59 protein-coding genes, 1 tRNA gene and 1 riboswitch (2 of these 61 running past the window's edge) are annotated in these 57,671 nt (G+C 35.9%); of the genes, 49 read left to right on the top strand and 11 right to left on the bottom strand.

Annotated elements, in window-relative coordinates; genetic code table 11:
* From obgE to AC6FXG_RS04140, 18 genes are all read left to right on the top strand, one after another.
* Positions 1–1,009, top strand: the 3' portion of a protein-coding gene (gene obgE / locus AC6FXG_RS04055; protein ID WP_407920186.1) for a GTPase ObgE. 254 nt of this gene lie to the left of the window's left edge; 1,009 of the gene's 1,263 nt are visible here — the last part of the coding sequence; its start codon lies off the left edge, out of view; it ends in the stop codon at positions 1,007–1,009.
* 6 nt (positions 1,010–1,015) lie between these two features.
* Positions 1,016–1,297 (top strand): YhbY family RNA-binding protein, encoded by a 282-nt coding sequence (locus tag AC6FXG_RS04060; RefSeq protein ID WP_500571667.1) that lies wholly within the window; start codon positions 1,016–1,018, stop codon positions 1,295–1,297.
* Entirely contained in the window at positions 1,297–1,899 is a 603-nt protein-coding gene (gene nadD, locus AC6FXG_RS04065) for a nicotinate (nicotinamide) nucleotide adenylyltransferase (RefSeq protein WP_500571668.1), read from the top strand. The genes AC6FXG_RS04060 and nadD overlap by 1 nt, the downstream gene beginning before the upstream one ends.
* On the top strand, positions 1,887–2,471 hold the full coding sequence (gene yqeK, locus AC6FXG_RS04070) for a bis(5'-nucleosyl)-tetraphosphatase (symmetrical) YqeK (RefSeq protein ID WP_500571669.1): 585 nt from the start codon (positions 1,887–1,889) through the stop codon (positions 2,469–2,471). Before nadD ends, yqeK begins: the two co-directional genes overlap by 13 nt.
* Complete coding sequence (rsfS, locus tag AC6FXG_RS04075) at positions 2,468–2,800, top strand: ribosome silencing factor (protein ID WP_245870529.1); 333 nt, start codon at positions 2,468–2,470, stop codon at positions 2,798–2,800. The genes yqeK and rsfS overlap by 4 nt, the downstream gene beginning before the upstream one ends.
* Before the next feature lie 10 nt (positions 2,801–2,810).
* On the top strand, positions 2,811–3,188 hold the full coding sequence (locus AC6FXG_RS04080) for a RidA family protein (RefSeq protein ID WP_075574098.1): 378 nt from the start codon (positions 2,811–2,813) through the stop codon (positions 3,186–3,188).
* Positions 3,189–3,909: 721 nt separating this feature from the next.
* Positions 3,910–3,986: transfer RNA gene (locus tag AC6FXG_RS04085), tRNA-Leu, on the top strand.
* A 486-nt stretch (positions 3,987–4,472) separates the two neighbouring features.
* A complete protein-coding gene (locus AC6FXG_RS04090; protein WP_500571670.1) occupies positions 4,473–4,841 on the top strand; it encodes a NusG domain II-containing protein in 369 nt (122 codons plus the stop codon).
* The gene (locus tag AC6FXG_RS04095) at positions 4,838–5,341 is read left to right on the top strand and encodes a Gx transporter family protein (protein ID WP_500571671.1); all 504 of its coding nucleotides are present in this window, start codon (positions 4,838–4,840) and stop codon (positions 5,339–5,341) included. The genes AC6FXG_RS04090 and AC6FXG_RS04095 overlap by 4 nt, the downstream gene beginning before the upstream one ends.
* A gap of 8 nt (positions 5,342–5,349) precedes the next feature.
* Entirely contained in the window at positions 5,350–6,177 is an 828-nt protein-coding gene (locus AC6FXG_RS04100) for a JAB domain-containing protein (RefSeq protein ID WP_169922805.1), read from the top strand.
* Positions 6,178–7,005, top strand: a complete 828-nt coding sequence (mreC, locus tag AC6FXG_RS04105; RefSeq protein ID WP_075574094.1) for a rod shape-determining protein MreC — start codon at positions 6,178–6,180, stop codon at positions 7,003–7,005.
* Positions 7,005–7,475, top strand: coding sequence for a rod shape-determining protein MreD (gene mreD, locus AC6FXG_RS04110; RefSeq protein ID WP_500571672.1), 471 nt, complete (start codon positions 7,005–7,007; stop codon positions 7,473–7,475). Before mreC ends, mreD begins: the two co-directional genes overlap by 1 nt.
* 5 nt (positions 7,476–7,480) lie before the next feature.
* On the top strand, positions 7,481–10,792 hold the full coding sequence (locus tag AC6FXG_RS04115; RefSeq protein ID WP_500571673.1) for a penicillin-binding transpeptidase domain-containing protein: 3,312 nt from the start codon (positions 7,481–7,483) through the stop codon (positions 10,790–10,792).
* Positions 10,792–11,739, top strand: coding sequence for a ribonuclease E/G (locus tag AC6FXG_RS04120; protein ID WP_500571674.1), 948 nt, complete (start codon positions 10,792–10,794; stop codon positions 11,737–11,739). The genes AC6FXG_RS04115 and AC6FXG_RS04120 overlap by 1 nt, the downstream gene beginning before the upstream one ends.
* A gap of 89 nt (positions 11,740–11,828) precedes the next feature.
* Positions 11,829–13,838: a DHH family phosphoesterase gene (locus AC6FXG_RS04125; RefSeq protein ID WP_500571675.1), complete on the top strand. Its 2,010-nt coding sequence runs from the start codon at positions 11,829–11,831 to the stop codon at positions 13,836–13,838.
* Complete coding sequence (rplI, locus tag AC6FXG_RS04130) at positions 13,819–14,262, top strand: 50S ribosomal protein L9 (protein WP_075574090.1); 444 nt, start codon at positions 13,819–13,821, stop codon at positions 14,260–14,262. The genes AC6FXG_RS04125 and rplI overlap by 20 nt, the downstream gene beginning before the upstream one ends.
* Positions 14,262–15,605 (top strand): replicative DNA helicase, encoded by a 1,344-nt coding sequence (gene dnaB / locus AC6FXG_RS04135; protein WP_500571676.1) that lies wholly within the window; start codon positions 14,262–14,264, stop codon positions 15,603–15,605. The genes rplI and dnaB overlap by 1 nt, the downstream gene beginning before the upstream one ends.
* A 13-nt stretch (positions 15,606–15,618) precedes the next feature.
* A complete protein-coding gene (locus AC6FXG_RS04140) occupies positions 15,619–16,278 on the top strand; it encodes a DNA alkylation repair protein (protein WP_500571677.1) in 660 nt (219 codons plus the stop codon).
* Between the two features lie 247 nt (positions 16,279–16,525).
* On the opposite strand, the gene AC6FXG_RS04145 is transcribed toward AC6FXG_RS04140, so the two are convergent.
* The 3 genes from AC6FXG_RS04145 to AC6FXG_RS04155 form a co-directional block, all read right to left on the bottom strand.
* Complete coding sequence (locus AC6FXG_RS04145) at positions 16,526–18,187, bottom strand: B12-binding domain-containing radical SAM protein (protein ID WP_500571678.1); 1,662 nt, start codon at positions 18,185–18,187, stop codon at positions 16,526–16,528.
* A gap of 303 nt (positions 18,188–18,490) precedes the next feature.
* A complete protein-coding gene (locus AC6FXG_RS04150) occupies positions 18,491–19,018 on the bottom strand; it encodes a GNAT family N-acetyltransferase (RefSeq protein WP_500571679.1) in 528 nt (175 codons plus the stop codon).
* A complete protein-coding gene (locus AC6FXG_RS04155; RefSeq protein ID WP_500571680.1) occupies positions 19,015–19,854 on the bottom strand; it encodes a DNA-3-methyladenine glycosylase family protein in 840 nt (279 codons plus the stop codon). The genes AC6FXG_RS04150 and AC6FXG_RS04155 overlap by 4 nt, the downstream gene beginning before the upstream one ends.
* Before the next feature lie 192 nt (positions 19,855–20,046).
* Between AC6FXG_RS04155 and AC6FXG_RS04160 the strand changes: the two genes are divergently transcribed.
* From AC6FXG_RS04160 to truA, 5 genes are read left to right on the top strand one after another with little or no spacing between them, the layout of a single operon-like run.
* On the top strand, positions 20,047–21,180 hold the full coding sequence (locus tag AC6FXG_RS04160; protein ID WP_500571681.1) for an alginate O-acetyltransferase AlgX-related protein: 1,134 nt from the start codon (positions 20,047–20,049) through the stop codon (positions 21,178–21,180).
* The gene (locus AC6FXG_RS04165) at positions 21,161–21,811 is read left to right on the top strand and encodes a glutamate racemase (protein WP_500571682.1); all 651 of its coding nucleotides are present in this window, start codon (positions 21,161–21,163) and stop codon (positions 21,809–21,811) included. Before AC6FXG_RS04160 ends, AC6FXG_RS04165 begins: the two co-directional genes overlap by 20 nt.
* Entirely contained in the window at positions 21,799–23,547 is a 1,749-nt protein-coding gene (locus AC6FXG_RS04170) for an energy-coupling factor transporter ATPase (protein WP_500571683.1), read from the top strand. The genes AC6FXG_RS04165 and AC6FXG_RS04170 overlap by 13 nt, the downstream gene beginning before the upstream one ends.
* On the top strand, positions 23,547–24,350 hold the full coding sequence (locus AC6FXG_RS04175; protein WP_500571684.1) for an energy-coupling factor transporter transmembrane component T family protein: 804 nt from the start codon (positions 23,547–23,549) through the stop codon (positions 24,348–24,350). Before AC6FXG_RS04170 ends, AC6FXG_RS04175 begins: the two co-directional genes overlap by 1 nt.
* On the top strand, positions 24,350–25,102 hold the full coding sequence (truA, locus tag AC6FXG_RS04180) for a tRNA pseudouridine(38-40) synthase TruA (protein ID WP_500571685.1): 753 nt from the start codon (positions 24,350–24,352) through the stop codon (positions 25,100–25,102). The genes AC6FXG_RS04175 and truA overlap by 1 nt, the downstream gene beginning before the upstream one ends.
* Positions 25,103–25,564: 462 nt before the next feature.
* Here the strand turns inward: truA and AC6FXG_RS04185 are convergent, their stop codons facing one another.
* Entirely contained in the window at positions 25,565–28,462 is a 2,898-nt protein-coding gene (locus AC6FXG_RS04185) for an LTA synthase family protein (RefSeq protein WP_500571686.1), read from the bottom strand.
* A 283-nt stretch (positions 28,463–28,745) separates the two neighbouring features.
* On the opposite strand from AC6FXG_RS04185, the gene AC6FXG_RS04190 reads away from it, so the two are divergent.
* From AC6FXG_RS04190 to AC6FXG_RS04240, 11 genes are all read left to right on the top strand, one after another.
* Complete coding sequence (locus AC6FXG_RS04190; RefSeq protein ID WP_500571687.1) at positions 28,746–30,071, top strand: MATE family efflux transporter; 1,326 nt, start codon at positions 28,746–28,748, stop codon at positions 30,069–30,071.
* Positions 30,072–30,138: 67 nt separating this feature from the next.
* Positions 30,139–30,810: a cytochrome c biogenesis CcdA family protein gene (locus AC6FXG_RS04195; protein WP_075574077.1), complete on the top strand. Its 672-nt coding sequence runs from the start codon at positions 30,139–30,141 to the stop codon at positions 30,808–30,810.
* Between the two features lie 19 nt (positions 30,811–30,829).
* Positions 30,830–31,621 carry a TlpA family protein disulfide reductase gene (locus tag AC6FXG_RS04200; protein ID WP_083427734.1) on the top strand — a complete coding sequence of 264 codons (792 nt, stop codon included), beginning with the start codon at positions 30,830–30,832 and terminating at the stop codon, positions 31,619–31,621.
* Positions 31,622–31,697: 76 nt separating this feature from the next.
* A riboswitch (cobalamin riboswitch) is annotated at positions 31,698–31,850 on the top strand.
* 55 nt (positions 31,851–31,905) lie between these two features.
* Entirely contained in the window at positions 31,906–32,094 is a 189-nt protein-coding gene (locus AC6FXG_RS04205; RefSeq protein WP_075574075.1) for a hypothetical protein, read from the top strand.
* A complete protein-coding gene (gltS, locus tag AC6FXG_RS04210) occupies positions 32,091–33,317 on the top strand; it encodes a sodium/glutamate symporter (RefSeq protein WP_075574074.1) in 1,227 nt (408 codons plus the stop codon). The genes AC6FXG_RS04205 and gltS overlap by 4 nt, the downstream gene beginning before the upstream one ends.
* Positions 33,318–33,537: 220 nt before the next feature.
* Positions 33,538–33,954, top strand: coding sequence for a MarR family winged helix-turn-helix transcriptional regulator (locus AC6FXG_RS04215; RefSeq protein ID WP_500571688.1), 417 nt, complete (start codon positions 33,538–33,540; stop codon positions 33,952–33,954).
* 323 nt (positions 33,955–34,277) lie between these two features.
* Positions 34,278–36,287: a DNA topoisomerase 3 gene (locus AC6FXG_RS04220; RefSeq protein ID WP_500571689.1), complete on the top strand. Its 2,010-nt coding sequence runs from the start codon at positions 34,278–34,280 to the stop codon at positions 36,285–36,287.
* Between the two features lie 12 nt (positions 36,288–36,299).
* Positions 36,300–36,725, top strand: a complete 426-nt coding sequence (locus AC6FXG_RS04225) for a hypothetical protein (RefSeq protein WP_099950133.1) — start codon at positions 36,300–36,302, stop codon at positions 36,723–36,725.
* A gap of 68 nt (positions 36,726–36,793) precedes the next feature.
* A complete protein-coding gene (locus tag AC6FXG_RS04230) occupies positions 36,794–44,359 on the top strand; it encodes a helicase-like domain-containing protein (RefSeq protein ID WP_500571690.1) in 7,566 nt (2,521 codons plus the stop codon).
* A gap of 83 nt (positions 44,360–44,442) precedes the next feature.
* On the top strand, positions 44,443–44,826 hold the full coding sequence (locus AC6FXG_RS04235) for a hypothetical protein (protein ID WP_500571691.1): 384 nt from the start codon (positions 44,443–44,445) through the stop codon (positions 44,824–44,826).
* 76 nt (positions 44,827–44,902) lie between these two features.
* Positions 44,903–45,343 carry a hypothetical protein gene (locus tag AC6FXG_RS04240; RefSeq protein ID WP_500571692.1) on the top strand — a complete coding sequence of 147 codons (441 nt, stop codon included), beginning with the start codon at positions 44,903–44,905 and terminating at the stop codon, positions 45,341–45,343.
* Positions 45,344–45,379: 36 nt separating this feature from the next.
* On the opposite strand, the gene AC6FXG_RS04245 is transcribed toward AC6FXG_RS04240, so the two are convergent.
* Together AC6FXG_RS04245 and AC6FXG_RS04250 are read right to left on the bottom strand one after the other, a co-directional pair.
* Entirely contained in the window at positions 45,380–46,819 is a 1,440-nt protein-coding gene (locus AC6FXG_RS04245; protein WP_500571693.1) for a relaxase/mobilization nuclease domain-containing protein, read from the bottom strand.
* Between the two features lie 38 nt (positions 46,820–46,857).
* Entirely contained in the window at positions 46,858–47,196 is a 339-nt protein-coding gene (locus AC6FXG_RS04250) for a plasmid mobilization protein (RefSeq protein ID WP_500571694.1), read from the bottom strand.
* 769 nt (positions 47,197–47,965) lie between these two features.
* Here AC6FXG_RS04250 and AC6FXG_RS04255 point away from each other — a divergent pair.
* From AC6FXG_RS04255 to AC6FXG_RS04265, 3 genes are read left to right on the top strand one after another with little or no spacing between them, the layout of a single operon-like run.
* Complete coding sequence (locus tag AC6FXG_RS04255) at positions 47,966–48,385, top strand: hypothetical protein (RefSeq protein WP_500571695.1); 420 nt, start codon at positions 47,966–47,968, stop codon at positions 48,383–48,385.
* Positions 48,373–48,900 (top strand): hypothetical protein, encoded by a 528-nt coding sequence (locus AC6FXG_RS04260; protein WP_500571696.1) that lies wholly within the window; start codon positions 48,373–48,375, stop codon positions 48,898–48,900. Before AC6FXG_RS04255 ends, AC6FXG_RS04260 begins: the two co-directional genes overlap by 13 nt.
* Before the next feature lie 8 nt (positions 48,901–48,908).
* Complete coding sequence (locus tag AC6FXG_RS04265) at positions 48,909–49,307, top strand: hypothetical protein (protein ID WP_500571697.1); 399 nt, start codon at positions 48,909–48,911, stop codon at positions 49,305–49,307.
* Between the two features lie 95 nt (positions 49,308–49,402).
* On the opposite strand, the gene AC6FXG_RS04270 is transcribed toward AC6FXG_RS04265, so the two are convergent.
* Positions 49,403–49,963: a J domain-containing protein gene (locus tag AC6FXG_RS04270; protein ID WP_500571698.1), complete on the bottom strand. Its 561-nt coding sequence runs from the start codon at positions 49,961–49,963 to the stop codon at positions 49,403–49,405.
* 133 nt (positions 49,964–50,096) lie between these two features.
* On the opposite strand from AC6FXG_RS04270, the gene AC6FXG_RS04275 reads away from it, so the two are divergent.
* On the top strand, positions 50,097–50,354 hold the full coding sequence (locus AC6FXG_RS04275) for a hypothetical protein (protein ID WP_500571699.1): 258 nt from the start codon (positions 50,097–50,099) through the stop codon (positions 50,352–50,354).
* Here AC6FXG_RS04275 and AC6FXG_RS04280 read toward each other — a convergent pair.
* The 4 genes from AC6FXG_RS04280 to AC6FXG_RS04295 form a co-directional block, all read right to left on the bottom strand.
* Positions 50,334–51,485 carry a tyrosine-type recombinase/integrase gene (locus tag AC6FXG_RS04280; protein WP_500571700.1) on the bottom strand — a complete coding sequence of 384 codons (1,152 nt, stop codon included), beginning with the start codon at positions 51,483–51,485 and terminating at the stop codon, positions 50,334–50,336. The two genes, AC6FXG_RS04275 and AC6FXG_RS04280, sit on opposite strands and share 21 nt — an antisense overlap.
* 52 nt (positions 51,486–51,537) lie before the next feature.
* Positions 51,538–51,960, bottom strand: coding sequence for a hypothetical protein (locus tag AC6FXG_RS04285; protein WP_500571701.1), 423 nt, complete (start codon positions 51,958–51,960; stop codon positions 51,538–51,540).
* A 172-nt stretch (positions 51,961–52,132) separates the two neighbouring features.
* A complete protein-coding gene (locus AC6FXG_RS04290) occupies positions 52,133–52,588 on the bottom strand; it encodes an ImmA/IrrE family metallo-endopeptidase (RefSeq protein WP_500571702.1) in 456 nt (151 codons plus the stop codon).
* Between the two features lie 98 nt (positions 52,589–52,686).
* Positions 52,687–53,082: a helix-turn-helix domain-containing protein gene (locus AC6FXG_RS04295; RefSeq protein WP_500571703.1), complete on the bottom strand. Its 396-nt coding sequence runs from the start codon at positions 53,080–53,082 to the stop codon at positions 52,687–52,689.
* A 143-nt stretch (positions 53,083–53,225) separates the two neighbouring features.
* Between AC6FXG_RS04295 and AC6FXG_RS04300 the strand changes: the two genes are divergently transcribed.
* The 11 genes from AC6FXG_RS04300 to AC6FXG_RS04350 all read left to right on the top strand — a co-directional run.
* On the top strand, positions 53,226–53,423 hold the full coding sequence (locus AC6FXG_RS04300; protein WP_500571704.1) for a helix-turn-helix transcriptional regulator: 198 nt from the start codon (positions 53,226–53,228) through the stop codon (positions 53,421–53,423).
* A 64-nt stretch (positions 53,424–53,487) separates the two neighbouring features.
* Positions 53,488–53,652 carry a hypothetical protein gene (locus tag AC6FXG_RS04305; RefSeq protein ID WP_500571705.1) on the top strand — a complete coding sequence of 55 codons (165 nt, stop codon included), beginning with the start codon at positions 53,488–53,490 and terminating at the stop codon, positions 53,650–53,652.
* A 45-nt stretch (positions 53,653–53,697) separates the two neighbouring features.
* Entirely contained in the window at positions 53,698–54,018 is a 321-nt protein-coding gene (locus AC6FXG_RS04310) for a hypothetical protein (RefSeq protein WP_500571706.1), read from the top strand.
* Positions 54,019–54,023: 5 nt separating this feature from the next.
* Positions 54,024–54,185 carry a hypothetical protein gene (locus AC6FXG_RS04315; RefSeq protein WP_500571707.1) on the top strand — a complete coding sequence of 54 codons (162 nt, stop codon included), beginning with the start codon at positions 54,024–54,026 and terminating at the stop codon, positions 54,183–54,185.
* Between the two features lie 2 nt (positions 54,186–54,187).
* Positions 54,188–54,529 (top strand): hypothetical protein, encoded by a 342-nt coding sequence (locus AC6FXG_RS04320; RefSeq protein WP_500571708.1) that lies wholly within the window; start codon positions 54,188–54,190, stop codon positions 54,527–54,529.
* Positions 54,530–54,602: 73 nt separating this feature from the next.
* On the top strand, positions 54,603–55,073 hold the full coding sequence (locus AC6FXG_RS04325) for a hypothetical protein (protein WP_500571709.1): 471 nt from the start codon (positions 54,603–54,605) through the stop codon (positions 55,071–55,073).
* Positions 55,060–55,317 carry a hypothetical protein gene (locus tag AC6FXG_RS04330; RefSeq protein ID WP_500571710.1) on the top strand — a complete coding sequence of 86 codons (258 nt, stop codon included), beginning with the start codon at positions 55,060–55,062 and terminating at the stop codon, positions 55,315–55,317. Before AC6FXG_RS04325 ends, AC6FXG_RS04330 begins: the two co-directional genes overlap by 14 nt.
* Before the next feature lie 23 nt (positions 55,318–55,340).
* The gene (locus AC6FXG_RS04335) at positions 55,341–56,534 is read left to right on the top strand and encodes a hypothetical protein (protein WP_500571711.1); all 1,194 of its coding nucleotides are present in this window, start codon (positions 55,341–55,343) and stop codon (positions 56,532–56,534) included.
* Between the two features lie 11 nt (positions 56,535–56,545).
* Complete coding sequence (locus AC6FXG_RS04340) at positions 56,546–56,854, top strand: hypothetical protein (RefSeq protein ID WP_500571712.1); 309 nt, start codon at positions 56,546–56,548, stop codon at positions 56,852–56,854.
* A 197-nt stretch (positions 56,855–57,051) separates the two neighbouring features.
* Entirely contained in the window at positions 57,052–57,561 is a 510-nt protein-coding gene (locus AC6FXG_RS04345) for a DUF3801 domain-containing protein (RefSeq protein WP_500571713.1), read from the top strand.
* Between the two features lie 14 nt (positions 57,562–57,575).
* Positions 57,576–57,671, top strand: partial view of a hypothetical protein gene (locus AC6FXG_RS04350; RefSeq protein WP_500571714.1) — the 5' portion only. Its footprint extends 111 nt past the window's final position; the window shows 96 of its 207 coding nt (coding positions 1–96); the start codon lies at positions 57,576–57,578; the stop codon falls past the right edge of the window.

Below are 57,671 nucleotides of genomic sequence, written 5' to 3' on the forward strand. Positions count from 1 at the left end.
TTATCTCAAGGTTCCCGTGGGCACTGTGGTCAAGCAAGTTGGCAAAGACGGCATCCTCTACGACTTCAAGGAAGTTGGTGAGGAGTTTGTAATTGTAAAAGGCGGCAGAGGCGGCAGGGGCAACTGGCATTTTAGAACTGCTACTCGTCAGGCACCGACCTTTATGGAGCCGGGCGCACGCGGTCAAGAGATTGAAATCGACTTGGAATTAAAATTAATTGCAGACGTGGGCTTTGTGGGTTTTCCAAATGTGGGAAAATCCAGTCTCCTCTCAATTATTTCTGCAGCAAAGCCAAAGATTGCCAATTATCATTTCACAACACTTGAGCCAAATCTGGGCGTAGTTTTTGTGGAAGAGGGCAGGTCTTATGTGGCCTGTGATATACCGGGCATCATCGAAGGGGCGTCTGGCGGAGCAGGACTCGGCTTAAAGTTTTTGAGGCACGTTGAAAGAGTCAGACTCCTTTGCCATGTAATTGACGCATCGGGCTCAGAGGGCCGCGATCCAATCGAAGACTATGAGATTTTAAGGCGGGAGATGAAAGACTATTCAGAAAAACTCAGCCAAAAAGTCGAAGTCATTGCCCTAAACAAAACTGATTTGATGACTGAGGAAGAAATCCTTGAAGTTAAGAAAAAATTTGAAGAAAAAACCGGCGAAGAGGTCTTTGTAATTTCTGCTGCAAGCTTGCAGGGGGTAAAGGAATTAAAGTACGCCCTCTACAACAAGCTGCAAGAATTGCCTGCAGAGGCTGAAGTGGAAGAATTTGCTGAGGCCGAATTCGAAGAAAGACCAATCAAGGTCTGGAAGGAAGGCGACATATATTACATTACTGGCGACCATGTCGAATATTATTTCATGGGGACAGATTTTACAGAGCCAGACAGTGTAAGGCGTTTCCAAGATTTTTTAAGCCGGATTGGCATTATGGACCAGCTGCGTGAGCTGGGCATCAAGGACGGGGACATCGTCGACGTCTTTGGATATGAATTTGAACACATGGAGTAGACGAGTATGATTACAGCTAAAGAAAGAGCATTTTTAAAATCAAAGCTAAACACCCAAAAGCCAGCCATCCGCGTTGGCAAGGGTGGGATTAGCGACGAGCTAATCGAGGCTATTGATTTATATTTAAATAAAAATGAAATTATGAAGATACAATTATTGCAAAATACAGATGTCGACGCTTACGAGCTTTTTGACGAGCTAGAAGAAAAATTGGGCGTAGAATTTGTGCAAAAAATGGGAAACGTGCTTTCTATTTATAGGAAGTCCGACAAGAATATTTATTTATAATGAAAAAGTTTGGCACGATTATTTTTGGCGGAGCCTTTAATCCGCCAACAATTGCCCATGTTTTAAATGTAAAATATCTGGTCGACAGCCTGGAATTTGACGATTTTTTAGTTATGCCAACGGGCAATCCTCCCCACAAGGACCTGGAGTGCTTGGATGATGAGACTAGGTTAGAGCTGGCAAAGATCGTCTTTGGTGAAATCGACGGCGTGGAGGTCAGCGATTACGAGTTTAGGCAGGCTGGCGAGTCCTATACCTTTAAAACCCTGGAGCATTTTAAGAAGACTCATGAGGACTTGGCAATAGTTGTGGGTATGGATTCATTTTTGTCTCTGCCCCAGTGGAAAAATGCAGAGGAGATTTTAAAGCTGGCCAAGGTTATAGTTATGAAAAGGGGCGGCTACGAATTTAAGTCCCACGACTTGTACGAAAAATACAAGGACCGCTTTTATTTTGTGGATAATCCCATATTTGAAATGTCCTCGTCCTTTGTTCGAAAGAGATTAAAGGCGGGTGAAGACGTGAGATTTTACGTGACAGATAGGGCCTATGAGTTTTTAAAAGACATTGACTTTAAGGAGCTGTGCGGATGTACGAATTAGATAAGGTTTTAGAATTTTTAAAAGATAACCTGGACGACTTTCGCTACGGCCACTCGATTCGCGTAATGGAAACGGCGGTTGAACTTGCAAAAATTCACGGCGTCGACGAGAAAAAGGCTGAGATGGCAGGCATCCTCCACGACTCTGGCAAGTGGAAGTCTAGAGAAAAAACATTGCAAAAGGTCCAGGACTGGGGTATAATATTAAGTGAGGAGGAAAGGGCAGAGTACAATCTTGTCCACGGAGCCCTGTCCACTTATATAGCCAAAAATATTTTCGGCATAGAGGACGCAGATGTTTTAAATGCAATCAAAAACCACATCACTGGCCGACCAGCCATGTCTGATTTGGAAAAGATTGTCTACATTGCGGACATGATAGAACCTGCCAGAAATTATGAATTCATTGATGACTTTCGGGCCATGGCCAAGGTCGATTTGGACCGGGCCATGTATGAAATCCTAAATGAAAATCTGGCACACCTGATTAGAAACGACCGCTATATTGCTGGTAGCTCGCTTGAGGCAAGGAACTATTACTTAAAAATTACAAAACAAGGGGAGATAAAGTGAAAGATATAGAAAAGAAATTAGAAATTATTGAGAAGGCAATTGAAAACAAACTGGGTTATGATATTGAAATCATCGATATCAAAGAGCGTTCAAGCTTTGCTGACTACTTTGTAATTGCAGGTGCTGCCAACGTAAACCAGCTAAACAGTATTGCCGACAATGTATTATATGAAATGGAAAAGGCTGGTTACAGCTTAGAAAATCCCATGTCCAAAAAATCCAGCGAGTGGCTCTTGCTAGATTTTGGAGATATAATTGTTCACATCTTCGAGGTTACGGCACGCAAGTACTATGATCTTGAACGCTTGTGGAAGGAAACAGAAGAATAAGGAGGACATTATGAAAGTATTGAACACCGATAAGGCACCGGGCGCAGTTGGCCCATATGTACAAGGCATGGCCGCAGAAAAATTTGTATTTACCAGCGGACAACTCCCAATCGATCCAGCAAGTGGAGAACTCGTTTCAGATTGCATTAAAAAAGCAACCCGCACATCTCTAACCAACGTTTTGGAAATCGTTAAAACAGCAGGCGGAGACATAAAAAATATTATGAAAGTCAACATCTTTGTAAAAGATATGAACGACTTCGCAGCAGTTAACGAAGAATACGCAGAATTCTTTGGCGACCACAAACCAGCCAGATCATGCGTAGAAGTTGCTAGACTACCAAAGGATGCCAGAATCGAAATCGAAGCAATCGCATATCTAGGATAAAGATGAGTGCATGGAGAAATCCATGCATTTTTTGTGATTTGAAATGTAAGGGCGTGTTGACAATTTGAGGCGAGTTTTATATAATAAGAATGTTAAATAAAGGATAGTATTCCTTCGAACCCTCAACCGGAGTGAATCCGGTATCGGGCCCGAAATGGTCGGGATTAACCGCGACCGCTACACCGCAGAGCGATGTTCCGAATGAATACATTTATCATACGGGTATTGTTCAGCACATTTGTAGGGGCGACTTGCAGCCCTGCCCAAGAAACGAGCCTCGAAATTTCCTGTAGAGGCGATCCTTTATGGTCGCCAAGAAATTTCGAATAGGCGAAGTTGATTGGTGTGCAGGACTCACGCAACTTGTTGCCCAAGAAAACAAAATTTCTGTAGCGTCCGATTTATTTCGGACAAAAATTTTGTTTGATTGGTTGCAACAATCTGAGGAGAATGTGGCCCGAAAAACATTGATCGCATCTTGAATGCGTGAAATGTTTTTAATTATCAGAAACAATTCAATATTTATTATGCGGGTGTGGCGGAATTGGCATACGCGCACGGTTTGAAGCCCTAGCCCAAGAGGCGAACGCGAAGCGTGAAGACGATTGGCTAGCAGGTCTCATGTCAGAGATTCCCGAGAAACGAACGCGAATGCGTGATGGTGATCGGTGAATCTTACGGCCGAGTATACGACAAATAAGCAAAACAAAATATTTTATAAGCGGGTGTGGCGGAATTGGCATACGCGCACGGTTCAGGTCCGTGTTTTTGGGAGTTCGAGTCTCTTCACCCGTACCACAATTCAATTTGCGGTTAAAATTGCGAATTTTTGCAGTGTTCGACTTTTTGCTCATTCCGACGTACACTTGAGTACGCCTCATTCGTCAAAAAGTCTCAAGCTACAAAAATTCATCAATTTTTCCTCGCAAATTATTTCTAAAAGGGTGTCGGTCGCACTCTTTATTTTTTTATCATGAATTTGCGGTTAATTTCGTGATATTCTTATGAAAAACTAAAAAATAACGCGAAGCGTTGGTAGAGGCCGGTTTATTCCGGCCATATTTTTTAGTTCCTTCAGCCAAACCTACAAAAATTCAGCAATTTTCCGTCGCAAATTATCTCTTAAAGGGCGTAATGCTCTTTATTTTTTAAAAATTTCCTCGCAAATTATTTTTTAAAGGTTTTGATTAATCTTTATTTTTTTGTCCTTATAGATTTTAAGATTTCACCGGCCTTGGTCTATATTTATTTGGCAAAATATGGTAAAATTAAACTAGGTGAATTATGAAGCTTACAAGATTTGATTTATTTATTATTATTGGTTTTTTAATTTTATCTGGCCTTGGGATTTTTTTCATGCCAAAGAAACAGGGTTCCAAGGTTGTGGTAAAGGTGGATGGCCAGGTTTTATATACTAAGTCTTTTTCGAATGAGACAATTGAGAAAAAAATTGAGACGGCTTATGGCTACAATCTTTTGGAGATTGGGCCCGACTATGTCCAAGTCCTCTCCGCTTCTTGCCCAAACAAGCTTGACGTTAAGCAGGGTAAGATAAATAGGGTTGGCGAGAGTATTATTTGCCTACCCAACCACTTGCTGGTGACTATTGAGGGCGAGGTCGATGAAAATTATCCGGATGTGATTGTAAAATGAGGGTTAAAGATATTACTTTGATTGGAACTTTGGCGATTTTAGCTGCCATGGTTTCCTTTGTAGAAATTATTATAACGCCCATCGTGCCCATACCAGGTATGAGATTGGGCCTATCAAACGTGGTCTTGCTGGTCGCACTTATCCACATGCCTGTGTCCAAGGCCATGCTGGTGGCGGCTTTAAAATCGGTTTTAGTCGCAATTTTTTCGGGTTCACCGACTTCATTTATTTATTCTTTCCCATCGGGTCTGGCTGCAATTTTACTTATGAGCCTTGCTATGAAAATGCTTCCAAGGATTTCTTACGTGGGTGTAAGTGTGATTGGGGCTTTTATAAATAATTTAGTCCAGGTCTTTACCAGCTATCTGGTCCTATCTTCATTCGTGTATTTTTATTACCTGCCTTATATAACTTTGGTGGGGACTCTAATGGGGACTTTGATTGGCTTCATTATAAATGAGCTGGAGAGAAAAAATGTTTTGGATAGGTTTTTTGTATGAGGTTTAAAATGAAATTTACTGATTTTTCTGATATATTAAAAGAGGATGCCGAAAATTTAGATATAGAAATTACAAAGGACGATTCCCTCCTGCCCAGGGAGAAACTTTTGGAAAACGGGGTCCAAGACCTGCGTGATGAAGAGCTTCTGGCGATTTTAATTGGTACGGGCTCTCAAAAGCATTCTGTTTTTGACCTGGCAAATATGCTCTATGAGATGAATGGGCGGTCTCTTAGAAAGGTCGTCTCCATGAGTCAAAAGGACCTGGCCAAGATCAGGGGGATTGGCCCTGCAAAATTGGCGACTCTAATGGCTAGCTTTGAATTATCCAAACGCGTCTACCAAGAGGAAATCAAGGTGGACATTGAGCGTTTTGTCACGACCAAAAGAGTCGGCTCATATCTGGTAAGTAAGCTTTCCCACTACAATGAAGAGCACTTTTTTGTCTTGCTTTTAAATAACAAGAACGAAGAGATTGATTCTTTGATTAGGAAGGACCAAGAGCTTTTTAAACTCTCATCCGAGGAGGCATTTGGAGAATTTTTTAAGGAAGAAAAGGTCTACAAATATATTGGCGAAGATGAAATTTCCAAGGGAACTGTAAATCAGACTATAGCTATGCCGCGCGAGGTTTTTAGGAAGGCTATTGACCTGGGGGCTAGCTCGATTATTTTGGCCCACAACCATCCCTCAGGCGATGTCCGCCCGTCCATGGACGACATCAATTTGACTAGGCGGATGGCGGATGCCGGCAAGATCTTAGGCATTAATGTGCTCGACCACTTTGTGGTGGGCCACAATTCTTATTATTCTTTTAAAGAAAATGGTGATATGTAAGTGAATTTTTCAAATAGAAATTATAAAAAATTAATAATTTGGCTGATATTTTTGGCCCTTATTGGGATTACTATTGCTGGTCCCAAGCTGGTTAAGTCCAATTCCAAAGTTTTAAATTTGATGGGTAAGGCCATCAGTCCTGTCAGCAATTTTTTTAGGGACGCTGGCCTAAAGATAAATGGCGGTGCCAAAAAACTTTTTAAGACCCAAGATACCGAAGAAGTTGACAAGCTCCGCATCAAGATTGCCGTTTTGGAAGAGGAAAACCGCAAGCTCTACTCGACTATTGTAAAGAGCGAGGCCATCAAACGTGAATACGAACTCTTGGAGACTACAAATCGCGACCTGGTCCCCGTAAAAATTGTGGCAAGGGCGCCTGGCAATTGGTTTGACCTTTTTAAAATAAACAAGGGGTCTCATCAAGGTTTGAAATTAAACGACACGATTGTAGTTGCCGCTGGTGAAGAGGGCGATGCAATCGAGGGTTTGGTTGGCAAAATTTCTGAAATCGGCTACGACTATGCAAATGTTACGACTATTAATAGCGAAAAAAATAAGGTTGCCATAAAGAATATGCGGTCAGGCGATGGCGGCATTATTACGGGCATGAAAAACGGCCTCCTTGAGGGCTACATGTACGACCGGAATTCAGATATAATTGTGGGAGACACCATACTCACTTCGGGCATGGGCGAGGTTTACAAGGAAGGCGTTATGGTTGGCGTGGTCGACCGGGTCGAAACTGACGAAAGCAATTTAAAGAAAAATATTTACATCAAACCGGCTGTTGACACCCGCAATATTACCAAGGTTTTTGTGGTGAACTAATGTATTTTGTATTAATTTTTGCCCTTACACTTATACTGCAAATTGGATTTTTGCCGGGCCTTTTCCCGACGATTGCAATTCCGGAATTATTTTTGCCCCTCATAATCGCCATAGCCATTATGTGCGAGAGAAAAGAGGCCTGCATATTTGCCCTGGTGGCTGGTCTGGTCTTGGATTTTTATTTTATCAAGGGCTTTGGTGCAAGGACCTTACTTTTCTTTGCCCTAGCGTATTTTTTGTCCGGCTTTGCAGAGACCTTTACAAGCAGGTCGGTCTTTGTAGTTTTAACTCTGACCTTACTTGCAGGGACACTTTACCAATTTTTGTATTTTTTAATTATAAATGCTGTTGGCGAGGGTTTGGAATTTCAAGTCCTCTTAAACTCAATCTTCTCTTTGGAGATTCCAATCATGATGATATATTCTATTTTTGCAAGTAGATTTATCAAGCTATATCTTGTCAGAAGGTGATTTTTTTGAAGTCTAAAAACAAGGCAAACGTAAAAAATAGGTTGGACCTAGTACTTATTGTAGTTCTGGGTTTATTTGCCCTGCTCCTTGCCAGGATGTTTTATCTGACCATAATTAAGGGCGATGAGATGAGGGAAGTCGCCGACCAAAGACGGATTAGGAAGGTCTACACAACTGCTCCCAGAGGGGAGATCAGGGACGTCCACGGCCGACTTTTGGCAGGCAATATCCCGGCCTTTACTGTTCAAATTCAAAAGGACAGACTCTTAAATGAAAGGGACAAGGAAAAGCGCAATGAAAATCTCTTGAAGCTGATCAGGTATTTGGAAGAGGACGGGGCCTTTTACCAAGGCGAATTTCCTATGGATTTAAATGTCTACATCTACAAGAATCCAGACAAGTATCTGACGACTGACATGAGTCCAACTGAATATATGATTTCCCTCTTTGAAAATGAAGATATCTTAAGGGAATTTATAAATGGCAAGATGGACCTGAAAAAATATCCGGGCCACTACAAATTTTCCGTTAAAGACAGGGCCCTAAATGCCGTTAAGGCCAAGTATGTTGACCTGCCTGTTACAATTGAAGACGGAAACTTTGTCGCAAATGAGCTCAGGCTTAAAAACTTTTTGATGGAAAAGGGTTTTGACGAAAATTTAAGCCCTGATGATTTGATGATTAATATTATTAAATCCGATACAAATATTATGAGAAAAATTATGAACCATCCGATTGCTAGGGCTATTTTATTTCAAATAGCAAGTGACCACAAACAGCTGGGCGATATTCGCATGCTGTCAATTGCCATAAAGAGCGAAATTGAAGGCTACGAAAATCGGGTAAAATTTGTGAACGCTTACGATGGTTTGGATATAAATTCCACTGCTGAGGAAGTTTATCTATACTTGGCCAGGAACTTTGCCCTGGAAGGTATACTCAAAAAGACCTACAAGGACGGCGATCTAATTCCAGGTGAAATGCTTTTGAAAAAATCTAGGAGCCAGGGGAAAAATGAAAATATAGATATTTACATTAGCCAGGATAAAAAATCAGTCTTTTATCGCTTTATTAATGATGTCAAGGGCGATCCCCTAAAGACCTTGATCGGGTCTCTAACTCCTGCTGACCTGGACAGCTTTTTATTGGAAGAGGATATTAGAAATGTCGTGCAGGCTGAACTTTTGAGCCAAGGCATAAACCCAAGGATTTCTGTGGCCAATGAAATTAAATTCACATCGGAGATTGACACCGAAAATTTATACGGCAGATTTTTCAAAAAATCTGAAATGAAAGACGGTCTTCCATCAGTTGAAGACTTGTTTGAAAGGGCCAAGGACTCCTACAAGATTCCAGAGGAGATTTCCAATTACGAGGCCAAGGCTATTTTAAATATTTACGAGCTGACTTATCTCCAAGGCGAAAGCGCTTATAAGCCCATCAACTTGTCTTACGGTATAAAAGATCAGACCGTTGCCAAGATTGAAGAAAACATTGACGAAGATGTAGGCGTCCTTATAAGTGTCGAGCCTATTAGATATTATCCGCAGGGGACTACCCTGGCCCATATACTTGGTTACATGGGCAAGATTTCTTCCAAGGCCGAGATTGAAAAGTACGTTAATGAAGGCGGCTACGACAAGAATGAGTTTATAGGAAAAACTGGGGTTGAAGAATATTTTGAAAATTATTTGCACGGGACCAATGGGGAAAAAATGGTCGAGGTCGACTATATTGGAAACACCATTGACGTTTTAAATGTGACTGGGGCCAAGCCGGGCAACACCCTTTACTTGACCATTGATAGCAAGTTGCAAAAAATGGCCGAGGATTATTTGAAGAGGACCTTGGAGCTCACGCGGACCCAAGGCGTCTGGCAGAGCAAGTGGGGTGACTATCAAATGGACGGGACCCTTGATAAGACCAGGCCCTTTATCCACGCCAACGCAGGTGCTGTTGTAGTTATGAATGCAAAGACCGGCGAGGTGGTGGCAAGTGCCTCATATCCTGCTTACGATCCCAATTTGTTTTCAACTGGAATTTCAGAAACGGATTGGAAGGCTCTTCACCCTAAGGATGAAAACGATCCTCTGGCCGCTCGTCCACTTTTAAATATTGCAACGGGGACAGCTGTTCAACCGGGTTCTGTATTTAAAATGATAACTGGTTTTGCAGGCCTGCAAAATGGCCTAGACCCTTTTGAAAGAATTTACGACGGCGGTTATGTAGAAATTGGTGACACCAAGTTTAACTGCTTGGCCTGGACTTTGTCGCACGCTAGCCACGGAGATGTGGACCTGGCTCACGCCATCGAGCACTCCTGCAACTATTATTTTTATTCATTAGCCTTGGGCGTCAACCAAAGGTTAAACAATAAGCCTTTGTCAGCCAGGATTGACATTGACGACATTAGAGAAGCTGGCAAGACTTTCGGTTTAAATGAGCCGACGGGTATTGAAATAAATATTCCCCGCGAGGCTGTGGGTGAGGTTATAGAACCTGAGAAAAAAGTCCGAACAATTAAATTTTATCTGAGGAAGTTTTTGGAAGAAAATATAGAAGACTTCCTTGAAGATGAAAAAACCGCAGACGAAATAGAAGAAGATATTAAAAATATTGCCAACTGGGCCGAAGAGGGCAGGAGCCTAACCAAGGGCGAAATTGTAAATAGGCTTGATCAGATGGGTTATATTTCAGAAAAAACTGTGCCTGGCCAAAAGATTCCTCTGGCTGATAGGATCAAATACGATTACATCAACCAGGCCGAATGGTCACTGGCAGATACCATCAACGTAACCATTGGTCAGGGGGCAAGTTCGCTTACGACCATGCAGATGGCCAAGTATGTTTCGACTTTGGTAAACGGCGGCATCAAAAACAAGGCCACCCTTTTGAATTCGGTCAAGACCGATGACGGTCTCAAAGATGTTTACAGGCCGACCAGGGAAGGCGAAAAAATAGATATTAAAAATCCTGCGGGCTACAAGGAACTCATGCACGGCATGGAACTTGTAAGTAGGTCTGGTACATCGAGAAGGCTCTTCCAAAATTTTCCTGTAAGCACGGGATCAAAAACAGGGACCGCCGAGCGCGAGGGGACAAATCCGACGACAGGACTCGAGTACGATGATTTCGCTTGGTTTGTATCCTATGCACCGGCTGACGACCCTGAAGTCGTAGTCGCATCCATCCTATTCCAAGGGGGCACTGGTTCAAATGCAGGACCTATGGCCAGAGATTTGATGGCAGAATACCTTGGTATGAACAGGGAAGAAGTCAAAGACTCCATGCCATTTGAAAACAGGTTGGTGGAATAATGTATTTTAAAATCGAAGATGACAAAGAAAAAATAATCTACACAATTATATACGACGACAAAGTTCGTCGTATTTTTGTAGAGAATAATAAGGAAATTCAAGTTGGATCCATAGTCCACGCCAGGGTAAAAAGCGTGGATGCCAACCGCAATTTTTCCTTTATACAATTAGACGGCGAGGACGGTTTTTACAATGCGGCCGACCTAAAGGCGGGCGAGGATTATTTTTTCAATGTCCGCAAAAAACCATCGGGCGAAAAGGGCTACAAGCTGGATAGGAACATTAAAATAAAAATAAAAGGTGCAATCGGCTTTCCACTTGGAAAAGAATTTTATAATAATCCCATGGAAAAAATCACAGGCTTCCCTGTAAAATCAAAAGCTGATGACCCAGATTTGGCCAGAGAGCTCAAGTCGACATGGGAGGGAATTTTAAAAGAACAATCACGACTCCCGATACCAAAAATCGTCTACAGGGAAGCGAGCGAAAGCGAAAAATATATTGAAAAGTACCAGGAGGACTTGGGCGATCACGCGGCCATGCTAAGGGCTATGGCTAATACGCCTGAGCTTACGGGAAGAATTATAGAGTGTGAAGAAGGTAGCTTAATCATAGACAGTAAGGACCACTTTACCTTTGTGGACTTTAACACAGACGACTACTCCAAGTCCTACAATCGCGACCTCAACCACTTGGATTTAAATGAAAAACTTTTGATTGAGGCCATTAGGATTTTGACTTTAAGAAATATCGAAGGCATGATTTTGATCGATATCTTGAAGCTCAAGGACTATGGAGACTTTGTAAAAAAAGCAAAAAATATTTTAAAAACTCAGGGCTATTATTTTCACGACATAACCAAGCTTGAACTAATGGAGATTACTCGAAGAAAGACAGGCCGAAAATACATTGACCAGGATATAATAAATAAAATAATGGGAATATAAATTCACAGGGGCCCGCTAATTTATGGCGGGCTTTTTGCTTGAAATAAAAGAGCCTCTATTGTATAATAAAGCTATATATAGGAGGAATTATGAAGAACTTTTGGGAGTTAACGAAATTTGGAGTAAACAAATATTTTCGTTTTTCATATCAATATATTTTACTGGCAATAGTCGTGACTGTAATCTTGGTTTTCTTGGAACCAATACTTGCAGGTCTTTTGATTGTCACGCTTGCATTTTTAATTACTTATGACATCAGAGAACACGATACAAAAATAAAGGCCTTGGAATCTGAAAAGTCCAAGGAGACTGAAGAGTTTGAATCCGTGACTATGCACGCTATATTTCGCATGCCTTACCCACTTGTCATGACCGACAAGTCGGGGGTCATCACCTGGCAAAACTCGCCTTTTAGTGAAATTGTTGGGGAAATTGACAGGAATGCAAAATTAAACGAGCTAATTCCGGCTATCAACCTTAGCGAACTCGAAAAGGAACAAAAATCTTTTAATATATCTTACAAGGACAAGTATTATTTGGTGAGGAGCGACAAGGTTTTGGACCACGGCAAGGTCGACAGGTACATCGTTTACATGTTAGATGTGACCAAGAACCGTGAGCTTGAAAAAGCTTATAACCAAGACGCCCTTGCAGTTATGGTTGTCTTTGTGGACAATCTTGACGAGGCTAAAACTGGTGGAGACGAGGCCCTGAGGACAAAGATTTCTTCAACTGTGGACACGACTATCGTCGACTACTTTACCTCCCACAATGCGATTGTAAGAAAATATGATAACGACAAGTACTTGGTCATTGCAGACAGGGATTCCTTTAACAAGATCAAGGCCAAGAAATTTAATATCTTAGATACCATCCGTGAGTTGGAATTTGAAAACACAATTCCGCTTACGCTTTCAATTGGCGTTTGCGACCTGGGCGAAAATCCTAACGAGAAATTCGTCAAGGCCAGATCTGCCATCGATATCGCCCTGGGCCGTGGCGGTGACCAGGCTGTATGCGTGGGCGAAAACGGCTACGAATACTTTGGCGGCAAGACCAAGGCCGTGCAAAAGCACACCAAGGTCAAGGCCCGCGTGATCGGCTACGCCCTCAAGGAACTTATCGACCAAGCGGAAAATATTTATGTTTCTGGCCACAAAAATCCTGACATGGACGCCATTGGATCAGCTGTGGGCATCATGGCTATAGTTCAACTCAGAGGGAAAAACGCCAGATTAATTTTGGATGATGACACAGAAGCCGTCACCTCTATAATGGATCTTATGAAGGCAGAATCAGAGGCCATGTACGATTCTATTATAAGTCCTGACGAGGCCCTGCGGTCATTTAAAAAGGGCGATCTCTTGATTTTAACCGACCACCACAAGCCATCCTTATCGCCTAGCAAAGAGCTGAGCGAAAAGGCAGACAATATTGTAATTATCGACCACCACAGAAGGTCGGACGAATTTATAGACAATCCAGCCCTTGTTTACTTGGAGCCACACGCTTCATCTGCCAGTGAATTGGTTGCAGAAATTCTCCAATACATGATAGATGACAAAAAGCTATCTCATTTTGAATCTTCGGCTCTTATGGCGGGGATTATGCTGGATACCAAGAACTTTACAACTCAAACAGGCCTTAGGACTTTTGAAGCTGCAGGCCTCTTAACTCGTATGGGCGCAGACCCTGAAGAAGTCAAACTATTGTTTAGAGACGACTTTAAAACCTTCGTCAACAAGGCCAAGGCAGTTGAATCTGCGGAAATTTACAAGAATTACTTTGCAATTTCCATGACCAAAAACGAAGGCAACGAGGCGATTTTAACCGCAGCCCAAGCCAGCGACGACCTCTTAAAAATCGAGGGAGTCAAGGCCAGCTTTGTAATGGCAAAGATTGATAACATGGTTCACATAAGTGCCAGGTCCATGGGACAGGTTTCTGTCCAACTTATCATGGAGGCTCTGGGTGGTGGTGGCCACATAGCCCAAGCAGGTGCAAGGGTTGAGGGGACCATTGACGAAGTTAAAGAAAAAATTAAAAAGGCAATTGACGATTATATAAAGGAGGAAAAAGATGAAAGTAATACTAATTGAAGATGTTAAAAAAATTGGCAAGAAGGGTGAGATCAAGGAAGTTAAACCAGGTTATGCAAGAAACGCCCTCTTCCCACAAAACTTAGCCATCGAGGCAACTCCTGAAAATATGAAAGAATGGGAAGCTGAACAAGCCGAACTAAAGAGGCTTGACGCTGAAAATAAGGCCGAGGCCCAAGAAATGAAGAAGGCTTTGGAAAAGAAAAAAATAATTATCAAATGGAAGGGCGGGAGCTCAGGCAAATTATTTGGTTCTGTAAACAGTCCAGAAATTGCCGACGCCATTAAGGAAGAGCTTGGCCTTGACATAGATAGAAAGAAAATCGATTTAAAATCGCCAATCAAAGAGACAGGCGACTACGAAGTTACAGTTAAATTATACGGGGCAACAAATGCCAATGTAAAATTGGAGGTTGTAATCTAATGCAAGATTTTACTCTGCCGGAATCTTTGGATGCGGAGATTAATGTAATTGCAAATATGATAAATGACGCCGAGACCGTGGATGTGGCTCTGGAAATTATCAAGAGCGAAGAGGAATTTTACCACAAAAGAAACAAGCTCATGTACAAGGCCATTATGTCTTTGGCCAGTCGGGGCAAGTCCATAAACAGGGTTAGCATTGCTGAAGAGCTCAAGGCCATGGACGCTTTGGATATGGCTGGCGGCCCCCAATACATTGCTGAAGTTGGTTCTTCATACGTAACTGGGGCCAGGCAAAAGGACTTGGCGGAAATTGTCCACGAAAAATACCTCTTTAGGCGGCTGGCTGGCATTGCAGATGAAATAAAAGTTCAAGCTATTGAAGCCAAGGGCCAAGCCGTGGATACCATTGGTGCGGTCGAGGATATGATTTTGGATTTGGGTTTGAAATCAGGTGATGACGACCTCAAACACATAGGCGGCATATTACAAGAATCCAGCAAGGACCTTATGGATAGGGCCAAGCTAAAGGGAGCCTTGTCAGGACTTTCCACAGGCTTCAAAGACATTGACGATATGCTATCTGGCTTTCAAAAGAGCGATCTCATTTTGCTTGCGGCTAGACCTTCTATGGGTAAGACTGCACTTGGCGTGAACTTTGCGGTAAATGCTGCGCAAAATAAAAAGACGGTTGCCATTTTTTCTCTGGAAATGTCCAAGACCCAATTGGCCCTCAGAATTTATTCGCAGCTTACCAATATTTCTTTGACAAATCTTATCCAAGGGGATTTGAAGACCGATGATTGGAAACGAATTTCCAAGACCCTAGTCGATTTTTCTCAAAATAATTTATACATTGATGACATGAGTGGAACCAGCGTTCAAGATATGCGGGCCAAACTCAGACGCCTTCAGCTAGAGCAAGGCCTAGACTTGGTTGTAATCGACTACTTGCAACTTATGGAAGCAGGCGGTCAAACTGAAAACAGGACCTTGGAAATTTCGAAAATTTCTCGTGGCCTCAAGGCCATGGCCAAGGAACTCGACGTGCCAGTCATTGCCCTCTCGCAATTGTCACGGGCTCCAGAGCAAAGGACTAACCATAGGCCGATTCTTTCCGACCTTCGTGAATCAGGGGCTATCGAACAAGACGCAGACGTCGTTTTGTTCTTGTATCGCGACGAATACTACAATCCCGATTCAGAGGACCGGGGCATTGGCGAAGTTATAATTGCCAAGCACAGAAACGGACCAACGGGTACAGTTAAACTCGTCTACAAGGGCGAAAATACCAAATTTTTACCAATGTCAAAGGTGGAAGCACCAGCTGATTTGTATCAATAATTTAGAATTTATTATGGTTGATTTAAATTTATACAAGGATCAGAGCTACGGGGACTTTACGGCAAAATTAATTCCAAATATAGATCGTGAAAAGATTTTGGGAATTAGGATGCCGGTCTTAAGAAAGCTTGCAAAAGAAATTTATAAAAATGAGGGGCTAGGTTTTTTAGAAAATCTGCCCCATTTTTATCATGAAGAAAATATGATCCACGGCCTACTTATAAATGAAATCAAGGACGGGGATTTGGCTAGGGAAAAACTCTTGGCCTTTGGTCCATATCTAGAAAATTGGGCCCAGACAGATGTTATAAAACCCAAAGCTTTTAAGAAGAATCCAACTATAGCAAGAGAAACTGCCAGAGAACTTATTAGTGAAGGAGGCGAATACCAAGTGCGGATGGGCGTAATTTTACTTATGAATTTGCAGGGGGAAAATTTTTTGCCATCCGATTTGGATCAAATAGTCCAGATAAAATCCGATTTTTATTATGTAAATATGGCTCGGGCTTGGTATATGGCTGAACTTTTGGTGAAAAATTTTGACCCGGCCTATGAGGCTTTAGAAAATAAAGTTTTAGACGGGTGGACGCAGAACAAAGCCATACAGAAGGCGAGAGAAAGTTATAGAATCCCTTCTCAAATAAAAGAACAACTGTTAGAATTTAGGGTCTAAATTGCGATATTCTCGTGAAAAAATTTTTTAGTCCTCGATGTACGCTCTAGTACACCTGCGTCCTAAAAAATTTGTTTCACTTCGAATCTCATCGATTTATCCTCCTAAATTTAGTGCCATGTTATGTATGGAGGGGAAATATTAATTTGATAATTTCCGTTCGAAAAAGAAATAACTTGTGTTACTTAATAATTTTTACATTCTCACAAAACAAAAAAGCCCCTGGAGGCTTTTTTTAATGAATAAATTAAATTTGGATTTCCTTGACCATAATTTCTGGCTTGTATTTGACTCCGAACAAAACTTTTTTATTATTAAAATCAAAGTATTCGAAGCGGAAGTCCTTGACCAGGTACTTGGTTGGGCTGGTCATATCAAGGTCAAAGAGCTGGCGGACCTCGGCCTTGTCCAAAAGCTCGTGATAGACTGGCAAGGCAAGTGGCTGGGGATTTAAAAAGGCAGGTGGATTTTTGCGGTTGTTGGAAATAAAATCCAGCCTCAATAGCTCTTTGATAAATTCTATGTCAGGTCTGCCTGATAAAAATTCGTAAAAATACTCATAAAGAGAGTCGCGGGAGTGGCCGATCTCCGTGTAGCCGTGGTCTTCCCAAAAGATGCTCATGGCCTCAAAGAAATCAAAGGGCTTGTAGTCTTTAATTACATATTCAAGGGTGTGGGCGAAGTAATCTTCATTTGAAAATTTTTCGACCAGGTCTTCGATAACCTTGATCCTCTTAAGCTCAAGGGCGGAAATATATTTGGTTTCCAAGACCTCGTAAGGGGCATAGGTCGTAAATTTTATCCCGTGTTCGGCCGCCTGGGCCTTTATTTTTGAACCGCGGAGGACTTTTAAAAAGCCTAGCTGAAATTTTTCAGCACCAAGCGAGTAAATATAATTGAAAGACTCTTTGAAGGACTTGTAGTCTTCGTAGGGTAGGCCTGCGATTTGGTCCACGTGCTGGTGGATGTTATTGAAAGAACGAATTTTTTGGACTACGTATTTTAACCTGTCTAAATCGGCCCGCCTTTCAATGGCCTCCAGGGTTTTTGGATTGGACGATTGAACGCCGACTTCAAATTGAAAGAGACCCTTGGGCAGGGTGGATAAAAATTCCAAAAAGTTATCGGAAATTAGGTGGGCCATAAGCTCCATGTGAAAGACCATGTCGGTCTTGACATTGTCCCTGATAAAGGTCATCATTTCAATGCTTTCGCGCTCGTTGGCGTTAAAGGTCCTGTCGACCAGCTTGACGATTTTGGCGCCCGAATCCATGATGTAAAGAAGGTCCGACTTGATTCGCTCGGTCGAAAAATATCTGACCCCCTTGATGGTCGATGACATGCAAAAAGTGCACTTAAATGGACAGCCCCGGCTCATCTCGTAGTAGATTATTTTGCCAGGTGGGCACTTGATATCTACAAAGGGACTTGGGATAATGTCTAAATCTTTTATAAGAGGTTTGGGCGGATTGTGGAAAATATTTTCGCCTTCCCTATAAGAAATTCCTAAAACATTTTTTAAATCTCTTTTATTTTCCAAAACTTCTAGTAAATCGGGCACAGTGAGCTCACCTTCGTCTCTGATTATTATATCCAGGCCAGGATTTTCTTTAAAATGAGTTTCGATTTCAAAATTGGATTCGATCCCGCCCCAGCCGATGATGGCATCGGTCACCTGAGATAAATCGGAAGTGAGTTTGGAAATGTAATCGATATTCCATATGTAGGTGGAAAATAAAATCACCTGGGCCTCTCTCTTTAAAATTTCCCCGTAGACGAAATTTAGATTTTGATTTATATTAAATTCTAGTTTTTCCACATCAAAATTCCCGCACATGCCGTAGATATAATCGACAGCCAGGGCGGTGTGGATGTATTTTGAATTGACTCCAACTAAAAGTACTTTCATGTAATCACCTTGATATATGTTTTTAAAATGTCTTTAAACAAGAAAAATAAACGTAATTTGAAATTAAAAGTAGGCGGCCGTAAAAAATGAAAAGTAAAACGCAATTTAAAATTAAAAATAAGCGGCCTCTAAATAAGAAAAATAAAATGCTCTTTAAAATTAAAATCCTGCGGACTTTCAATATGAAAAATAAAATGCAATTTACAATTATAATCGTGAGGGCTTGAGAAATGTAAAATAAAATTCAATTTTTAATTAAAGTTGATCGGCCTTAAAAAATGAAATAAAAAATCTTCTTAGCCTTTATTTATCATTTAAAATAGCGTGGATGACGACATCATGATACTTATCATTTTTAAAATAAAAGTCCTTGAGGACGCCCTCCACTTCCATGCCGGCCTTGTCCATTACCCGGCCGCTGGCAATATTTTCCGCCAGGTGCCTGCCTTCGACCCGGTGAATTTCACACTCATCGAAGAGATATGATATAAAGGCCGTGAGGCTTTCGCTAGCGTAGCCCCGATTTTGATAGGCAGGCGAAATAATATAGCCGACCTCACAGCGTTTGCCGGCTCCGTCCTCTGTTTTATCAATCTTTGCATGAATGGTCCCGATCATCTTCTTGTCGGACTTGTGGACTATGGCAAAGAGGGGCCTGTCCTCGGATTTTTCTATCATATTTTGGATAACGCGTAATGTCTCCTCGATTCTGGTGTGAGGAGTCCAAGACCCATAGAGGGCGAGCCTGGGATCAGATGCGTACTCAAACATGTCCCTAGCATCAAAATAAGATATGGGCCGTAAAATCAAATTATTGGTTTCGATTTTCATTTGCCGGCCGTCCTTATATGATAAAAATATAGCTGCTGGGCCAGACCTGCCAAATTGCCGTAGGCCTTTGTCCCCGCGTTTGCCATCTTGACCCTGTTTTTTTCCTGGTAAAAGCGTTCCAGGAAAACTTTTTCCATCCAGGTATCTAGGGGAAAGACGTCACGTTTGCCCATACCAAAGAGCAGAATGCAGTCAGCAACCTTTGGGCCAACGCCAGATAGGGTCAGGAGTTCTGCGTGGGCAGACCTGGTGTCGAGCTTAAGAGTTTGGGCTAAAAAGTCTGGGTTATTGGTCAAAAAATCTGCTGTATTTTTGATATACTTGTCTCTGTAGCCGGCCCCCATTTCCCGCAGGTCTTCGACCGATAATTTATTTATTTGGTCGGCCCGGGGAAAGGAATAATATTCGCCAAAGCTGTCCATGAGCTTGTCTCCAACGGATTCTCTTAGGGAATTAATAATTTTTTTGATCCGCTTGATATTGTTGTTTTGACTTATAATAAAAGAAAAAACAATCTCTTCCAAGTCTTGGTTTAAAAGTCTAATGCCGTCTGAGTATTCCAATACGTCACTGGGAAAGCCCATGTCTTCCAAGAGCTGAAAGTCCCTCTGATAATCGTAGTCGTAGTCCAGGTAATGTAAAAAAATAGCCGGATCGTGGTCGGATTTTATTATAAGCGTATCCTCGTCCTCTTCCAGATAGGCCCGCTTGTTTAAAGTCTGAATTATAAAACCCTTTTTGTGAGGGTAATACATAAAGACCTGGCCACTTTCCATAATGTCGTAGAGATTAAAGTGGTCGGGCAATTTATATTTATAAGTTTTTAAGTCCTTCATCTTGGTCGCTCCTTAAAAAAATCTATGTCCACTTGTTTTTTAAAATCAAAAGTGAAAACTTAACTCCTTTAATTATATCAAAGCTGGCGGCCTTGTGCAATTAAAAATTAAAATTCTTCCATGGACTTGTGGATTTGGGGTGTTTTTATAAGGCTCTTTGTGGTATAATGGAAATTAATTGTGGGAGGGATTATGAAGCGATTTAAGAGATTTTATATTTTATTATTTATTCTTATAATTTTCTCTGCAAGTATCATTATACACTTTACAGATTGGGGATACTTGAAATTTGACAACAGGATGAGAATCAGAAAGCCAGAGGCCTATAATCTGGATTATTTTAAGACTTTTAATGCAGATAATTTTGAAACCATGCTCAAGGATTATTATTTGCGTGATTATATGGTTTTTGCTGGAGCTTTTTTTGACAAATATATTTATAGGCGGCCTTTTGTAAACAATGTTCAGGTAAAATCGCCTAATATTTTTGATGTGGAAGGGGCACCTGCTTATTCCATAAGCTCTGGCGATTCAGAAAAAAATATAATAAATTCTGCAGAAAAATTGGCGGAAATCAGAGATAAGGTGAGAGCAAATGGCGGCGATCTACTGATAATTCCCGTGCCAAAAATTTCGGCCTTTTATCAGTATCCGTCTTATATTTTGGATCCAGAGCCTATTGATAAGGCTGCAGCTGAGATAATGTTTAGGGAATTTGATAGACACAGTCTGTCCTATGTGGACTTAAGAAAAGTTTTGGCCTATGAAGATTATTACAAGACCGACCACCACATGTCAAAGGCCGGTTCGGACAAGCTGATCCAAATTATAGACCAGCATTTAAAAGAAAAGGGCAAGGCCTTAAAGGATGCGCGAATTGATGTGGATGTTCACGAGTTCAAAGGGTCCAGGTCCAAACGGGCTGCATATCTAACGGGGACAGACGATATTTTTGAGCCGATTTATTTTACAGCTTATAAAAGATCGGGCGATGGCCACGAGGATATAAACAATTTTAAAGAAAAGATCGACTATCCATCCTATATGTATGGGGACAACAAGTACACATGCATTGAGACGGATGTAAAGGACGGGGCCGACCTAATTATTTACGGCGACTCCTATACAAATATTGTGGAGGCCTTTATATGGCCGCGGGTAAAACGCATGAGGTCCTATGACTTTAGGCCGGACCTACGAGCAGCTGATGAAAAAAGGCCCCAGTGTTTTTACGATACAGATTTGCTGGTTTTAATAGCAGATGAGACCAGCTTTAGACTTGAAAGGGGGTATATTTTTTACTCCGATGAAGATTTTGATAATTGATTCTGGCAGCGGCGGCAAGGTCGTGGAGAGGTATCTGAAGTCTTGGAACAAGGACCTGGATATAATCTACGATTGCGACATAGAAAATATGCCCTACGGCGCCAAGTCCAGAGAAGAAATTTTGAGACTAACTAAAAATATAATAGACAAACATGAGGGCGAGTATGACATACTCGTGCCAGCCTGCAACACTATGTCCGCTGCTTTAATTGAAGGGGGCAGGTTAAATCGGAGGACGGTGGATATTATTACGCCCACCATCCACGAACTGAAGAGGCAAAATTTAAGAAATTTAGCAATTATTTCAACCGAGTACACGCACAAGTCCAAACTTTACTTGCGTGCGCTTAAGATTCCGAGCCGCAGCTCAAAGACCTTGGCCAAGCTCATTGAAGATGGCATTAGTGAGAACGAACTCGCCATCAGAAATGAAGTCAAAAGACTCTTGCAACCAATGGTTAAGCGCGGCATCGAACGCGTGGTCTTAGGGTGTACACACTATGAGCTAATTGATTATATAATCAGGGATATTTACCCCCACTTGGAACTCTTGTATCCGGGTAAGTATCAAGCCAAGCAAGTCCTACGCCTAGTAGACCTTTTGGAGGAAGAAGAAAAATGGAGAATGTAATAGAAATTAAAGACGTAAGTTTTTCTTACAAGTCAAATATTTCTGGTGAGAATGTAAAAGCTATTGACGGGGTCAGCCTTGATGTCAAAGAAGGCGAATTCGTTTGTATCTTGGGCGCAAATGGATCGGGCAAATCGACTCTGGCAAAGCTTATTAACGCCCAGCTCACACCCCAAGAAGGGGAGATTAGGGTTGAAGGCATGTCCACGACTGATGAAGATAAGATTTGGGAAATCAGAAGAGAGTGCGGCATGGTCTTTCAAAATCCTGACAACCAAATCGTAACGACAATTGTAGAAGAAGACGTGGCTTTTGGTCCAGAAAACCTTGGCCTCCCATCAGAAGAAATCAGAAAGCGCGTGGACATGGCCCTGGATATAGTTGGCATGACCAAGTTTAAAGACCACAGTCCAACTCTTTTGTCGGGCGGGCAAAAGCAAAGGGTTGCCATAGCGGGGATCCTCGCTTTGATGCCGGACATAATTATCTTTGACGAGCCAACGGCCATGCTCGACCCGGGCGGTCGCAAGGATGTTTTGGATACGATTTTAAAGCTCAACAGGGAAGAAAATAAAACGATTCTTTTAATCACCCACTTTATGGAAGAGGCAATTTATGCTGATAGGATTGTTGTTTTTGAAGACGGCAAGATTGCAGAAGTGGGCACGCCAAAGGAAATTTTTAAAGACCCCAAAAAAGTCAGGTCTTATGGACTAGATGCGCCTTTTGCTCCAGAGATGGAATATCTATTGGCCGACAAGGCCTTGGGCTGCGACAGTTTGGAGCTCCACGACTATACAGATTGCACCATTGCAAAATTACAAGCCTTAAATATTCCAAAGAGCCAAGCACCTGATGAAGAAAATGTCCAAGCAGTTGAGCCTGTTGATAATGACGATGCAATAGTAATAAAAAATTTATCCCATGTTTATAGTCCAGGCACGCCCTTTGAATTTAAGGCCTTGGACGGCATTAACATGTCTATAAAGAAAGGCGATTTCGTGGGCGTAATTGGCCACACGGGATCGGGCAAGTCCACTTTTATACAACACTTAAACGCTCTCATGTTTCCAACTGAGGGAGAGATTTTTGTGGAAGGGGAAAAGATTTCCAAGGAAATGGATTTAATCAAGCTCCGCCAAAAGGTGGGCATGGTATTCCAATATCCTGAGCACCAACTCTTTGAAGAAACTTGTTTTAAAGATGTAGCTTTTGGTCCGAAGAACTTGGGCCTAGAAGAGGGAGAAATTGAAAAACGTGTCAAGGAATCCCTTGAAGCCGTTGGCCTAGACTACGAATGGGTCAAGGACAGGAGCCCATTTGACTTATCGGGTGGACAAAAACGCCGGGTTGCAATTGCAGGTGTCCTTGCAATGAAGCCGTCGTATTTGATTCTTGACGAGCCAACAGCAGGTCTGGACCCAATGGGCAGGGATGAAATTATTGACGAGATAAAAGAAATTGCAGACAGGGAAGGCCTAACTGTAATTTATGTAACCCACTCCATGGATGATATAGCTGAAATTGCAGATAAAATCCTGGTTCTTGACCACGGAAAATTAAAATATTACACAATACCTGAACGAGTCTTTGCAAATGAAGAAGACTTGGTCCAAATCGGCCTGGACCTACCAAGCGTTGTGACTTATAGAAACGCTCTTTGCCGGGCAGGCTACGGGATGGGACAAGTACTTGTGCCTGAAGAGGCCGCAGCATATTTGAAGGAGATACTATAATGAAAGATTTAACTATCGGTCAATATTTTCCTGGCGACAGCGTAATTCACAGGTTGGACCCCAGGACCAAAATCACCCTCTCCTTTATGTATATTATGGTTTTGTTTTTTGTAAAAACCTTTTCGGCTTACGCCATGGCTCTTGTGTATTTGTATGTGGTAATGAAAATTGCAAACATACCTTTCTCAATGTTATTTAAGGGGATCAAGTCTTTAATCTTTATTATCGTTTTGACACTGGCCTTAAATATATTTATGATAGAAGGGGAAACCCTCTTTACAATATTTGGCCTAACCGCCAGCAAGGAGGGTCTCAGATACGCAATCTTTATGGCCCTTAGACTTATACTAATGGTTATGGGATCAGGGGTAATGACTCTCACCACATCGCCAATCCGCTTGACGGATGGCTTGGAAAAAATCATGAAGCCACTTGAAGTTATCAAGGTTCCGGCCCATGAAATTTCCATGATGATGACCATTGCCCTCAGATTTATTCCAACACTTATGGAAGAAACTCAAAAAATTATCAAGGCCCAAAAGGCCCGCGGGGCAAATTTCGAAGAGGGATCCATTGTTAAAAGAGCCAAGGCTCTAGTGCCAATTTTGATTCCGCTCTTTATTTCTTCCTTTAGACGGGCAGACGAGCTTGCCAACGCAATGGAAGCAAGGCTTTATAGGGGCGGAAATGACAGGACAAAATTAAATCCTCTTAAATACCACAAGAGGGATTACCTGGCTTACACAATTGTAATTTTATACTTTGCAGGCATGATTGCCCTCAATTACACGGGGCTCTACTGATGAGAGTTGCGCTTCTTATCGATTACGACGGGACAAATTATAACGGCTGGCAGAGGCAAAAAAATGGCATAGGCATTCAAGAGATAATTGAAAATGCCCTGAAGGAAATAACAGGCGAAGAAATTAATTTACGTGCGGCTGGACGAACAGATGCAGGCGTCCATGCCAAGGGCCAGGTGGCAGACTTTGATACACAATCAAGTATACCTGGTGACAAGTTTCTTTATCCACTCAATAATATTTTGCCAGATGATATCAGGATAATGGCCTCCGCCCAAGTTGCAGACGATTTTTCCGCCCGCTTTGACGCCTTGGAGAAGCACTATCAATACAGGATTTATCTGGGCCAAGTTTTGCCAGCAACTGAAGGACGAAATGCGGCTCTATATGACCGCAAAATCAATTTAGAACTCATGAGGGCAGCTGGCGAAATAATGGAAGGCGAGCACGACTTCAAGGCCTTTGAAGGACCTTATGCTCAAATGCCAACCTCCGTCCGTAGAGTCAACAAGGTCGACGTAAATGTAGAAGGAAATTTTTTAATCTTCGATATCTACGGAGAGGCCTTTTTAAAAAATATGATCCGCATAATGGTCGGGACAATTTTAAAAATCAACGAAGGCAGGCTGAGTTTGGAAGGTTTAATGGGGCTTTTTCAAAGGCCGGATAGGCAGAAGGCGGGGGTGACGATGCCGGCGAAGGGGCTCACGATGATCTCAATATTGTACAACAATCTTGAATTTAGGGTCTAAATCGCGACATTCTCGTGAAAAAAATTTTTAGTCCTCGGAGTACACTTGAGTACACCTGCGTCCTAAAAATTTTGTTTCACTTCGAATCTCATCGATTTATCCTCCTAAATTCAGTGCCATGTTATGGGTGAAGGAATTTATAGATATAAAAAGGTAGAGAGAAAATAAAATAATTTTAATTTGAAAATTTTTTAATAAAGAGTGTTCGCACTCTTTATTTTTATGTAATAATTTTTATATCAATGGCATCTATTAAATGTCGCTTTGCGGTTGTAGGGTCCACTTTATGTGGACCGAAAAGTCACGCCCAAAAGAAAAAATCTTCTGCAGATGTAAATGTAGCAAAATAATGTTTGATGCAATATCAATTTCCCAAGAATGTCGCAAATTTGACCAGAAATATCAAAAAAGGAACTCTCGATTGAGTTCCTTTTAAATTTCATTTTAATCTTTAATTCATTTTTACTTCTCGATTATATTTGCCTTTGAGGACTTGTAGAGTTTGATGATCTCAAAGGATTCGACAGACCCGTCGCCTATATAGGCTGAGTCTTTGTAGCCGAGTTTGGCTGGGTGCATGAGGGCCCAGGCTTGGTCGGTGGTGGGGATTATCCTGGTTAAATCTGTATGAGATGCAGCAACTGAGCTGTAGATCTCATAGAGATTTATGGATGAACCAATTGCTATATTGAGATTTTTATTGGCTTTTAGAAGTTCGTCCAGGTCTGCCAGGGTAAATTTGGATCCGTCTTCTTTAAAAATGCCGGATACAAAGGCCTTGCCATCAAAGATATCGTATTCGAAATCGACCATAATTGGGGTTTTGTCCTCGCGTTTTAATAGCTCTTCCAAAGTATATGGAGACTTGCGTTTTATTATATCTAAGATATTAATTTCGTAGTTGACATCAAAGTCTCTGACCTTTTTAATGTCTGCTTGGTCGTAGGTGAAGATGACATTTTGGTGGGAGACTTGTTGGCTAAATGGGAAGTAGGTGATTTGCTCAAGCTCTGGATAAGGGTTGTTGTAAAAGATTAGATCTGAGTTCAGCTCGCTCATGCTTATGAGTTTGTTGGGCTCTATGTCTCCTTGTGTAAACATAATTTTGTATCCGTTTTGCTTGGCGGAAATCTTGCCGTAGTCTTCTAGATTGTCCACTTCTATAATAATATTTTTTTGCAGGCCAGGGATTTGTCTAACCCTGTTTGCAAACTCAGGAATGTTCTCGACTTTGACAATAAAGTTTAGGTCTGTGTACCTGCTTACAATATCGCCCAGGCTTATGACATTGCCTCCAATTTCATTTAGCTTGAAGTTTCCTGCGTCTTCGCGACTTACATAATAATCGTCTTCTGTTTTGTATAGATTGATTTTGAAGGTATCAAAGCCAGCTTCATAAGCTCTTAGAAGTTGGTAGGAGTCTTTGACTTCGATTGCGTTTTTAAGTTTTTGCTTGTCGCTTTCGATGTGGTCAAGATTTTCTCCACTCATCATTTGCTTGATTAGGTCGTTTTCCAGAATTGTTTTCGACATATTTATCCGCCTGATGCCTTCTTGGTGAAGGGATTTGGCTGCAGATACATCTTCGAACTCTCTGGTGTGGCGGTTTTTTAGCTTGCCGTTTTCAAAGATTCCATCTCTTTTCATATTAAAGATGTAATCATCATTTATAAATGAGCCCTTGAGCATATAGGCTTGGGGGAAGAGGGTTGCATAGTGGTTTTCACTCATGATGTCTTGGCCCATAAAGATATATTTGGAATAGTCGATGCCCATGAGATTTAAAAGTGTAGGTGCCAGGTCGATTTGGCTACGGACACCGTCAACTTGGTATTTAAAGTCTTGGCCACCCACATGAATTATGAGTGGAATATTTAAAAGTGTATCAAAGTCAAAGTCAAGACCAGTGAACTCTTCAATTCTTGCGTTAGCTTCCTTATCCATGCCTGTAAAACCATGGTGGTCACCGTAGATTGCAATAATAGAATTGTCATATAGGCCCTTGGCTTTAAGGCCTTCTATAAATTCTCCAATGGCCGCGTCAGTATAGTGGACGGCTTGAAGATATTTGCCAAAAATGTTTTTTGAATCCTCTTCATCCATTGCTAGCTTTTGTTCTTCCACTGGCATATCATAAGGCACATGGCTGGTAAGGGTTACCAAGAATGCAAAGAAGGGGCTCTTTTCATTTTCAATCTTTGAGATAGATTGCTTTAGAAATGACTTGTCACCCAGGCCCATGCCGATAACTTCATCAAGCTCATAATTGTCCTCTGCGTAAAATTTTTCAAAGCCAATGTGGGGATAGGCCCTGTCTCTAATCCAAAAATCTCTCCTGTAGCCGTGGAGGGCAAGGGGATTGTAGCCGTGGTCCTTTAAAATTTTTGGCAGACCGTATAGATAGGTATCCAGATAAACCTCGTAGGAAGGATTTTTCATGGATGGATACATGGAGTGAAGGCTTACAAACTCAGCATCAGATGTGTTGCCTGCGCCCAGGACTTCATAGTAGTCGCTGGCGTATATAGACCCCGGACTATTTACCAGAGCGTTTAAGTTTGGAGTAACCTCCTGGTCTTTGTATTTTCTATTAATAACAAAATTGTTTAAAGATTCAACTTGAATAATAATTAAATTTTTCCCCTCACCCACACCTGTGAGTTCGTTATCGTGGGATTCTGTTTCTATAACATCTGTAATATCCGACTCAGTAATATCCATCGGTTTTTCTTCAATGGCACCTGCTAGGTCCATAGTGTGGTAGGCAAAGAGCGATTGGTGGGAGGACCCCTTCATAAAGGGAGCACCCACAAAAATCAATATAATAAATATTGCCAGGCAAACGGTTAAAAATCTATAGCCGCTTGTTAAGTCCCTGTTAGGATTTTTTATATTAAAAGATCTGAAAATCCTCTTGGTGTTGCCAATAAAATCAAGATAAGTCCTTTTGATGACTCTGCCAAAATTTACAAAAAATCTCTTGATGGATTTTTTGTTTTTAGATATCCATTTAAAAAGATTGATGGGCAGGTCTACAAAGTACAAGAGCAGAGCCGGCTTTAAAACAAGACCAAGGGCATCTGTAACGTCGCCCACATTGCCTGCGTGCGAAAGTTCTTTGGCCACTGGCAGCCTGCCGAAGTAAAAGTAATAGGCTGTATCCACCACGAGAATGGCGGTGATCAGCCAATAAATAGCGGAGCTGGTCCGTTTGGCCCATTTTTCTTTCCTAAAAAATAAAAATGAGAGCAAGCTAACAAAGACCATGTCAATTGCAAAAGCAAGCCATGGAGCGTAGCTGACCTCAGTTAAAATCATAAAAACTATTAATTTAAAAGTTAACAATAAAAAGTACTGCATAAAAAACCTCCGCGATAATTATACCATTTTTACATACCTTTTACAATTATAAGAAGACTTTAAAAAGAAAATAGCGCTTAAGAATTCAAAATGAGAAGCCAGAGAAAAGCAAACAAAAATAGCATTTGCAAATTCAAATTTAAAGGCGAGGAAAACAGAAATAAAAATTGCGTTTGCAAATTCAAAATGACCGCATAAATGATAAAATTTGCAAATAAGGATTTTCAAGGCTATAATATAAGGATAGGATATATATACACATTACTGAAAAGAAGAGGTTATTATGAAAAGATTTTTTAAGTTTACCCTGCCGTCAGTTTTCTCCATGTGGGTTTACGCCCTCTACACTATGGTGGACGGATTTTTTGTTGCCAACTATGTTGGAGAAATTGAATTTGCAGCAGTAAACATTGCCATGCCGGTGGTCACGACATTTTTTGCCATTGGCATCTTGCTTAGCATTGGCACCCAGGCAAAGGTTGGCTACAGTTTGGGAGCTGGAGATTTAAAGAGGGCCAATCAAATATTTTCCACGGCGGTTTTATCCCTAATAATAATTGGCCTTTCTTATATAGCCATCATTTTTATTTTTATGGAGAAAATTATTTGTCTAATTGGAGCAACCGAGGAGACTTATGTCTACGTCAAGGATTATCTATCCGTAATCTTGCCCTTTGCCTTGTTTTTTATGACTACTTACCAATTCGAGGTCATGGTCAAGCTCGATGGCTTTCCAATGATAACGGCTTTTTCCGTTTTTGTGGCGGCCGTTTCCAATATTGTTTTGGATTATTTATTTATTGTAAAATTTGATATGGGCGTTTACGGGGCAGGACTTGCAACGGGCCTTGCCCAGCTTGTAAGCTCTGGAATGATGTTTTCGCATTTCTTTAACCGCAAGGGCAGGCTCAAATTTGTCAAGTCCTATGATTTTAAAATGCTAAAGAAAATCCTGCCCTTGGGTATGGGTGATGCCATCAGCGAGATTGCCATTGGCTACACGGTATTTTTATTTAACAGGACGATTTTAAAAATGGTTGGCCCAGAAGGCCTTATAATTTATGCGGCCATCTCCTATATATCGATCTTTGCCCAGGTTGCAATGACGGGCGTGGCCCAGGGTTTGGCTCCGCTTTTTGCAGTCGACTATGGGCGCAAAGACTACAAAAAAATATTGAAGTCCCTGTCGGGAGGCTTTGCCTTTGTTTTATCAATCGCCCTGGCCTTTAAGGTCCTCATAATATTTTTTGGAGACTCCATGGTAAATTTATTTTTGGAAGAGGGGACCAAACTCACCCAAAAAACATCCCAGGCCCTGTCGGTCTATTCCTATTCGTATTTTTTTACCGGACTCAATGTAATTATGATTACGGTTTTTGCCAGCCTTGGCAGGTCCAAGTACGCCATTTGGATGTCGCTTTTGCGGACGCCGATTTCAATTACAATTTTGATGCTTATATACGAAAACTTTATAGGAGGGCCCTTTATATGGTCGGTCCTCACATGTGCGGAGGCTTTGACGGCAATTGTATCCCTTTATTTTATCAGGCACGAAATAATAAGGCCTTTAAAAGTTGCCCAAAAAAAACAAATTAAGAAAAATGTTTAGAAAAAAATTAAAAATGGGTAAATAAATTAAGTGAGTAATAATCCTATTGCTTATAAGGAGGTATAGAATGGATTTATCTTTATTTGGAGGTTTTTCGGCAGGCTTTGTTTCCTTTATCAGCCCCTGCGTCCTACCTATGATACCTGTTTATCTCATGTATCTAACCGGGGCCATGGATGTTGATGAAATTGGTAGCAACTGGAAGAAGACCCTTGTCAGGAGCGTGGCCTTTGTCCTAGGCTTTACAGTTGTATTTGTAGCCTTGGGAATGACGGCAACCGCACTTGGCAGCTTTATGCAGTCCAACAAATTGCTTCTACAAAGAATTGGCGGAGTTGTTATTATTTTATTTGGATTGGCAATGCTTGGTCTTTTTAAACTTCCGCAAATCGGTGGCAACAGAAGAATGAAAGACGCAGGTGGATTTTGGTCCAGCTTTTTGATGGGCATGGTCTTTGTATTTGGCATGGGCCCATGCGCAGCACCAATCCTGGGATCAATTATGATGTTCGCCGCAACAAAAGCCACAGTATGGAAGGCAGCAACCTTGTTATTGTCTTACTCAATTGGTCTCGGCGTGCCATTTATTTTAGCAGGATTTTTCGCGCCAGCCCTTATGAGAGGACTTAAAAAATATGAAAAAGTTATCAAAGTTATGCCAAAGATTGCAGGAGCAATCCTAATTATTTTTGGCGGTTTTATGGTCTTTGATAAACTAGGTTTACTATTTGGAATTTAAAAACAAAAGGAGAAGTATTATGAAAAGATTACACACAATTATTATCGCACTAATGCTCGCAGGAGCCATGGTCTTTACAGCTTGCTCTAAAGACGCACCTAAGGAAGAAAAACCTGTAGAACAAACAGAAACAAAGACAGAAGAAAAGAAAGACGACAAGAAAGAAGAATCTAAAGAAGACAAGAAAGAAAAGAAAGACGAAAAAACTGAAGAACAAAAGAAAAAAGAACAAGAAGAACGCATGGCAGCTCGCACAAAGTATATCGAAACAACCAAGAATGCTTATAGCGAAGAATTCACAGAACTCGAACATGCTGACAAAGCTGAAATGGGAGGAGCTCCAGTAGACTTTACAGTTAAGACAATCGATGAAGGCAAGGAAGTTAAGCTTGACCAAATCCTAGCTTCAGGCGAATTGGTCCAATTAAACTTCTTCCAAACTTGGTGCTCATACTGCATCAAAGAAATGCCTGACCTAGTTGAACTCAATAAACGCGACGACATCAAGGTAGTACTCATTGACTCAGGCGAAAAAGCTTCTGCAGTTAAGACATTGATTGAAGGCCAACAGATCGACCTACCAGTATTTTCGGATGAAAGCGGGGATGTTAATAAGGCTTATAATATTGGATCTTTCCCAAGCAATTATTACATCAAGGACGGAAAGATCGTAGGCCAATTGTTCGGTGCTTGGAATGACAAGGTTCTAAACTTTGTTGCTGATGAATTAAATGCTGGCAACCCAATGCCAGATCCAGACAAACTTCAAGAAGTTTGGCAACAAGGCGAAGATGAAAAGGCAGGAAAATAGAATATTTTTCTATCAATAACGGGCTCAAGGCCCGTTATTTTTTAGTTGATTATTATTTTATATATGCTATAATTATAGCAATTGAATATGGCTTGGCCAAACAGGGAAGCTGGATTAAACCACACGGTCTTCGCCACTGTTAAAGCCGAGGCTGCAACTCACTTATAGGGAAGGGTTGCAACTGATTGAGGCAAAGAGTCAGGATACCTGTCAAGTCAAATTTCTTTACGAAAGATAGAGAAGTTTATTTTTAGCTTCCTCTATAAATTTTAGGAGGATTTTTTATGTACAATTTAACAGGGGGCTGGGTATTTTTGTGTACCCAGAAAAGAGTTTGTCCACCATTTTTATGCACAGGTCACCGTGTTTTAGGGCAGGGCTCGAATGAGGCATGCGGTTTAAAATTAGCATTTTTAAATCGCTTGGCAATTGTGGGAATTTACACTAACTTATTTGCAGGTGAAGGCCTATGATTACCTTGCATTTTGACATGATTCAGACAGTTGGGCTTGCAATTATGGTTTATTATCTGGGAAGATTTTTTCTTAGAATCAGCAAAACTTTAAGAAAATTTTTTATACCAGCACCAGTTGTAGGAGGCTTTGTATTTTCAATTATTAGACTTATTTTGCAGGTAAATGGGGTATGTACGATAGTCTTTGATCAAACTTTGCAGATGCCTTTTATGATGGTCTTTTTTACAGCTATAGGTGTAAGCGCAGATGTGAAAATGTTAAAAATTGGGGGCAGAAACTTTTTGCTCTTTTGGCTTATATCCATAGGAGTCATTCTTTTACAAAACTTTTTGGGAATTAGCCTTGCACAATTAATTTCAGGAGATAAAGTTATGGGTCTAATGATGGGATCTACATCGCTTCTTGGTGGTTTTGGAACAGTTGGTGCATGGAATGATATGTACATGGAAAAAGGCTTACTAAATGCAAAGACTATTGGTTTTGCAATGGCTACAATTGGATCGGCAGCATCTGCTCTAACGGGAGGGCCAGTTGCAGAACTTCTTATTAAAAATAAAAAACTTTCAACACCTAATTTTGATAAGACTAAGGAACCCAAAAAGACCTTTGACATAAAAGCTGATGGTCAACAAACAAAACCTCTAGTGGCTGATGATTTTATAAAAGTCCTAGGTTTAATATTTGTTTCTGTTGGTATAGGTGTAATACTTCAAAGGTTGATTAAAGAAAATGTCAGCATTATGGGAGTTCAGTTAAACCTGCCATCATATGTTACATCGATGATTATAGCTATGATTTATGTTAATACAATTGGAAAGGTGAATGGATTTTCTGTTAATATTAGGGCGGCTACTTTGGCTGGAAATATAGCTTTAAATATTTTTCTATGCCTGGCCCTTATAGACATCGACCTGATGCAATTAAAAGATGCAGCTCTTGACTTGGTTGTGATTATGATTGCTCAGACTATATTCATTTTCCTTTACGCATATTATGTAAACTTTTATTTTATGGGAAGAAACTATGAAGCGGCTGTTTTATCAAGTGGTCTTTGCGGTTTTTCTTTAGGAGCAACATACAATGCGCTTGCCAATATGGACTCCATTATAGAACATCACGGCCCGGCCCCTATGGCCTATTTGGTCTTGCCACTTGTAGGAGCGTTTGCAATTGATATTACAAACTCAATAATCATCACTTTATTTATAAATTTTTTATAGGAATAGAAGTTTATAAAATTTAATGGTGAAGATGAAAAAGCAGGAAAATAAAATATTTTAATTTTAATAACGGGCTTATGGCCCGTTATTTTTTATTGGAAATTTTGTTGTAAAATAAAATTTTTATAAAAAAATAAAAAATAAAATAAATTAATAAGAGTTTTTTGTTTTAATGCTTCTTAAATGGGGTATGAAGTTATTCATCGGAGGGGGTGTATTTATGAACGAAGAAATTACCAAAACCGTCGTCAGTATGCACCATATGATTGCACACATTGACTCTAAGATTGAAGTCATTGCTAAACGCTTCGGTGTTACGCTTAGCCAGTATTTTGTCCTGGAAGCCCTACACAATAATGGAGAATTGGCAGTTAACGAGCCTCAAGAAGAAATTTTGGATTCAAACGCTGCAATATCATTGGTCATCAAAAACCTTGAAAAACATAAATTAATTTCAAGACGCTTAGACGACGAAGACAGAAGAAAAAATTTATTATCACTTACAGACTTTGGTAGGGATGTAATCGAAAGGGCATATCCTAAGGTACTTGAAATGTATGAAGAAGAGCTTCAAGTATATAGTCCAGAGGAAATTCAAACTCTTAAAAAACTTATTGCTAAGTATGAGCAAGCTTAGTATTAAAATAAAATGCTCGTAGAAACTATTTTAAAATTTTAAAAATTAAAAAACTTTATTATTAAAATATTTATAAGGACCGGAAAGGTCCTTTTTTATTTGCCTTTAATAGATGGCAGGGAAATTAATCTTTTCTTGTTATTTTTGGTGGACTATGCCTTTTTATATGTTATATAAAGCTATAATATCTTGAGATGGCATTAAATAGAGTGTTTACAACATTAAAAATTAAGTTTGTAGCTATTTTGTAGTTATGAAAATATTTGAGAGGTTTTTAACCTCTCTTTTTTTATGGAAATTTACATTAAAGATAAGGAGGTAATATGAAATTAGTAATTGCAGAAAAACCTAGTGTTGCAAGTTCTATTGCAAAGGTAATTGGTGCAAATAAAAAATGTAATGGATATTTTGAAGGAGGCGATTATATTGTATCTTGGTGTGTTGGACACTTGGTAGAATTAGCATTTGCAAATGCATACGATCCAAAATATGAAAAATGGAATTTGTCAGACTTGCCTATCATACCTAATCAATACAAAACTGTTGTTTCTAGTGGCACTAAAAAACAATTTAATATAGTCAAGTCTTTGCTTAATGACAGCAAGGTTAATGAGGTAATTTGTGCAACAGACGCAGGACGTGAAGGAGAGTTAATATTTAGATTGCTTTACGATAAAGTAAATTGTAAAAAACCAATAAAAAGGCTGTGGATCAGCTCTCTGGAAGATGAATCAATCAGTAATGGCTTTAACAATTTAAGACCTGGAGCAGATTATGATAATTTATATATATCAGCCTTTGCCAGAGCAAAAGCTGATTGGTTAATTGGCATTAATGCTACAAGGTTTTATTCATTAAAATATAGAGATTATTTGAACTCCTTAATCTCTGTTGGTAGGGTGATGACCCCAACCTTAAGTATGATTGTGGAGCGAACAAATAATATCAAAAATTTTAAACCTCAAGAATTTTATGTAATTTTTTCTAAAATACAAGATTTAGTTGTTGAAAGTGATAGGTATGAAACAAAAGATGAAGCTTTTAAAGAAATAAATAATTTAAAAACAAATAAAATGAAGTGTGTGAAAAGTAATGTTGTAGAAAAAAAGACCAAATCACCACTACCTTATGATCTAACCACACTTCAAAGAGAAGCTAATAGGTATTACGGATTAACATCTAAAAAAACATTAGATATTACACAAAAATTGTACGAAAATAAGCAAGTAACATATCCAAGAACAGATAGCAGGTATGTAACAGAAGATATGATCAATAGTGTTTTGGAGCTTGCTAATAAAATAGATAAACAAGATTATAATGTTGCTAAAATAGTTAATAATGCAAATGTTAACGATCACCACGCAATCATACCAACGCTTAATTCTTTATCATCTAATAATAGAACTGAAGAAGAAAACAAAATATATAATTTAATAAAAATGAGATTTATATCATCTATGCTAAAAGATGGTGTTGATATAAAAGAATCATATGAATTTAAAGTAGATGACTTAGTTTTAAAAGCAAATCAATCTTCTATTAAAGAGTTTGGGTTTAGAGAATATGAAAACAACTTTTTTCAAAAAAGTATAGAGGCAAACAACTTTATATCAATTAATGAAGGTGAAGAATTTGAATTCTTGCCTGAAATCAAAACAGGAATGACATCTCCGCCAAAATATTATACTGAAGATACTCTCCTGTCTGCTATGGAACGAGCTGGAAATGAAGATCTAGACGATAGCCTTGATACAGAAAAAGAAGGCATAGGAACTCCAGCTACAAGAGCCTCAATTATAGAGAAACTTATTAAATTGAACTATATAGAAAGAAATAAGAAAAATTTAATATCAACAGAAGTTGGAGAGAACATAGACAAGTTGCTACCAGATTTTATTAAATCACCAAAACTAACAGCTGATTGGGAAAATAAACTTACCTTAATAGCTAATGGCAGATTGAGTGAGAGAGAATTTATGGAAGAAATTAAAGATTTAATTAATAAAATATTAAGCAATCAAGAGGAGGTGAAATTTAAAATGGAAGAAAAAGTAATAGGAAAATGCACAAGGTGCAAAGAGGGAAATATTGTTCTTCGTGGCAAAGCGTATGTATGCGATAATGATTGTGGCTGGAAAATTTATAAAGATAATATATGGTGGAACAATAAAGGTAAAAAATTGACAGACGAAATTCTAAAAGAGATCCTTGAAAAAGGTGAAGTAAGAATTGAAGGTTTTAAGTCAGCAAAAACAGGCAGTCATTATCCTGCAAATGTAAGCCTTGAGGATACTGGGCAGTATATAAACTTTAAAATGAGATTTGATTAATAGGAGGAGTTAATGGAAAAGCAAATTAGACAATGGCAAAAATTTGATGAAATGTATGAAGTAGATAATTCTACAGACAGACCGCCATTTGGGAAGTATGTAGTAGAAGTCAAAGATATATGCTTAAAATCAAGTAAAAAGGGTGAACCAATGATTTATATATGGTTTAAAATAGATGATAGTATTTCACAGATAAATGATGATATTAACGAGAATATATTTTATAACCAGGTAATTATTGGTGGCAAGCAAAGAAAAATAGCTATGAGTATTATAAGAATGCTTCTTAAGCCATTTGATTTAGATATATATTTCAATTCATATGAGGAGCTTGGCAGAACAATAATGGAATATTCTGAATTGATTAAGCAAAGAAAATATGTTTTAGAATTTAATCAATCAGAAAGAGGCAATTTAACATATAGAATAGAATTGTAAGGACTGGAGATTAAGGGTTGTGTTTTAAACATAACCCTTTTTTATTTTATAAATTTTAGGAGGTAAAAATGAAAAGATCTGAATATGTTCAAAAAGCAATAGAAATATTTAAAAACAAAACAAATCTTGAAAAGTTTTTAGATATTATGGCTTATACACAAAAGTATAGCTTATATAATCAAATGGAAATATATGATCAAGTAGAGAGCGACATAATGGCACTTGCTAGTGCTGATTTTTGGAAAAATAATATGCACTTAGAGCTTAAAGACGATGAAGTAAATAATTATATTGAAGTAACAAATAGTGACGGAAGTATAAATAGACTATATGATATTAACCAAATTGAGGAAGTATATGAAGGAGAAATCCAAAACTTGGTTTGGTCTTTAAATAATGATACTACAAATGATTATAATAAGTTACTCGATTTGCTGAGCTGTAAAGACAATAAAGATCTTGCAGCTGAATATGTAAAACTATTAAGCAGGATTGACTTTATACCAGACACTTTAAGAGAACCCATAACAAATGTTACGGAGTATCTTTTGAATAAAAGAATGGGTTTTTCTAATAATGCTGATTTAGAGAAAATATCCAGTATGGATATAAATCTATTGTCTTTTGTGTTTAAAGCTTCTTCAAATATATTAACTCAGGTTATAGAAGATTTGAAAGATCTAGGGGTAGAAAGAAGAAAAAATGTATCTTTAGAAGATTTAATAGCAGATATAAACTCCCAAAGACAAGAAAGCATAGAAGATACAGTTGCATATTTATTTAAAGAAAAAATATTATCAATAGATGGTTTAGAGATTCACGCTAATGAAAATCAACTAGAAAAATTAAAGAATTTTAATAACACTATACAAAAAAACAATGCTATTGATATTCCTGAAGAAAACAGATATGAATCAATAAATGATCCTAGGTTAAAAGAAGGGATATTAGACAAATTAAAAAATAACGAGGATTTAATAAATGAAATCATCAAAGCGAGAGAAGTTTTAGGAACCGATACCTTGGCAAGCTTTAATGGCATTTTTCAAATGGAATATGCAAACGCTATTAGACAGATATCTAAAGATCAAAATCTCCCAGATGATATGAAGTCAATAGATTCTGTTAATAAATTCAAACAAGAAGTTGAAACAGAGTTTAGAATTTTTATAGACGATAATATTAATCTAAGATCAATGGAAGAATCCTCAAAAGATAATTTAGATGAAAATTTAAATGTAGAAGAGGTTTATGAAGAGATTAAAGATGATGAGGAGCTTGAAGAAAACACGTATGTAGAGTTGAATAATGTGCCTTCAGATGAGCCTGATATTATGGAATTAGAGGAAATTGAAGAAGCTGATGAAGCAGATGAAGCTGTAAGTAAAGTTTTAACTCCACAGCAGGAATTTGTGCAGTCAGAAATTTATAAAGGTTTAGAAAATATATTTGATAAACACAATATTGAAAGCTCTGGCATTGTAAAAAGAGAAGATCTTATTGTTAGATTATTTAGAAAAGCTTGGGAGCTTGATAAGTATCAAACAGAAGATCCTGATTCTATAAAGTTAAATATGCAACAAGCTATTCAAAGAGATGATGTGCTAAGAAGTAGATTGGTCAATAAAGGCTTGCCAATTGCAATGAATCAGGCAGATATCAATAGTTCCAATTCAGATATAATTAATTATATCGTTGAAAATATAAACGAAATTAAAGATGATAAAAACCTTTTTAATATAATACATTCAAAAGGCGGAATAGAATTTAATTCAAAGAATGTATTTATAGATGATGTAAAATACGGAATCGAAGACAGAGTATCTATTGAAGATGAGAAAGGCACTCGTGAATATTATCTATTATTAGATGGTTCTTATAATAGAATTATTGTAAATTCACAACTAGAAAGAGTTGACGAAGAAAACACAAACTCTGGTATGGGATTAATTTTTCCAAAAGCCGCAATACAGTATGATAATAAGGTCTATGGTGATAATTTCAAAATTAAATATCAAAATAACAACAATGATATTAGGTTAATTAAAGGCGAAGAAGATATAGCATATTTAAGTATCAAATATGATGGTTTAAAATATTTTGATTATCAAATAAAAAAGTTTGACGATTGGCAAGACCTAGATAATTATTCTATAAATACCTTTAAAAAAACAATTAAAAACCTTCAATCAAAGCATAAGCAAGCCATAGAAAATTGTTACGAACAATATAGTGCTGGAACTTATTCTCTGTATAAGGAAGGTCTGCCAAATATAGATCTACTGAATTCTATAAAATTAGAAAACAATGAATATTATTTGATAGCAAGAAACTATGGAATTGCCAAATATTATTTGTTAAATTCAAATATGGATCTCATTGGGACTTTACAAGATATTAATTTTAGAGATTTTGAATCGATAAAAGAAAGCATAAGACCAATTGTGTCCTTGTATGAAAAAAAGACAGAAGTTACATCTTCTAAAAATTACGAAATTAATGATGATAATTTGGGAGAAGGAACAGAATCTCAAAGAATACAAAATAATCTTAATGCTCTAAAAATATTAAATATAATAGAAGAAGAACAAAGAAATGCCACAATAGAAGAAAAGGAAATATTATCTAAGTATGTTGGCTGGGGAGGACTGCCCAGTGTATTCAAAGAAGATAATAAATATAACAATGAGCTTAGAAGTTTGCTAAGTGATGAAGAATATAAAAGTGCAAGAGAATCATCTTTAACAGCTTTTTATACACCAGCAAAGGTAATTGATGGTATGTATGGAGCTTTAGATAAAATGAATGTTAGAGGCACTAGAGATTTTAAAATATTAGAACCATCTGCTGGCATAGGTAGCTTTATAGGTAAAAAGCCTAAAAGCTTAATTAATGCAGAATATACTGCTATTGAAAAAGATGGGTTAAGCGGAAGAATAGCCAAGGCTTTATATCCAGAAAGCAATGTAATAATAAGTGGGATTGAAGATACAAATTTAAATAACAATAGTTTTGATGTCGCCATAGGCAATGTTCCTTTTGGCGATTTTAAAATTTATGACAGTGATTATGAAAATAATAATTTTTTAATCCACGATTATTTTTTTGCAAAAGCATTGGATAAGGTAAAGCCAGGCGGAATAGTCGCACTTATAACATCTAGTGGAACAATGGATAAGAAAGATGATAATGTTCGTAAATATTTAGCTGAAAGAGCTGAATTGGTTGGTGCATTAAGACTTCCAAATAATACTTTTACAAAGAATGCTGGAACATCAGTAACTTCAGATATAATATTTTTAAAAAAGAGAGAAAATAAAATTGAAATTACTGATGATAATAGACCAGATTGGCTGGATCTTGATGAAGAACAAGGCGAGGAAATTAATAAATACTTTAAAAACAATAGATCTCATGTATTGGGAGATTTAAAATTAATTTCCACTCAATTTGGGAAAGCTTTAGCTTGTGTTGATGATGGATTAAATACAGATATAAGAACAAGAATAAATGAAGCAGTTTCAACATTTCCTCCAGCTTTTATATCTACTCAAAGTCATTCAAATAAGGTTATAGAAAATATAGCTGATTTAGCTGATATAAAAGCTTATTCTATTACTCTGTATAATGATGAATTATATATAAAAAAATCAGAGGGTATAGAAAAGCTTGATCTTAAAAGTGATAAAGATAAGGACAGGGTTATTCAATTAATAAAAATTAGAGATGATGTTCAAAGGTTGTTAAATGCACAATTAGATGACAAGTCTGAATCTGAAATTAAGTCTTTGCAGCTATATTTGAATGCAGATTACGATAACTTTGTTAAAGAATATGGAAGAATTAATCAAAATAAAAATATTAAATTATTTGAAGATGATATCTCTAGTCCTGTCTTAAAAGCTCTAGAAGTATATGAAAAAGGAGAATTTAAAGAAAAAGCTAAAATATTTTCTGAAAGAACAATAAGAGGAAAATCAGAAATAACTAAAGCCGATAGTCTGGAAGAGGCTTTATTAATATCTTTAAATACTAAAGCAGAAGTAGATCTTGATTATATATCCAGCCTAGTAAGTAAATCAGAAGATGAGGTAATAGATGATCTTTATGGTAAGATCTATTTTGATCCTCAGCTTGATAAATATGTTCCAGAAGATGAATATTTAAGCGGAAACATTTTAAATAAAATGGAAGCGTTGGAGCTTTTTGATTTTAAATATAAAAATATAAATGAAAGAGCTTTAAAAGCTTCCTTGCCACCATTATTAAGTCCTGAAAACATCACAGTAAAACTTGGGGCAAACTGGATACCAGTTGAGTATATAAAAGAGTTTGTTAGCTATCTGTATGATGGTGACTTTGTGCCAGATATTTCATACAACAAAGAAATGACCGAATGGAACATAGCTAATAAATCTTATTATTGGTATGCTATTGATCCTGTCGGAATAACAGATGTGTATAAAGGTATGAATTTAATTGAAGATACTCTAAATGGTAAAATTGCAGTTGTACGCAAAACTATTATAGATGACGAAGGAAAAGAAAAGAGGGTAATAGACGATCAAAAAACCATAGAAATACAAGACAAGCAAATGGATTTAAAAGATAAATTTAGTACTTGGATATGGGAAGATGAAGATCGCTCTAAACACTTAATTGATATCTATAATAGAAAGTTTAACTCAGAAGTTAATAGGGAGTACAATGGAGATTGGCTTACATTTCCTGAAATGAATAGTAATATTCAATTAATGAAGCATCAAAAGAATGCTGTTGCCAGAATTATTCAGGGCGGCAATTCATTGCTAGCTCATGTAGTTGGATCTGGAAAAACATTTGAAATGATTGCTAGTGCTATGGAATCAAAAAGATTGGGTCTTTGTAATAAGTCCCTAATCGTTGTTCCAAAACATTTGACGGATCAAACAGGAAATGAGTTTTTAAACCTTTATCCAAATGCAAATATATTAGTTGCTACAGCTAAAGACTTTTCGCCAGCAAATAGAAAAGAGTTTTGTGCAAAAATTGCTACTGGGAATTTTGATGCAATAATCATAGGACAAACTCAATTTCAAAAAATACCTATGAGTAAAGAATTTCAGCAGGAATTCATGCTTGCTGAAATAGATAATATAGAAAAAGCTCTTAATGATTTAAATGGAAGGTCTGAATCCAGCAGAATAACTATTAAAAATTTAGAGAAGGCCAGATTGAATAAAATTGAAGCATTAGAAAAATTAAATGATGATAAAGATAAGGATGATGTAGTAACATTCGAGGAGTTGGGAGTAGATAGATTGTATATTGATGAAGCACATTATTATAAAAATCTATACATTCCAACAAAATTAAACAATGTTCAAGGTATCGGACAATCTAATTCAAAAAGAGCTAGCGACTTGTTAATGAAATGCAGGTATATGGATAAGATAACCAATAATAAAGGTGTTATTTTTGCGACAGGTACACCAATCAGCAATAATATATCTGAGATGTATGTTATGCAGACCTATCTTCAAAACGATAAATTAATAGAAAAAGATTTTCATAGTTTTGATGGTTGGGTAAGCAACTTTGCTGAGGCTGTTTCAGAAATGGAACTAACTCCAGAGGGGACAAGTTTTAGAATGAATACAAGGTTATCTAAGTATATAAATTTACCTGAATTACAAACAATCTTTAGAGAAGTCGCTGATATTAAAATGCAAGATGATTTAGATCTGGACATCCCAGATCACAATATTCATACTGTAATTACTCAGCCATCCTTAGAGCAAAGAGCTTTTATAGAAAGTTTAGGCAAAAGGGCAGAGCAAATAAGAAATGGTACTGTTGACAGGAAAAAAGATAATATGCTTGTGATAACCAATGAATCCAGGAAGGCTGGACTTGATATGAGGATGATCGATCCAAATGCAGAAGATGATCCAGATGGCAAGGTAAGTAAATGCGCTGAAAATATTTATAAAATATGGAAAGATACAACAGATATAAAAGGCACTCAATTAATGTTTTCTGATATAGGAGTTCCAGGTGGAGCTAATTTTGATATTTATCAGGTAATAAAAGATAAGTTAATTGATTATGGTGTTCCAGAAGATGAAATCGCTTTTATCCACGATGCCTCAACAGAATCTCAAAAAGATAAACTGTTTGAAAAAGTCAGGAGTGGAAAAGTGCGAGTTCTTATGGGATCAACAAGTAAAATGGGAACTGGAACTAATGTTCAGGATCATTTAGTTGCTATGCACGATTTAGATTGCCCTTGGAGGCCATCAGATTTAGAGCAACGAATGGGAAGAATTGTAAGACAAGGCAACAAAAATGATGAGGTGGACATATACAGATATGTTACAGAGAAAACATTTGATTCTTATTTGTGGCAAATGATATTAAGAAAACAAAAATTTATTACACAGGTAATGACTAATAAAATAGGAAGCAGAGATGTATTTGATGATCCTCTAGTTATGGAGGCTAGCGAAACAATAGCTCAATGTGCTGGAGATCCTATTATTAAAGAAAAATTTGAACTTGATATGGAGGTTAGAAAACTTGGAACGCTTAAAAGAAGCCATCAACAAGAGCAAATTAAATTGAATAAAATAATAAACATAACAGCACCTAGCTTTTTTGAAGAAGCTAGCGACAAAATAAATAAAATCAAAAAGGATATACAAACAAGAGATACTAATACTCTTGCAGATGATTTTTCAGGATTGAGTATAAACGGAGTATATTATAAAGGAAGAAAAGAAGCTGCAGAACAACTTCAAAAATGTTTGTATAGCTTAAAAGATAATAAAATAGTATATAGAGGCTTTGGCATTAAAATTTCTAAAGATGGCTTAGCTGGAAATAATTTGTTTTCTAATATTGCAACAGTCAAGGGCGAGTATAATTATAGCGTAGATTTAGGAACTGATGGGGCAGGTAATATAACTCGTATAGATAATCTAATAAACAAAATGGAAGAAAGATTAGATAGAATAAATAAAGAGGTAAAAGATATGGAAAAAACATTAGAATTAGCAAAAGAAAAGCAAGGGCAACCATTTTTAAGAGAAGATGAATATAGAGAGAAGCAACAAAGATTAAATCAAATAATGGTAATGTTAAGTGATAATAGTAAGGTTTACAATGAACAAGAATTAATAGATATAGAAGATTCTATTAATAGATTGTTTGAAAAAAATCTTGGCATTACTCCTTCTTCAGAAGCCTTTAATAATCCAGCAAGAGTTGTATTAGATGAAAAGTGTATTGATGATAACGATGTTGCCTTGTATGTCAATATAGATACTCTGTCAATAAACAAAGAGGTTAACAATCAAATAATAAGTAGCATTAATTGTAATTCTATTGAGGATTTCAAGGGCACTTTAGAGAAAATTATCTCTAGAGAATATATAGATTATAATACAAAAATTGCATTTGATCCTTTAGAAAAAGACATTGATAATGATGGAGTAATAGCCAGATATGATATAAATGATCTGGACGATAATGTTAAAGATACTCCAAAGATCAAAAGTGTAAGCTTTGTATCAGAGATGAGAGATTATGACAAACAAGCAAAAGAAAATAGCAGTTATAAAGGTACTCAAGAAAGAGATGACATTTCTATTTAATTTATAATGTTATTTATTGCAAAAACACTTGATAATATATTAAAGTAATGATATAATAAAGCCAACGAAAGGAGTTGTGATTGATGAAGCAATTAAGCAGAGAAAAATATTATGACTTACTAAAAAAGGATCCAGAGGAAGCTGAAGAAAGATTAAACTTTGTATTAGATGGTTTTAGAGAAGTACAAAACGAAAAAATGAAAATGGGAGAAGATATTTCTGATAATGAAGCAATGGATCTTTATTTGCAAAGAGAAGACTTGCCAAATAAAATTAAAGAATTGTTGATAGAGGTTAATAAAGGTGCAACAGTTACTCAAGATTCTGACAAAATGAAGATTCTTGAAAATGCTAATAAGCAAAATATAAGAACGATAGAAGTCGAATCAAGAGGTGAGTATAATTACAGTATGGCAAGTAGCCTATTTAATGAAATATTAAGAAGAGTAGACGCTGGAGAAATATAAATAATAGCCGCTGAATTTATCAGTGGCTATTATTATGTATAAAATTTAATTTTAAAATGTAGGGAGAGAATTTTAAATGGAAAATGAGCAAATAATTAATAAAAACAAAAATGTAGCATTTGATAAAGAAAAACAACGCTCTAAAAAGCTCGTAGAACAATTTGTTTTAGAATCAGGGCTAATTGTATATGATTACGAGCAAAGTTCAAATATAAGCCTGTTAAAGGTCATAATTGATGATGTCGTTTTAAACGCTATTGTTAATATAGAAAAATCTGCATATTTTGTAAAAGCTAATGATTTAATAGTGAAATTAGATGTATATCAATCATTAAAAGAAATGAATGATTTATTTTTATCTAATTTAACAGAAGATTTTTTAATTGATGATCTAACCAGGTCTTATAATTTTTATATTAGTGGCGGTGATATAAGAGATCAAGATAAGGTTATTTATAATGAGATGATAGAAAAATTATACGGAACTAAAGAGCGAGAAATAAATATAGAAAGATAAAGAGGTGAGTTTTAAAAAATCTCACCTCTTATTTTTTTATCTAGATTGCTCAATTAATGGTTTAGATTTATCTAAATCTTTATCAATCTCCATAAAGTCCTCTAAGCTTTTCTTTATTTGATGAAGCTCATATTTTTCTGCATCTAGTTTATCTATTTTTTCTTCTATTGAATTTAGTTTATTTTTCCTCTTATTTAGTTCACCTATTAAATTTTCTAAGTTAGCATTTCTTTGTCTATCGTCAAGTGCCTTATATGCTTGCATATATTGCTCAATTTCTTCACTGTGTTTATTATAAAATTTAGAGGAATTTGATTTCTCGTATTCATCATAAATTTTACTATATTTCTTAATTGTATTTAAATTCTTTGCCCAGGTATTTAAAACACTAACTTGTGATTTTAGCTTATTCTTTTCTACATATAATTGATCTGTATTTTCATCTATTTCTTGTAATTTGACATTGATTTCATTTATGTTTCTAATGTCAAGTTCGCTCATTCTAATAAAAATATCAGATATGTTTTCTAGATTTTGCTTTATTGCCCATGACATATAAGCTTCGTTATCAATAGCTTTTTGATTTTTAGATAAATTAATAATTCTGGACTTGGTATAATTATAACTTTTTTCTTTTCTCTTTTTATTATTATGTTCAATTCTATTTAGTATACCTTCAAGAGTATATTTACTTTTATCCTTATGCTTACTTGAATTGTCAATTGTATATCCTCTGATAAATCTTTCTTGTCCAGAGTTTTTTAATCTAAAAGCTAAGTGCTTTCCTTCTTTAATTTCAATATTATTATCAAGTAGAAATTTTTTAAAATCTTCATATGATTTTGAATTTTTAATTGCTAAATCAATAGTAGATTTAATAGTTTTCTTATATGATTTTCCTCGGCTTTCAGCATATTTTTCGCCTTTCTTTTTAGAGTATTCAGTCTTATAACTTTTTGTAAAAGTCTTGCCATCTTTCTCAATAGAAAAGTTTTTCTCATCACGATTGTTCTTATCATTTATTATTACACTTAAACCATATTTTTTACATAATATATCAGATTTCTCTTTTGCACCAAATATAAAAGCATTATCTACCACAGGGGATTTTCCTGTTATATGACTTACATTATTATAAATAACATGAGCGTGCAAATGATCTTTATCTTGATGAACAGCAATTAAATATTGAAAATTTTCTCCATAAACTTCTTGCATAAAATCTTTTGTGAATTGCATAACTAATTCTGGGGTTACATCTTTTTCCCAATTTGGAAAAGAGATCATCCAACTTCTTGCTAAATTTTTTCTAAGTGGGTTAGGGAATTCTTTTTGAACTTCCATAAATTCCCAAGCAGCAAATTCTTCCGAGCAAGCGTGAGAATATGTTAAGCCTTTTGTTTTTTCTTCGTTTAAAATGTAATCAATTGCGTGTTGCAAATTATATTTTATTGTTCCTGCATAAGCTACTGCCATAAATTTATTTCCTCCTTTCTTTAAAATTTAAAAATAATTTATCTTTTAATATTTATCTCATTTAGAATTTCTTTTTGAGTTTTCTTGATCTCTTTTATACTATTTTTAATAAAATCAATATCATTTGCGTCTGCATAATCGTAGGTATTTATTTTTCTAGCAACTTGATTTAAGTTATTTCCTATTGCATTAATTTCATTATTAAACTTAAATACTGATGATAGATTTACTTCGAATATTCTTCCATTAATAGACATTTTTCTTAAAAAATCGCTAAGAGAACTTGCCTTACTTTGATTATAATTTTTCATAATTAAATCATATTCTTCATCTGTAACATAAAATTTTACTTGCTTATTTCTAATTCTATTAGCCATAAATTTATTTCCTCCTTTCTGTAAAATTTAAATAAAATAATTCTAACAGCTGTGGCAGTTAGCTGAAATTTTTTCTTAAACAAAAAATTTTAGAGGGGGTTTGGGGGAATTCCACCAACCAGTTTTTTAAAAATATATTTTTAAAAAATGACAACTTGATTGCCCTGTGTGAAAAATCTTTTTGAAGAAAATGGTTTTGAGATTATAAGCAATCCGAGGTAAAGTTGTCACATATTTTAAAGTTTTGGTATTTAATATTGAGTAAATTTTTATAGACGAGTCTGTAAAAATCGAAAATATTAATTGCATAAAAAACTTTAAAATGGTGGGGGTGAGTACTCATCCCCGAAGCTGGCTAATCAGGAGAGCGACAAAAACAATGTTTCATAATTTACTCAAAATTTTCTAATTATGATAATAAATTATAAAAATTGTTTTGAAAGCTCTCCTGCACGCCCGAGCTAAAACCACAACACGAAGAGTATGAGTGTTTGTGTTTTAGACAGTGCAAGCTTGCACTGAAAAACTTAACTGGGACAAATAAATTGTAAAGAGTATGAGCAATTTATTTGTTAAGTTAAGTGACAAGCTTTAATACTCTACTATAATTATATCATATATATTACATATACGCAATTTAGCAACTTATCTATTGTAATTTTAAGATTTATGCTTTATAATTAAGTTAGATATTAAAAAATATATTTTTAAATATACAATTTAGGGTATATAAACAGTGAAGAGTTTTATAAAAATATAGGAGTATTGAGTGAATAAATTTTCAGCAGAGCTTGAGGAACTTTTAAAACAAGGTATAGTCAAATTGCCTGGTGAAGCAAAATTTGAGTACGAAAAATTTAAAGCTTTTAGAGGGATAAAAATTGAGGGCGACCAGTATAAAATTTCTAAAAAAGATTTTGTACCAACTAATGTTGGCTTTAGACAAAGGGGAGCCACAAGAAAAAATATTTTTAGTTATTCGACTTCTTTATATTTAAGCGAAATTAACCTATATAAAAATTTTAATATGTCATCCCCTAAAAAGACAGCAGCCTATGGATATGTATGTGAATTAGGAGGCCCTCATATGATTGAGGAGAACGGTCATGTTCATTGGTGGATTTATGATAATTATGATGATTTTTCAAGTTTTGAGATTAGGAAAAGGAGAGAGGAATGGATAGAATGAAATGCTTTAAAATAAATGGAGAAATTTTGTTTCTTGAAAAAATTTTATTGTATTTTCAAGAAACACCTTTACTTTTTATTTGTAAAAATAATGAAGGCAGAAGGTATTTAGTTTTTTGCCAAGATACCGATAAATTTATTTATTTGGTGTGTGAAATAAGCACATATAATTTAATTAAGTATTTAAAATCTGAACTTAGTTTTACATCTGTTTATGAATTCCAAGACTTTTTTTATAAAGTTGAAGCAGGAGATAAAGAAGATTTTTCTGAAGATAAAATTACCAGTGTTAAGGGAAGCGAAATTAAAAACAATATAAATTATGATGGAGAAGTTTTCTTTAATTCATATACATCAGATTTGAAATCTTATATTAAAGAACTAGAAAAAGAGTTTGGTAAATTTATTGATGTTAGAAGTGAATACGTTTTTGTAAAAAGAAAAAACACATTTTCGTCTTTTGATATAAACGAATTTGTTTTTAGTGATAAGATAAAAATTTATAAAATTGCATAGGTGAGATTATGTTAGAAGAAAGCAAAAGTTGTCTAATTCTTGAAGAAATCTTTATTGACGACCTAAGCCTTAAAAGATCTGAAAATGTTGAAGAAGAAAGTAATGATACAATTTTTTTCAAAAGGTCTGATTTCATAGGTAATAATTTTATTGCTAAATTAGGTTGTGAAGGTTATGTAAATGGATATTCATTTTCAGTTACTGTTAATGGTATATTTACATTAAAAATTGATAAAGACAGTATAAGCGAAGATGAGGAAAGGGATCTTATTACAACAAGACCTGTGTCTATATTGTTTCCATGTTTGAGATCAGAGGTAATGAACCTAACTATGAAAACAAATGGTAAGCCAGTTGTTATTCCAATAGTAAATGTTGATATGTTCTTAAATAATGAAACAGAATAATTAAAATCGATCATACAAAAAACAGGTGTCGAGCTGTAAAGCTATTGGCACCTGCTTTTTTATTTGAGGCCTTATATATGAAAAGCTATGTTTGCTTATAAAACAATTCCAAATCTATCGTATTGATCTCTTTTTTCGGGATCAGATAAAATATCATATGCTTCATTAATGAGCTTTGTAATTTCTGTTGAGTTGGTAGATCCTGAATTTTTATCAGGGTGATATTTTGCAATTTGTCTTCTATATGCAAGTCTGATTTCTTCAATGCTTGCATTTTTTGATACATCTAAAATTGAATAATAGTCTTTTGTATTTGATTCATTTTGTCTATGATTTTGTTCTTGATTATGATTATAATTATAATCATAATCATTATCATCTTCAAAGCTAAATTCAAATTCGTCTTCGTTTTCAACTTCATTTTTCTTTTTGATTTTAAGGATATCAACATCGAAAATCAAGCATTTTATAAAATATGCAATAGCAAAGATACCTATGAAATAGATAATATTAATAAAGATATTATCTGAAAATAGATCTATTTTAAAATTTAAAAATTCTCGACTAGCTATTTCTCCGTGCTTAGTTATGACTTCTGGTATTGGATTTTTTTCGTTTAGATAACCCTTTTTAGTCATGGCTCTAAGAGATGGCATTATATATTCATAATATGTTTTAACTGATGTTAAAGATATCCATACCGATGAGATAAATGTCATAATATGGAATACCAAATTACTTTTATCAGCTATTTTTTTTACGATCTTATATATTATCCTAAAGACGGTTATGGTTATTGCCAAAAAAACTACTATTTTAAAAAATGTAGTTGATTCTTTCATTATTTTACTTTCGACCATCTGGATTGATAAAAATATAGGTATAGCAAATAAGTCTTTTAAAAAGATTATAGCTAGACCAAAAATTGGCATAGCAATAAATTGGAAAAATGAAGCGAATATTATGAATAAAATAATTGCTAAAATAATTAAAAATATTGACGTTATTGTCATTTTAAAATCCTCCTTAAAAAAATTTGTTTATTAAATCCACTGTTTGCGTTTTTTTATCTTTACTTACATGTAAGTATATTTCATTTAACATTTTGAGGCTACCATGACCCATAAGATCTGCAACTGTTTTAAGGTCTGCACCTGCTTCAAAAAGTCTTGTTGCATAAGCGTGCCTAATTTTGTGTAAAGTTTTGTTTTTGCTTTCAATTCCTATGTCATCTAAAAGCTTTCTAAAATATTTTAAAACTGTATCCTTGCTCATAGGAATAGTTTTATATCTTGGAGATGGGAAAATTAGTCCTTTAGTCATATATGGTTTAAGTGTTTTGTAAACATTTTCTGGCAAGGGAACTTTCCTAATTGAATTTTCTGTTTTTGGTCTCGAAAAAAAACTTTCCATTTTATATGATCCATCTTCTTGTCTAACTGCTACTGTCGTCCATTGTCTTGTTATGTTGATTTGATTACCTTCGATATCCTCCCACCTCAAGGCTAATAATTCTCCAATTCTTAATCCTGTAGAAAATAATAAGTATACAGCCAAGTGGTAGTTGTTATCTAAATCTAAGCTATTTATTATTGTTTCCTGCTCTTCGACAGTGAATGTATAAAATTCATTTTTTAGATTTATTTCTTTTTTATCAGGCTTAAACTCTTCTATACTTTTTGCTGGATTTTTAGTAATAACATCTAATTTTACTGCTTGATTAAATACTGTATTTAAAAACATCAATTGGCTATTTAAATTTGTAATTGTTTCCCCATTATCTCTTTGCCTTTTTAAGTGTATATAAATATCGCTTGAGATTATTTCACTCATTTTTTTATTAGCTATAAAACTTGGAAGAGTTTTATTGTAATAATAATATTTATACAAATTGAAAGTTGAAAAAGCTCTATTGTTTTTAACATATAAATCAAGCCAATATTCAATAAAAGTTCTAAGAGTTGTTTCGCCAGATTCTGAAAATTTACCACTAGCAATGTCTGCTCTAATCTTTACCAACCAATCAACGCAATCAGATTTTCTCTTTTTTGTTTTGGTCTTTTTCTTCCATTTTTCAGTAATAGGATCTTTATATAAATAAACTTGTGCTGTCCAATAAGTTTTGCCATTTACAATTCTTTTATATACTGATCCTTCTCCTGCATAATGACTTGCCAAAATATATCTCTCCTTTAAAATATGTAGTCCCTAAAAAAGGGGAGAGGGTTAATTATTTTAAACCCTCTACTGTGTATTCAACAGTTTCTTCTTTGATTCTAACATCAATCTTTGGTTCTGTATCTACAAGTTTAATTTCAACTTTAACTTTATCGCCATTCTTAAGCGTTCCGTTTATTTTGTCTTTGTCAACGATTATAGCGTCATATTTGTTAACAACTGATTCTATCTCAGAGATTATACCAAGCGGTTTTTTATTCATATCTTCCATAGTCAGCTCTTTTCCATATATAGCCTTATAGATCTTTGAAGATAGTAGGTCATAATCTTGAGTGATGTTTACAGTTCCTGATCCATTTTCTCCGTAAGTTTTAATTCCTATGCAGTCACTAATACTTACTGTGGTTGTTTTCTTGCATCCGAATAGTAGTAATGCTAACGCAAGTACGATTAATAAATAAGTTGCTTTCTTCATATTTTTTCCTCCTAATATTTTTCATAAGTAGTGATTTGTAAAAAACAAGTCATCACTTTAATGTAATTATACAAGATGTGTACACATAATTCAAGCTAAATAATGAAAAAGTTTAAATATTATATAAAATTAATAATATTATTACAATACGAAATAATTATATTACTATTTATTAACAATTAACCTCTTTAAAAAGATTTATTCTTTTTTCTATTAAATCAAATGGGATTCCAAATTTGTCTGCTAACATTTTACTTGTATAATCATTTTCAATACATAATTCTTTTATGACTTCATCATTTATTATTAAACAAGTTGCAAAAAAATCAGCTTCTGTTTCATATCGATCTAGTCTGTGGTATGTGTTAATCTTGCTAAAAGCCATATGCAGGCTCTCGTGTAAAATTGAATGTCCCAGTTCGTGGGCAAGAATAAAGTTTCGTTTTTCAAATGAAAGATCAGAATTTAAAAAAATTATTTTTCTTTTATTCCTCTTTATATAAAATCCATCTGTTCCAGATAGTTTTATTTCTTCAATTTGAATGTTCATATCTTCAGCTACTTCGTCTAATGTTTTATTGTTAAAGATGATTTGATTGGTTTTCTTGTAAATATTTAGTTCGTTCATATCTCACCTCAATGAATTTAAACTTCGTGTATCGATAAAATTATTATATCACAAATAAAATATAAGTCAACAAAAAAGACCTAGAAATTTTTCTAGGTCTAATAATTGTTTTCTTTATTAACCATTGTATTTGTCATATCTATTGCGTGTTTTATGGCACTTTTAAGTATGTCTCTTTGCTCTTGATTTAACTTTGTTATATCTCCATAAAAAGCTATTGAATCTTCATCATCAAGAAGTTCCAGTATATCATCGAAAGCTGATCCAATGTCTTCTTTTAGTAGTTTGCTATTAACATCTTTTCTTCCAATTAAATAATCGGAATCAACATTAAAAATTATACACAATTTTTTAATGATGTCAAGATCTGGGGTGCGTTCTCCCCTCTCATACATACTAATAGCAGAAGAAGAAACATTTAGTTTGTTAGCTAGGTCTCTTTGGCTCATTTCTTTATTTTCTCTAAGTGTCTTTAAGCGTTCTGAAAAATCCATTGGTTGCTCCTCCTTTTATGTGTTTATAATAACACACTACGTGTAGATTTACAATAATTTTTTAATTTTTTAGAAAAAAATAACAAAAAGTGTTTACAAATGATAACAAATCGTGTATAATATATATACGGAGGTGAGTTTGAGTGAAAACTGTGGGAGAAAGGCTTAAAAAGTTACGATTGGATGCCAATATGTCGCAGGCTGAATTTTCAAGAATAATAGAGGTAACTCCGTCTGCCATAGGTATGTATGAACAAGATAGGCGAGTTCCAAGAGATGATATTAAAAAAAGAATATCAGATTATTATAATTTAAGCGTTGATAGTATTTTTTTTACCTAAAATATAAACGAAATGTTATATTTATAGTAAACAAATTGTTAATACAGGTGTTTAGGAGGAGAAAATGACTTGTAAAAATTGTAAGAATTGCAAATGTAAGAAAAAAGTAGATAATGGTGAAATTTATTTAAAAATCTATGAGAAACAAAAACATATAGACGAGATTGTTGAAGCTGAGCGTAAGAAATTTAATAAGGCTTGGCTTGTTAAAGAACAACATTTTTTATAAAAATCAGATAGTTTACAAAAGATAAATAATTTGGAGGCAGAAGAAATGAATAAGAAGTTAATTGAAAAACCTAGAGGAAATGCAGAATATGTAGAAATTTTAAATCCTAAATTTCAAAAAATGTTTGGTAGAGATACAAGCGTATTAGAGATTAGGCTTTTCCCATTTTTAATGTTTAGTTTGACTGATCAATACTTAGAAAGAGGAAAAGTTAGACCAGGAGAAAGAGAACTTCTGGATGAATATCAATCTAGAGGATTGCTGGTAACAAATGGTGCAGACATTGGATGCACAAATGAGTTTTGGAATTTCATATCTTCAATAGTATATGAATCATATATTCAAGAATTAAGCACAATCGAGTAAAAATTATGAAAAAGTTTTTAGTAACAATCAGCTATGAAGTAGATACAAATTTTGCAAACAACAAAATGGTTTTTGAAGCATTTGAGGATCTACTTAATAAAGAAAAAGATGAACACGAGAGAGTAGAAGTTGTTAGTGTTATATCGACTAAAGAAAACAGGGGTTGAATATGAAAAATTTAAATTATGAAGATCAAGATATTTATGAAGGTGAAATTATTTATGACGATGTAATTGATACCGAAAATATCAATTACAAATTGGGAAGAAATGAAGTTTTAACCTTGTTATCTGAATTAATCAAAGTTAAAGAATACCCAGAACTCTTAGATATCCCAACTTTATCAGATTATTTGGGAGTTACTGAATATAATGCAAGGCTTTTAATGGAAGATCCATACTTTCCTGTAATCAAACAAGGCAATAGGAAATATGCTATTAAATCAATGATTAATGACTTCTTGCAAGAATTTAGAGGTCAGCAAATGTTGTTTGTTAATCGTGGAAGATAATGGATAAAATCATATTCTTAATATGTTGTATGTTAGCATATGTTTTTTTGAAGAGAATAGAAGAGGAGCGGAAATGCAAATGAATGTAGATAATCCTGTTATATGTGAAGTAGTTAGTTACTTAGAATCAATAAAAGATTTGGAGTTTAAAATAACTGTTTTGGAAAATCAAATTGATGAAGCTGAGGCTAGACTTACATCGTTAAAATCTTTAACAAACTATAAAGAGGTGAGTGTTAAGTCAATATATATTTCCAATGATCAGATTCCAAATGCAATAATTCGAATTGAAGAATTAGTAAATGAAAAAGAGGCTTTATTAAACAAGCTGATATTTTTAAAGGACAGAATTATAAAAGAAATATTTCAACTAAACAATCTGAACCAATCTAGAATTCTGTATTACACATATGTAGAAACTATGCACCAAGAAGATATAGCTATGCTTATGAACTATTCTGTTAGGCACACAAGAAGAATTTTAAGTGAAGCGCTGACTTCTTTTGCAAGAATTTATTATGAGGGAAAGTATGAGTTTGAATAAAACAGATGTTCAAAGGATCTTTGCGGAGCTATATAACACTCCATTTACATTCTATGGCTATAGATGTAAGCATTGTAACGATGAGCTTTACACATTGAGATTAGGAGAATCTTTATACGCTCTTAGATGTAAGGGTTGTGATGATATAAGATTTGTCAGAGCTGGAAGTATAAAAGAAGCCTCTGAGAAATATGGAAATAAAATTGAAACTAAATCTGTAAATGGTTTAATTTACAAGGTTTAATATTAATATATACGAGGTGTTTGATGATTATTAAAAGAACTGGAAACGAAGTTGTTGATAAGATGGCTAATATATCTTTTAGAGGAGATGTTGTTCCCTTTACTTGGTATAGTACATTTAAAGATGAAAAAGGCAAGATAAATGCAATGGCTCTTTTGATGTTAGCTAATATAGTTTATTGGTATAGACCCACCATTATTCGTGATGAAAATGGTGAGGTTTTTGTGAAAAGATTTAAATCAGATTTATTACAAAGATCATATAAAGAATTTTGTGATATGTTTTCAATCGGAAGAATGACTGCAACAAGAAATTTAATTTACCTTGAAGAGCATAAGGTTATTGAAAGAGTTTTTAGAGATGTAGAAACTCCTGATGGACAAATTTTATTTAATACAATGTTTATTAAGTTAAATTTTGATGTGTTGATGGAAAAAACTTTTCCAGAAGAAAACGATTATTCTCCAGCAAACGAAAATGAAAAAATTAGTGATGATTTAAATTATGAAGAAACAAATATTCAACAAGAAAAAATAGAAATCGATGAAAGTATTGACAACAAGCAATCTGCTTTATCTAAAGAAAGTGTGGTAGGACCTCCTATCAAAAATGATAGGAGGGGTCCTAACAAATTTGATAGGAGGGGTCCTATCAAAAATGATAGGACATATACAGAGAATACACATACAAATATTACACATACAGATAATAGTTTTAGTAGTTATAATATTAATAATAATATAATTAATAAAGCTACAAATAAAAAAACGATTAACAAAGAAATTAAAGAAATTATAAATTCCTGGAATCAGGAGATGGATAAAACAAATGGACAAAAAATAATTGTTGCGACAAAAAATATACAAAACACAATATCAAACACCTTGGAAGTTTATAGCAAGGATCAAATTAAAAAAGCTATAAGCTTGATTGCTGAGAGCAATTATTTAAAAAACTATGCTGGAGGAGTTAAATTTGATTGGTTTTTTAAACCAGATAATTTAGCTAAGGTTCTTAACGGGAACTACAGGAATATAAACAATCACAAAGCAAACAAATCAAAAAAAATTGAAGTATACAATCTTGGCAATACTGTTCTAGCGGATAGCTATACAGAGCAAGAATTGAATGAGCTTTTGAGCTATAAGTTTAACGATGAACAACCAATTAGCAATGATAATCCAAATAATTCATTTGACATATCTGCAAGCATTTAGGAGGTAAAAAAATGATCACTACATCAATGTTTTTCTTGCAATATTTATTAATTTTCTTAACAAGGGGAGTAAGCGTGTCGGATAAAAACAAACTTTCAAAACGAAATATAGCTATAACATTCACCAGTCTTGCGATTATTGCATTGTTGCTATTTGTTAGAGATATCAAGCTAGAATGGATTTATACAGGTATAGGCCTAATAATGTCGGGTTTAGTTACACTCTCAATTCACAGGGTTACAGACGAGCAAATATTCTATGACTTTGGCTCAATTCTCTTTATTGCAGGTCAATTAGCTATGATTTATGCGTGCATTTAATTAAAACTCAAACCAAAATAAGCTGAAGTTTTTAGGATACAAAACAGAGGCTTATGCGGTAGCATTGCTTGTTATAAACTCAAAGAGTTTTTAATAGGCAATGGAAATAAAAAAAGATGTCCTTTAATGTCCGCTCAAGGTATGATAAACTTAAATTAGTGAAATATACTTAAAAATACAAAACGGAGGTGTAAAGTATGGACTTAACAGAACAAGTCGCTAAAGACGTAGGTAAATTACCAGAGGCTATGATTGAGATAGTAAAGCTGGCACTAGATATGACTCAAGATTCAGGAAGATTTTTATATACAGTCGCAGAAATGATATACAACCTGGATAAAATGTTTTCAGACAAAGAGGGCAGACCAAATCCAGAAGATCTATTCAAACGATACAACGGAAAACTGGATTGCATACAGCTGCCTGATGATTTGGTTGAAAACTTTAAAATTCTCGCCAATAAAAATGGGGTTGAATACCAGGTTTTAGATAAAGATCAAAAGACGGATATATCTAACAAAATCTTGTTTAAGGCTAAAGACAGGAAAAAAGTCAATGAAATTCTTAAAGAAATTCAAAAGTCTAGAGAACGAAATCAAGGTAAAAGCTTTAGACGAGAAATGAAAGAGTATGACAAGCAAGCTAAAGAAAAGCAAGCAGAAAAAGAGGACAGGGCAAAAATAAAGAACCAAGAAATTTCAAGGTAATATTGGAGGTAAATATGAGAAAATTAACTAAAAAGCAAAAAGAATATTTGACATTTATTTTTACTCTTTTATTTGAGTTAACTTTTTTGGGAGCGTTTGCCTATGCGGAT

The sequence above is a fragment of the Ezakiella massiliensis genome (assembly GCF_059862345.1).

Coding starts and splice junctions, on each gene's coding strand:
- AC6FXG_RS04060 (WP_500571667.1), top strand. CDS start 1,016: ATGATTACAGCTAAAGAAAGAGCATTTTTAAAATCAAAGCTAAACACC.
- nadD (WP_500571668.1), top strand. CDS start 1,297: ATGAAAAAGTTTGGCACGATTATTTTTGGCGGAGCCTTTAATCCGCCA.
- yqeK (WP_500571669.1), top strand. CDS start 1,887: ATGTACGAATTAGATAAGGTTTTAGAATTTTTAAAAGATAACCTGGAC.
- AC6FXG_RS04080 (WP_075574098.1), top strand. CDS start 2,811: ATGAAAGTATTGAACACCGATAAGGCACCGGGCGCAGTTGGCCCATAT.
- AC6FXG_RS04090 (WP_500571670.1), top strand. CDS start 4,473: ATGAAGCTTACAAGATTTGATTTATTTATTATTATTGGTTTTTTAATT.
- AC6FXG_RS04095 (WP_500571671.1), top strand. CDS start 4,838: ATGAGGGTTAAAGATATTACTTTGATTGGAACTTTGGCGATTTTAGCT.
- AC6FXG_RS04100 (WP_169922805.1), top strand. CDS start 5,350: ATGAAATTTACTGATTTTTCTGATATATTAAAAGAGGATGCCGAAAAT.
- mreD (WP_500571672.1), top strand. CDS start 7,005: ATGTATTTTGTATTAATTTTTGCCCTTACACTTATACTGCAAATTGGA.
- AC6FXG_RS04120 (WP_500571674.1), top strand. CDS start 10,792: ATGTATTTTAAAATCGAAGATGACAAAGAAAAAATAATCTACACAATT.
- AC6FXG_RS04125 (WP_500571675.1), top strand. CDS start 11,829: ATGAAGAACTTTTGGGAGTTAACGAAATTTGGAGTAAACAAATATTTT.
- rplI (WP_075574090.1), top strand. CDS start 13,819: ATGAAAGTAATACTAATTGAAGATGTTAAAAAAATTGGCAAGAAGGGT.
- dnaB (WP_500571676.1), top strand. CDS start 14,262: ATGCAAGATTTTACTCTGCCGGAATCTTTGGATGCGGAGATTAATGTA.
- AC6FXG_RS04140 (WP_500571677.1), top strand. CDS start 15,619: ATGGTTGATTTAAATTTATACAAGGATCAGAGCTACGGGGACTTTACG.
- AC6FXG_RS04145 (WP_500571678.1), bottom strand. CDS start 18,187: ATGAAAGTACTTTTAGTTGGAGTCAATTCAAAATACATCCACACCGCC.
- AC6FXG_RS04150 (WP_500571679.1), bottom strand. CDS start 19,018: ATGAAAATCGAAACCAATAATTTGATTTTACGGCCCATATCTTATTTT.
- AC6FXG_RS04155 (WP_500571680.1), bottom strand. CDS start 19,854: ATGAAGGACTTAAAAACTTATAAATATAAATTGCCCGACCACTTTAAT.
- AC6FXG_RS04160 (WP_500571681.1), top strand. CDS start 20,047: ATGAAGCGATTTAAGAGATTTTATATTTTATTATTTATTCTTATAATT.
- AC6FXG_RS04165 (WP_500571682.1), top strand. CDS start 21,161: ATGAAGATTTTGATAATTGATTCTGGCAGCGGCGGCAAGGTCGTGGAG.
- AC6FXG_RS04170 (WP_500571683.1), top strand. CDS start 21,799: ATGGAGAATGTAATAGAAATTAAAGACGTAAGTTTTTCTTACAAGTCA.
- AC6FXG_RS04175 (WP_500571684.1), top strand. CDS start 23,547: ATGAAAGATTTAACTATCGGTCAATATTTTCCTGGCGACAGCGTAATT.
- truA (WP_500571685.1), top strand. CDS start 24,350: ATGAGAGTTGCGCTTCTTATCGATTACGACGGGACAAATTATAACGGC.
- AC6FXG_RS04185 (WP_500571686.1), bottom strand. CDS start 28,462: ATGCAGTACTTTTTATTGTTAACTTTTAAATTAATAGTTTTTATGATT.
- AC6FXG_RS04190 (WP_500571687.1), top strand. CDS start 28,746: ATGAAAAGATTTTTTAAGTTTACCCTGCCGTCAGTTTTCTCCATGTGG.
- AC6FXG_RS04195 (WP_075574077.1), top strand. CDS start 30,139: ATGGATTTATCTTTATTTGGAGGTTTTTCGGCAGGCTTTGTTTCCTTT.
- AC6FXG_RS04200 (WP_083427734.1), top strand. CDS start 30,830: ATGAAAAGATTACACACAATTATTATCGCACTAATGCTCGCAGGAGCC.
- AC6FXG_RS04205 (WP_075574075.1), top strand. CDS start 31,906: ATGTACAATTTAACAGGGGGCTGGGTATTTTTGTGTACCCAGAAAAGA.
- gltS (WP_075574074.1), top strand. CDS start 32,091: ATGATTACCTTGCATTTTGACATGATTCAGACAGTTGGGCTTGCAATT.
- AC6FXG_RS04215 (WP_500571688.1), top strand. CDS start 33,538: ATGAACGAAGAAATTACCAAAACCGTCGTCAGTATGCACCATATGATT.
- AC6FXG_RS04220 (WP_500571689.1), top strand. CDS start 34,278: ATGAAATTAGTAATTGCAGAAAAACCTAGTGTTGCAAGTTCTATTGCA.
- AC6FXG_RS04225 (WP_099950133.1), top strand. CDS start 36,300: ATGGAAAAGCAAATTAGACAATGGCAAAAATTTGATGAAATGTATGAA.
- AC6FXG_RS04230 (WP_500571690.1), top strand. CDS start 36,794: ATGAAAAGATCTGAATATGTTCAAAAAGCAATAGAAATATTTAAAAAC.
- AC6FXG_RS04235 (WP_500571691.1), top strand. CDS start 44,443: ATGAAGCAATTAAGCAGAGAAAAATATTATGACTTACTAAAAAAGGAT.
- AC6FXG_RS04240 (WP_500571692.1), top strand. CDS start 44,903: ATGGAAAATGAGCAAATAATTAATAAAAACAAAAATGTAGCATTTGAT.
- AC6FXG_RS04245 (WP_500571693.1), bottom strand. CDS start 46,819: ATGGCAGTAGCTTATGCAGGAACAATAAAATATAATTTGCAACACGCA.
- AC6FXG_RS04250 (WP_500571694.1), bottom strand. CDS start 47,196: ATGGCTAATAGAATTAGAAATAAGCAAGTAAAATTTTATGTTACAGAT.
- AC6FXG_RS04260 (WP_500571696.1), top strand. CDS start 48,373: ATGGATAGAATGAAATGCTTTAAAATAAATGGAGAAATTTTGTTTCTT.
- AC6FXG_RS04265 (WP_500571697.1), top strand. CDS start 48,909: ATGTTAGAAGAAAGCAAAAGTTGTCTAATTCTTGAAGAAATCTTTATT.
- AC6FXG_RS04270 (WP_500571698.1), bottom strand. CDS start 49,963: ATGCCATCTCTTAGAGCCATGACTAAAAAGGGTTATCTAAACGAAAAA.
- AC6FXG_RS04275 (WP_500571699.1), top strand. CDS start 50,097: ATGGTTATTGCCAAAAAAACTACTATTTTAAAAAATGTAGTTGATTCT.
- AC6FXG_RS04285 (WP_500571701.1), bottom strand. CDS start 51,960: ATGAAGAAAGCAACTTATTTATTAATCGTACTTGCGTTAGCATTACTA.
- AC6FXG_RS04290 (WP_500571702.1), bottom strand. CDS start 52,588: ATGAACGAACTAAATATTTACAAGAAAACCAATCAAATCATCTTTAAC.
- AC6FXG_RS04295 (WP_500571703.1), bottom strand. CDS start 53,082: ATGGATTTTTCAGAACGCTTAAAGACACTTAGAGAAAATAAAGAAATG.
- AC6FXG_RS04305 (WP_500571705.1), top strand. CDS start 53,488: ATGACTTGTAAAAATTGTAAGAATTGCAAATGTAAGAAAAAAGTAGAT.
- AC6FXG_RS04310 (WP_500571706.1), top strand. CDS start 53,698: ATGAATAAGAAGTTAATTGAAAAACCTAGAGGAAATGCAGAATATGTA.
- AC6FXG_RS04315 (WP_500571707.1), top strand. CDS start 54,024: ATGAAAAAGTTTTTAGTAACAATCAGCTATGAAGTAGATACAAATTTT.
- AC6FXG_RS04320 (WP_500571708.1), top strand. CDS start 54,188: ATGAAAAATTTAAATTATGAAGATCAAGATATTTATGAAGGTGAAATT.
- AC6FXG_RS04325 (WP_500571709.1), top strand. CDS start 54,603: ATGCAAATGAATGTAGATAATCCTGTTATATGTGAAGTAGTTAGTTAC.
- AC6FXG_RS04330 (WP_500571710.1), top strand. CDS start 55,060: ATGAGTTTGAATAAAACAGATGTTCAAAGGATCTTTGCGGAGCTATAT.
- AC6FXG_RS04335 (WP_500571711.1), top strand. CDS start 55,341: ATGATTATTAAAAGAACTGGAAACGAAGTTGTTGATAAGATGGCTAAT.
- AC6FXG_RS04340 (WP_500571712.1), top strand. CDS start 56,546: ATGATCACTACATCAATGTTTTTCTTGCAATATTTATTAATTTTCTTA.
- AC6FXG_RS04345 (WP_500571713.1), top strand. CDS start 57,052: ATGGACTTAACAGAACAAGTCGCTAAAGACGTAGGTAAATTACCAGAG.